Below are 57,671 nucleotides of genomic sequence, written 5' to 3' on the forward strand. Positions count from 1 at the left end.
GCTCGAAATGTAACCCCTGGTGTTTAGATTGTAGAGGTCAATGATGCTGGCTTGCTTCCATGTCAAAGCAGATTCATACTTTCCTGGCAATGCTGAATTGACAAAAAATAAGTTGCTGTAGGCAGCATTTGTTTTGTTAACTATTACCGCAGGGGCACCGAATTTTCTTTCGTCTGTACTCGCCACATATCGTATATCAAGTTTTGGATGACTGATCGTATCAATTGTAGTGCCTCGAAAATCAATATTCAGGTTGCGGTCGGCCACGATGAATTGATTTCTATAACGGTACTGATAAACGACGCGTTCCAACTCGGCATTGTAAAGCAAGGTGCCATCGGTATCCAAAAAGCCGTCTATTTGTTTTTCTAATAGTTTTGGCGAAAGATGTACCGTTGTGGTATCTCTGAGGTTTATTGTTCCCAGAATACTTTCTCCATTTTTTTTGCTCATTGCCCGTACTACCATAGTTATTGAATCTATGGGCTCTATTTTTGTAAAATATTCCGACCCTTGCATCATGAATTTTGCCTTCCAGTCTTTTATGCTGCCTCTAAAAATGCACGGCACGCTACCGTCGGTTACAAAAAAGTAAGGGGGTGCCACTTTTATCGTTACCGAGCGAAACGGGAAGTTTTTTCGGTTGAGCTCAATGCGATGGGTCTTCTTTATTTTTAAGGTGGTATCGATTTCCAAGATTTGCAGCGGTGCTGTGAAATTCCCTAAGAATATTTTTCCTTCCCCGCTACCCGCAAAATAATACGAGTTGAATTTTAAATCCATTTGATTCTTTTTTTCTGCCGGAAAATGCGGAAATCGTCTGACAAAACTATTGTGATATTGCATACGATTTTCGGACAGAGTAAACAAGAACACAACCATACCAATACTACAAAACAGCGATACTGAAAAAATACTGGCCAGAGCAGCGGGCTTTAAAATTCGGCATTCCTCAGAAACGCCACGTGCCAGTATCAGGATGCCCGCTGCCGCCAGTAGTATAAATACAAGATTAAACACCAGATGTTCGGTCCAACCCAACTTTTCCAATATCCCGCCGCAAGAGCAAGGGATAAACGAACTGAAATTCAATATGATAATGATATAGGTCGTAAACATAACCATCAGATTGAAAGCTGCAAACAGCCCTACTAACCGATATCTTGGAAAAATAAGAAGTACTGAAATCAAAAGCTCCATAACAGGCACTCCCCATGCAACCCATTCGGCAAAAGCACTCAATAGAGGCGATTGTCCCAACTGTACTTGAAAGTTTTCAAAATCCAAAAACTTGCTCCCCGCTGCATAGATAAACAATAAAACATACAGCAGAGAAACTGTTTCTATAAGAATACTTTTGATGCGTTGATAAGATTTCATTTCGTAAGGTGATTAATATTAGTTGTGTAAAATTCTTTTTTTTAAATATAACTGTTAGCAAAATCAGGATTATGACGTATCAAATCAGGATTGTTTTTTATTTCCGATAAAAGTTAAATGATGTTTTATAGCTTCTGAATTAACTATAACAAATGGGGAGATTCAAATTTACAGTAGTTAAATTGATAATCGCGTATCAAAAACGTGCCAAAAATTGCCAAAAACCCGCCATTTTCGTTTTGGCATAAATTAGTTCCCTTACAGATTCAATTTATTGCCGAATTGGAGTCGACCAAAAACAGAACGACTTACCGAATTAGTCCTACGCAAAATTTGGGGAGGATTGCATAACAACTTTAGCTTCTTTACATTCGTATCAAATAACTGAACTAGTAACCTGATAAAATGACTATTATGAATTTTAAAAACAACACAATGACAATCGAACAAGCTAAAACAATGGACATGATTAGCTATTTGTGCACTTTAGGTTTTAAGCCTTCTAAAATCAGAGGCTCTAATTTTTGGTACTTTTCTCCTTTTAGGGACGAAAGAACGCCCTCTTTTAAAGTTGACCAAAAAATTAATTGTTGGTACGACCACAGAATTGGAAAAGGCGGTAACCTAATTGATTTTGGAGTTCTTTATTACAACTGCACGACTAGTGAATTATTACAAAAACTAAAGGGTAATTTTTCGCTTCAACAGCCAATAATTCACCAGGTTGATAACAGTAGTAAACGGGAGTATAAAATTAAAATTCTAAAAGCCGTTGCACGTACTTCTCCATCCCCTTCACACTTTGCCAGAAGAATTGCAATTGAAAGTGGCAAACACCATTACTTGAGAATCAAATACGTTATGAATAAAAATACCCACAATGGAATTGGCTTTGAAAATAACTTGGGAGGCTTTGAAATTCGCAATCCCTATTTCAAAACAAGGAGCGCTACTAAAGGCATAACCATCATTGATAATAGCAGTAATGAGGTGATCATTTTAGAGAGCATTACAGACTTTTTTTTCTTTAAAGCCATGAACAATAACCTTCCTAAAAACAGCAAGGATTTTGTTATTTTAAATTCTGTTTCTTTTTTCGAAAGAGCCCGTCCTTTTATGGAAAAGCATCAATCCATCCGTCTTTATTTGAATAGAAGCGAAACGGGACAAAGTTGCACCAGGCGCGCACTTTCTTTGAGCGCTAAATATCGCGATGAAAGCAGTCTATATCACAATTATAAAAATCTAAATGATTGGGCTATGAATTTTAAAAAATCAGAAAAAAAATATAGTGCGAAAATTAAGATCGTAAGCCATTCCTTAAGACGTACGATTGCCAAATAATTTAAAACTATTTGAGCGTTACGATTTGGATAAATATTAAAATTAACTAAAACTACGCACTCCCGTAATGAGCAGCTGTCCGGTATCACTACCAATCATTCGGAACTTATGGGCAGTAACACTGAAAAAAGAATTGAAAACAATAAAATGATAGACTATGAGAAAGCAAAAAATTAATCAAACACATCAACTTAGTGTGGGTTTAAAGACCGAAGATTACAAAAAAATATTTGATAAATTCAGTAAATCAACCTGTCGCAGTTTAAGCGAATATGGCAGAAAGATTCTCTTATGCAAACCCATTACAACCTATTACAGAAATCAGTCATTAGATGATTTTATGGAAGAAACGATAGTGCTTCGCAATGAACTTATTGCTATTGGAAATAACCTCAACCAGTTTAAAACAAAACTAGAGACCCTGCAACATGCTCCCGAATTTAAGGAATGGATTATAGGTTACGAACTGGAGAAAATAATTCTTTTCAATAAGGTGGAAGTCATCAAAAAAAACATTCAAAAAATTGCTGAAGAACAATGGTTGATACCATTAGTAAAAACCTTAGAACCGCAGTAATAAACTACAATGGAAACAAAATAAAAACGGATCTAACAGCGTGCATTGGAACGGTAATATCATGTCCGATCGTGCCATTGAGAATTTAAAAATTTAGCTACGGGAAAGGGGGTAATTTGATTTGCCATGTCTTTTTCTCCCTGTCTCCTGTCGCCGAAGCATACAATGATGGTTAAATTTTCGCAAAAAAGGCATCAGTTTAGGATGGCAACCAATCCCGAACTAACACCTTATTCTCCACAATATAAATATTTTAATTAAAAAAAGTGCCGAAATTTCACTTTTTGGCACTTAATAGTTTGACATTCTACGCTATTATTTAAATTACGGTTGCATGGATTTATGCTCCGAAAACATTTTATCAGAACGCTTTTGCATTTCCTCAAAACTCATATCTTCTTTGTGGGTTGCTATCATCCATTTATAGCCAAAGGGATCCATTACATGTCCAACGCGGTCTCCATAAAACATATCCTCTACTGGCATTACTGCAGTGCCACCTGCAGCAACAGCTTTCTGAAATGCCTGATCTACATCCTTAACATATAATCCAAAAGACATTGGGTTTCCGCCAATAGTTTGAGGACTTTTATTACCCCATTCGATGTTTTCATCTGACATCATAAGTAATGAGCCTTCAATCAGTATTTCGGCATGTCCAATTTTTCCATCGGGCATAACCAATCTGCCACGTTCTATTGCACCAAATGCTCTTTTATAAAAGTCAATTGCTTCACTACATCCCTTTACGGTTATGTAGGAATTCAAGGAATACGCTCCTGGGTAAATGTGTGCTGTTTCCATAATTTTCTATTTTTTTTAATGTTATATACTACCAAAAAACTCGCGTCATTTTAACAGATAACACACTGTTATTCACTAGTTTTTCAAAGATTATAAACTCAAAAACTCATATTAAAAGTACAACGAAATAGTTAAATTAAGCCTAAAGTCCAAATTGAAAAAATCTAAAATGCGAAGCGGAGCACTTCCATTTTTCAGAATTCACTTTCGGTGTCAATCCTCTCTCTTTTCTTTCGATCTGCCGAAATATACCCAAATTTGATAGCTGCCAGTATAGGTGTAATCAAAATTTTTTTCATCTAATTCAAATTATTCAAAAAATCGCCAATAACCGATCCAACATTTGAGAAGCGCGATTGGGAATCCTATATAAAAAACACTACAGGTCAACAAGTCAGTATAGATTTTAAATGAAAAAGGCTGTAAAGCACGAGTACTTTACAACCTTTTTTATGCAACATATTAAAATTACTGTTACTTGTCTAATAATTCAAAAGCGGAATTCATACTTTTAAACTCCGGTACAATTTTTTTCATTTTCAGTACAATATCGTCGTTGTCAAAGAAATTTGCAACTCCTATAAGTTCCTCAATATCGGCATTCAATGTATCAAATTCATCTAGAATTTCTTCTGCAATCATGATTTTTTCATGGTGGGTTGGTAATGTTTTTGAGGTATCGTTAAGTAATTCCTCGTACAATTTCTCCCCCGGACGTAATCCGACAATATGTATTTTGATATCTTTATCAGGGATAAATCCAGCTAACTTAATCATCTTTTTTGCTAGGTCGATAATCTTAACGGGTTTCCCCATATCAAAAATATAAATCTCTCCTCCATTACCCATTGCTCCCGCTTCCAAAACCAATTGACAAGCCTCTGGTATGGTCATAAAATAACGTATAATCTCTGGATGCGTAATGGTAACTGGTCCCCCATTGGCAATTTGTTTGGTAAACAAAGGAACTACCGAACCGTTGGAACCTAAAACATTTCCAAAACGAGTGGTAATAAATTTCGTGGCATGTTTTTCTCCGTTATCCCTATTCTTTGATTGCAAAGACTGTACATATTTCTCCGCTATTCTTTTACTGGCTCCCATAACGTTACTCGGGTTGACCGCTTTGTCAGTAGAAACCATCACAAATTTTTTAACCTTATACAAGCAGGACAAATCAGCAAGATTCTTAGTTCCCTCTATATTGGTAAGAATGGCCTGAGAAGGATTTTCTTCCATCAAGGGTACATGCTTATAAGCTGCTGCATGAAAAACCACTTGGGGTTGATGCACTTTAAAAACCCTATCCATGGCGACTTTATTTCTTACATCAGCAATTACGTTAAGAATTTTTGAATTGGAATCCAAATTCTGCATTTCTAAACAAAGGTGATGCAATGGTGTTTCAGCCTGATCTAAAATAATGACAGTTTTTGGATTGAAGCCCAACACCTGACGGACTATTTCACTTCCAATAGATCCCGCAGCACCGGTAATCAAAATGGTTTTATCTTTTAGCTGCTTGGAAATCAATTTACTGTCTAACACAATAGGCTTTCTTTCCAATAAATCTTCAATTTGAATGCTTTTTACTTTTTGGGAAATTTCCTTCTGATTTTCCCAATCGGAAATTAACGGTACGGTATATACACTATAATTGAATTCTAAACATTGGTCTACAATAATTAATCGTTCTTCTTTGGATAAGCTTTTATCGGCAATAATGACTGCTTGGGCATTAACGGATCGCATTAATGGCGGTAATTTTTTCTTTTTAACTAATATTGGTAAATCCAACATCCGCTTGGTTGCATTTTGGTTGTTTTTATCCACAAATCCAACAATTTTAAATCGGGAAGGTGTTTCAAATTTTAAGGCATTGGCAACCGATATAGCATTGGCATCCGTACCATAAATGATGGTTCTGATTAATTTATTCGTTCCTTGTTCGGAAAAATAAAGCTCAAAAGTCTGTTTGATTATAACGCGATATAAAAATAACCCACAAAAAGAAAGTACAATATTGATAAAAAAAGCAGTATTTAAAAATGCTTTATGTCCATACAGTAACTCGTAACCAAAGTTAAAAAAAAGAAATAAGATAAGTACGGCCATTTGTGAAAACAAAAGCTTCACTGCATCAATATAAGAAGAGTGACGGATAATTCCGGAATACGTTCTAAACAACCAGAAAAAGAAAATATTCACCCCAAATAAAGAGGCTATAAATCTGAAACTATAAGGTGTAATAATATAATCTAACCCTGTTCCTTTAAATATTAGAATAGTAAAAAAAAAGGACAGTACTAAAACGGAAAAATCTATCATAATAATGATCCATCTAGGAAGATAGCGCAAATTATGAATACTGAATTTCAAGTTTTCTCTTGAAAAAAAATCAGAGTTTCCCAGCGATGAACCAGAATTGTTAGTATCACTCAAAATATATTTTTTTAAAGATTATTACTTTTCATTAAACAAAAATACCACTTAATAAATGGAAAAAGAGAAACAAGCCCGTTTAATTTGAAAGATAATTGAAACAACAAAGGAGGAATTAAGTTCTATCTAATTTGTCGAAATTTATATTCCTTTAGAAATTAGCTCCATTCTATTTTGTAAATAATTGGGAGATAACAGATTCGATACGACTACAATCTTTTGTTGTCAGATTAGACCCAGAAGGCAAGCAAAGCCCATTATTGAAAAGGGTTTCGGCAATAGCAGAGCCATAAAAAGGGTAATTACAAAAAACAGGCTGCAAGTGCATCGGTTTCCACAAGGGTCGGGATTCGATACTTTCTTCTTGTAATGCTAATCTTAAAGTTTCTCTTGTGACTCCATTAGTTTCTAACGGATTTATTAAAATAGTACTCAACCAATAATTCGCAAAATAATTCGCATTTGGAACGGTAAAAACAGTAACACCTTCAATGCCCTTGAATAACTTCAAATAAAATTCATGCATATTCCTTCTCAAACTAATATGAGAATCCAATACTTCCATTTGTCCACGACCAATACCTGCACAGATATTACTCATTCTATAATTATATCCTACTTCACTGTGCTGATAATGTGGTGCAGCATCTCTGGCTTGTGTTGCCAAAAAAATGGCTTTATCTTTCAGCGCTGCGGAATGAACTACAATCGCCCCACCTCCAGAAGTTGTTATGATTTTACTGCCATTAAAAGATAAAACGCCAATATCTCCAAAAGTACCACATTGTTGCCCTTTGTAGCTACTTCCCAGAGCCTCTGCGCTATCTTCAAGAATAGGGATGGAATATTTATCGGCCACTGCTCTTATTTCATCTATTTTATAGGGAATACCATATAAGTGAACCGCAAGTATTGCTTTGGGCTTCTTCTCTTTTGCAATCAGATCTACTATAGCTTCTTCAAGTACAATCGGACATAAATTCCATGTTTCATATTCGCTATCAATAAACACTGGAGTTGCTCCCAAATATACAATAGGATTGGCCGAAGCTGAAAAAGTCATACTTTGACAAATTACGGTATCTCCTGCCTGAACCCCTAAAAGAATTAAACCCAAATGAATGGCTGCTGTACCGGAGTTTAAAACGGCAACATGATGCGAACCTAAATACGTTTCTAAATCATGTTCGAAACAATCTATGTTTGATCCTACTGGAGCAATCCAATTCGAATCAAATGCCTCTTGTATGTATTTCATCTCACCGCCTCCCATATGAGGAGACGAAAGCCAAATCTTATTTTTATGCATCCACTAAAAAATTAAATAAACACAGAAAATGTATAAGCTAAATTAAGAAAAAAATCATTACTACGTTCTGGTCATAACACTCAACTAATTGCTCTGTTTTTTTCTTAAAAAAACAAACCAAATCGTTTTTAAAATAATCGTAATATCTCCCCAAAAACTTCGATGATAATAATAGTCTAAATTCAGTTGCACTTTATCCGGAAAAATAACAGTATCGTTGTAAATCTTAGGGGAGAGATGTTTTTCTAATAAATATCCCTCTCTACTGTATTTTAAAGAAGCCAAACTAGTCAATCCAGGTTTCAATTCTAATATCTTGCGATTTTCTCCTTCTAACAAATCATAATAACCTGGCAAATCTGGCCTTGGACCTACTATGCTCATTTCCCCTTTTAAGACATTAAAGAGTTGAGGCAATTCGTCCAGTTTATAATGCCGAAGTGTTTTGCCTATTTTAGAAATACGGGCTTCTTCCGAAGACGATGAAATTTGAATTGTACGGAGTTTATAAATCTTAAATTTTTTGCCAAATTGGCCAATACGCTCTTGGATGAAGATTCCATTCGTATGGGTATCGATAACTGCCAGCAGCCAAGAAATCAATAAAACCCAGAAAAAAAAGAGAAGTGTGAGGAGGGAGAAAATAATATCAAAAAAACGCTTTATCATACTTTTGAAGTATTTTATTCTTAAAAAAAATACAAGCAAGAAATGAATTAAAAATCTCTAAGAATCATTTTACGAGTAACAAATTTACGAACAAGTAAATAAATAAAGGTCAATAGTAGTAAAAATCCACCGATAAAGAATAAGCTTAAATACCCTTTGCTATCCAAATAAATAACAAATCCGTTTATTCCTAATTGAAATCCCGCGTAAATAAAGGAAACTAAAATATGAGAATAACCCATTTCATTAGCCAGATATTGGTACAGATGAGAACGGTGCGGCTGAAATATATTCTCTTTTTTAAGTAATCTTTTTATAATTGTGATGATCGAATCTATTCCATAAATAGAAAAGAAAAGAAGATACCCCACTTGTCCGGAGTCAATAATGGTTTTCACCATAAAATAGCCTAAAAAAAGTGCCATACTGATACTTCCAACGTCACCAGCAAAGGTCTTTGCTTTTTCTCGGACATTAAATATCCCAAAAGCAAGGCAAGACAATCCCATAGTAATTAGCAAGGGTAAACTGGCTTCATTGATCGATAAAAAAGAAAAACTAACGATAGCCGTTAATGCGTATAAAACGGTTATTCCATTTATACCATCCATGAAATTAAAAGCGTTTACCCAACCTATCATTAATACAAAGACAATGGGTAGTAGCCATAATGGTTCTGCAAACAAGTCTAACTCATAAAAGACCAAGCCAACGGCTATTATATGTGATACAAATCGAGGCAATTGAGATAACGGTTTGATATCGTCTATAAAACTAACTACCGCAACTAATACAACCGCAACTGTTATGGGCCAAGAAACGTATCCCAAGAAAAAAGCAACACTTATCGCTATTGGAAAAATGATTCCACCACCTCTTAAAGTGATGGAAGTATGAGATGATCTGCTATTGGGTTTATCGATGATATTGTATCGATCTGCAATTTTGAAATAAAAAAGCTCAATACCAACCAATAAAATAATTAATGCAATATATACCATATTTAAAACTATGTTTAAGCCGTAACTTTAAACCTTTTATCTAAAACCTGATTACTGAATACTGGACTTTATAACTTATGTTTCAACAAGCTCAAAAGATACTCCCCATAGCCCGATTTTTTCAATGGCTCTGCCAATTCTTTTAGTTGTTGTTCCGTAATAAAACCCTGTCTCCAGGCAATTTCTTCGATACAGCCCACTTTCAATCCCTGACGCTCTTCAATAACCTGAACAAATTGTCCAGCTTGCATTAAGCTATTAAAAGTTCCGGTATCTAACCAAGCAGTTCCTCTACTTAAAATACCCACTTTTAAAGCTCCTTTTTCTAAATATACTTTATTCACATCCGTAATTTCGTACTCACCACGAGCACTTGGCTTGATATTTTTGGCAATCGTCACAACCGAATTATCATAAAAATAAAGTCCTGGTACTGCATAATTTGATTTCGGTTCTAACGGTTTTTCTTCAATAGAGAGCGCCTTAAAATTAGTATCAAATTCAACCACACCATATCGTTCCGGATCAGAAACGTGATAGGCAAAAACAACTCCACCTTCAGGATTGGTATTGGATTGTAGCAACTCATCCATATTAGACCCGAAGAAAATATTGTCCCCTAAAACTAATGCAACGCTATCTTTTCCTATAAATTCCTCTCCTATAACAAAAGCTTGTGCTAATCCATTAGGAATAGCCTGCTCTGCATAACTGAATTGACAGCCTATTGCTGCTCCATCTCCTAACAATTTCTTGAAATTAGGTAAATCATGTGGGGTAGAAATAATTAGTATCTCATTGATCCCTGCCATCATTAAGGTAGACAATGGATAATAAATCATTGGTTTGTCATAAACAGGCATCATTTGTTTGCTCATCGCTAATGTTAACGGATGCAAACGGGTTCCAGAACCTCCTGCTAATATAATTCCTTTCATATTTTTAACTTTTGACTAATTATATTGTTTTTCGTAATAAGTAGCATATTCTCCAGAGGTAATATTATTCAGCCAAGTTTGATTTTCCAAATACCAGTTTACAGTTCTTTCCAGTCCTTGCTCAAAAGTAACGGAAGGTTGCCATCCCAATTCTTTGTTTATCTTACTGGCATCAATCGCATAACGCAAATCATGTCCTGGACGGTCTTTTACATAAGAGATCAATTGCTCCGAGGTTCCTATTGCTCTTCCTAATTTCTCATCCATTATTTTGCAAAGCAACTTTACCAAATCAATATTCTGCCATTCGTTAAAACCTCCAATATTATAAGTATCATGATTCTTACCTTCATGAAAAACTAAATCAATCGCTACCGCATGATCTTCTACAAAGAGCCAATCACGAGTATATTTCCCATCACCATAAACTGGTAGGGGTTTATTTTGAATTATGTTATTGATAAACAAAGGAATCAATTTTTCAGGAAAATGAAAAGGACCATAATTATTGGAACAATTAGTCAACACATAAGGTAAGCCATAGGTTTCGCCGTAAGCCCGAACAAAATGATCCGAACTGGCTTTCGAAGCAGAATATGGCGAATTAGGATCATAGGCCGTGGTTTCTGTAAATAAACCTTCAGCACCTAAACTACCATAAACCTCATCGGTACTAATATGGTAAAAACGCTTCCCTTCATAATTACCTTGCCAAATAGCCTTAGCCGCATTCAATAAATTCATAGTTCCTATCACATTTGTTTTCACAAAAGATAATGGATCTGTTATAGAACGATCCACATGTGATTCAGCCGCTAAATGCAAAACGCCATCAAATTGATACTCCGCAAACAACTGATCAATAAAAGGAGCATCAACGATATCTCCTTTTATAAAAGTATAATTAGGCTCTTTTTCAATATCAACAATATTTTCTAAGTTCCCGGCATACGTAAGTGCATCTAAATTAAAAATTTGATACTGTGGATACTTGTTTACGAATCGTCTTACTACGTGAGACCCAATAAAACCGGCTCCACCAGTGATTAATATTTTTTTCATTTGTATTTAATATTTTTATTGCTCGTCAGCTTAAATAATTTAATAAAACAATATCTAGAATTATTGAAAACTTTCACCTGTAACCTGTAAACATTTCTTCAAACTTTCTGTATATTCCGGCACAATAACTCCAAAAGTATTTTTTATTTTGCTTTTATCCAATAAAGAATACTGTGGCCGCTTTGCAGGAGTTGGGTAATTCGAGGAAGATATTCCAGTAATTTTACAGTCAAAATCACCAATTTTCTTTATCGCCAAGGCAAATTCATACCAACTGATTTCTCCCTCATTGGAAAAATTATAAATACCTGCTTGCCAATGATTATGTGTGAGTATAGTCATTATGGCCTGCGCTAAATCAGCTGCATATGTAGGGCTACCTATTTGATCATTTACCACATTCAAACTATCTCGTTCTTGCATCAATTTTGACATAGTTTTCACAAAATTGTTGCCAAAGCTTGAATAAACCCACGAAGTTCTAATGATAATTGAATCCGGATTTTGTTGCAAACAAGCCTTTTCACCAGCTAATTTAGTGACGCCATACACATTAATGGGATTGGTTTGAGCAGTTTCGGTCAACGCTATTGCAGTGCTTCCGTCAAAAACATAATCCGTCGAAACATGTATTAATTTACAGGCATTCGAATTGCTCCATGCAGCAAGAACAGCTACCGATTGATGATTTAAAACATCTGACAATTCAATTTCTGACTCTGCTCTGTCAACAGCCGTATGAGCTGCACAATTTATTATTATCTGAGGATTAATACCATTCAGTTCAGATTCCAAATGTGTTAAATCACATAGATCAAGTTCTTCTCTGTCAGTAAAGACCCAATCAAATTGGGTATAGTTTTTTGACAACACTGCTAATTCTGAGCCTAATTGTCCTTTTGCCCCAGTTACTAAAATTTTTTTCATATTATTCAAAAGTCCAATCGATTTGATTAAAGTTCGGCAATATTAAATCCTTTTCAGAAACAATTACCTCTTCTTGATTCACATTCCAATCTATAGCTAAAGTAGGATCATCAAAACGAATCCCTCTTTCGCTCTCTTTATGATACAATTGATTTACTTTATACAGCACCGAAGCGCTTTCACTCAAAACCGAAAATCCATGAGCAAATCCGGGAGGCACCATCAGCTGTTTTTTATTGTCTGAACTTAAAATCACACTAAAATGCTGACCGTAAGTGACTGAATTTTTTCGTAAATCTACTGCAACATCTAGAATTTCCCCTTCTAGCACCCGCACTAACTTAGCTTGAGCAAAAGGATTAATTTGCAAATGTAGTCCTCTAATCACGCCTCTCTTCGAGAAAGATTGATTGTCCTGAATAAACTGATATTCAATCCCATTTTCATGGAATTTAGCTTTATTATAGGCTTCGAAAAAAAAACCTCTAGAATCTTCAAAAACTGTCGGAGTAATGATTACTAAGTCTTTTATAATTGTTTTTTCAATAGTCATATTGTAATTTTATATTTTTATAATTTTAATTATCCGAATATTTTCAACCGTATTAGCATTATAGCCGATTTATCATTTACAATCCTTTTAGATCGACCAGCTACGATTTTTTATTTCCTCATAAACTTTTTGAATACCCTCTTCCAAGGTTATTTTCGCTTTCCAACCCAATCCGTTCAGTTTAGAAACATCCATTAATTTCCGTGGAGTCCCATCTGGCTTTGTAATATCGGTCAAAATCTCTCCTGTAAAACCTACTATTTTCTTTACTAGCAAAGCTAAATCCAAGATAGAAATATCTTCGCCGATTCCAATATTAACCAATCCCGATTCATTATAATTTTTCATTAAGAACAAACATGCTTGTGCCAAGTCATCAGCATGCAAAAATTCTCGCTTCGGGCTACCGGTTCCCCAAATGGTTACAGTTGTATCACCATTGTGTTTCGCTGTAATAAACTTGCGCAACATTGCTGGTAATACGTGTGAATTATTTAGATCATAATTATCATTTGGCCCATATAAATTGGTAGGCATCACTGATATAAAATTGCAACCATATTGATCCCTGTACGCATCACACATCTTGACACCCGCAATTTTAGCAATCGCATAGGGTTCATTCGTAGGCTCTAAAACTCCCGTTAATAAGTAATCTTCTTTCAGCGGTTGTGGTGCTAATTTTGGATAAATACAGGAAGATCCAAGGAACATCAGTTTCTTAACTTTATTGACATAGGCTTGGTGAATAACATTATTCTGAATCATCAAATTCTCATAAATAAAATCCGCTCTGTAAGTATTGTTAGCTATAATCCCCCCAACTTTCGCCGCCGCCAAAAAAACATAATCCGGTTTTTCTTGAATGAAAAAATCAGTCACTGCCTGTTGATTGCGTAAATCCAATTCAGCAGAAGTACGCAACACAAAATTGCTGAATCCTTGTGCTTGCAAAGTCCGTAAAATAGCAGAACCTACCATTCCGCGATGACCTGCAATGTATATTTTATCGTTTTTATTCATATTTATTAATATGCTTAATATATCATTTTTCTAATAACAAAAGTGATTCTTGTAGTGTCAAGTCGAGCACTGTCGAGACTCACATTGAAATACCTAGTCTCTTTCAACATTTTTTCTTTTTGAAAATGCTCCACATCCGACACCATCATTTCTTTGACCAGCATAGTCAAATCATATTTAGGCTTCCATCTTAATTTTGTGTTCGATTTGATTGGATCTCCAATTAATAAATCTACTTCAGTTGAGCGGAAATAAGCAGGTTAAATTATTTATTTTATTTAGCTATTAAATTTATTTGATCATAAGTAAGTTGCTTCACCCAATCCTGTTTTTAATGCCATTAATATCCTCAATAGTCTTTCTATTAATCAAATTTCTTTTTCTATCAAAAAACCATCCCCACTTATTAAAATAATAAAATGCAGATGTAAAATACATTTTTAAATTTGCAACAGTTAAGAACGATTTATATAAATGATCATGATAAACAACTTGATGTGGATAGAATATTGCTTTAAACCCAGCATCACAACACCTCCTAGTGATGTCTAGGTCTTCCATGTGCATAAAAATATTTTCATCAAACCCATTGATTTTTTTTAACGCCTCTGTTCTAAAGACCATAAAACAACCAGACAGATAAGGAACTTCCATAATAGTATTATAACCACTAAATCTTAACTCGAATTTATCCGAAATCTTTTTCTTAAGACTTGCAATAGGCAAAAATCGCCTAGCAAAAAAAACGAAAGGACTTGGAATTAATTTTGCTAAATATTGAATTTTACCATCTGGATATAACACTTTGGGCATTACCAAACCAATCGATTCGTCGCTATTCATAAAAGAAATAATACCCTCAATAACCCCTTTTGAATAATAAATATCCGGATTTAATATCAAGTGGTATTTTGTTTCATTTATATACTTTCTAATAGCAATATTATGAGTAGAACCATATCCGGGGTTTGACGGGTTATGGGTATATTCCACTCTAGAATCTATTTTTAGATCCTCTAATATATTACTTGGAGAGTTATCTATTAGGACTAATTTCACTTTCAGATCGGTATCTAGAAAACTATCAATAGCCTCCAAAAGTTGACTTCTGTCGTTGTTATAAATTACTAAACTACAAACTATATCGTACATTTTATTTTGCTAATATCTTGTTATACTAATCTGACCTTGCTATCAACTCTTCCTCTTCCATTATTCATCTTTATCAATACTATCAGTCTTCAATAAATATTGGATAGCATTTTACAGTATTTTACATCCTTTTCTATAAACAAACAGAAGTTTTTTTTGCCCACTCTATTTTTTATATACGAAGATTATCCCTACCTCATTATCGCAAAATTACATTTTAAAATACCTGTGTAGGAGAACCAACAGAAATAGAATAATCTGGAATATCCTTTAATGAAAACTGGTAGAACACCGATAACACCTTCACCTACTATTCCTATACTCTGCATTACTCATACTCTTTCCTTATTTTTAATCCATATTATGCAATCCCAAAACTCTAAGTATGGATATCAGTTCCCCCAATACAACTTTCTAACAACCAACAACTAATAAAAGAAAATCTCATTTTCATGGCACTCCAGAAGAAAATAACACTTACTCAAACTCGCTCCCATTTCCCATTCTCAAAATTATATTTCTTAACTGGCTTAGCTGGTGCTCCAACCGCTATCACATAAGGCGGTAAACTTTTTGCAACTACTGAGTTTGCTCCTACTATTGTTCCTTTACCTATGGTTACTCCCCCTAAAACACATACTGTCTCGCCAAGCCAAACATTTTCTTCAATTATAATTGACGCAGCATGTAATTTCCTATCATTTGGTGGGATATTTGGCGAATCGTGTATGTCATTTGCTCCATAACTGCCGTGATTCAAATCAGAAATAAAAACCTTACTGGCAATTAAAACATTATCTCCAATGATTACTCCTTTCATGGCAGAAATATGAACATAATCGTTTATTTGTACGTTCTTACCCAATTTCAAAACAACACTTTCATCTAATGGATAAGCCTCAAGCCTACAGCCGAAACCCGTTGTGAAGTTTGCACCTATTTTAATATATTTTTTATTTCGTATATCAAATGGCAATCTAATTAACCTAGCTTGACTGAAAAATAATTTTGTATAAACTAATGATCTGATCAATTTCAGCAAACCAAAAAATCCGTATCGTCTTAACATGTTAACTATTTCTTAAAATATAATTCTTTATAAAATTCAATTGTATGATCATAGGTGTTTTGCCAACTAAATTGTTTCGCTTTCTCAAAACCAAGTTCTATGCTTTCTTTCCGTAAATCGCTGGTCGATGCCAATTCTTTAAATTTCTGTGATATTTTTTCAAATGTAGGACTTTCAATTGCTAGATAACTATTACCAAGTACCTCGGGAATAGAAGACGATCTAGTAGCGATAACAGGACAACCAGCTCGCTGCGCCTCTATTATCGGTATGCCAAAACCTTCGTAAAGAGACGGATATAATAAACAAAATGCTCTATTATAATAATAATTTAAATCTTCAACACTAACCTCTGTAATACATTGATAATTTGATTTTCCTAATTTAGAATCCAACATTTGCTTTTCTACTTCATTTAATACCCCGCCACCAATCAATAATAAAGGAATATTAGACGAAGAACATGCATCAACGGCCATATTAAAATTTTTATGTGTTGATCTTCTATCTCCTACATACAAAGCGTACCGGTAATCTTCAAAGTAGTGTTTCTTATCGAAATTTATATTAGAATCCAATAGCTTAAAACCTTCATCTACTCCATTATAAATTACACGAATTTTACTTTTATCGAAATTCGGTAAAAATTTAATTAAATCATCTTTTGTACTATTTGATATACATATAACCCCTTCAGAACCATTTATTGCTTTGTACTTTTGCCAAGAATGTATTTTTTGCGGTATTCCGTGTCTAAAGTATTCGTATGTAAAATCATGAACCGTAGTAACATTTATAGCATTTTTACATTCCTCTAATCTATAATGAGAAGAATGAAACAGATGCTTCCCTTCATTTTTTGAATTAAAATTCAGAAAGCGCTTTAAAGACAAAAACTTAGAGCTTTTCAAATCGATCAAATCTTTATTAAAAGACAATTGTTGTCTAAATAAATTTAATTCCGCATTATCGTATTCCAAAAACCGACATTGAAACGCCTTATCTTGTAACAACCTTTCCAAATGCTGTTGCCACACAACCGAAGCACCCCCTGCTTTTTGCAATGAAAAAATTATGTTGTCAAGTAGTATATTCATTTTTATTAATTTATTAATTCTTCAAATAATGAAACCCTTTGTTGCATAATTATGTCTTTTGATAAATTAGGCGAATTGATTTTAGCTTTTCTTTTGCAAATTATTTTCGCAACGTTTCATTTTAATTCAACGCAGAAAGCGTTTCTCCTTCAAAAAATTAGTTGCCATAGGGATCTTTTTCTCATAGTCATTGATTCAATATAACTACTACTAATTTTCAAACAAAAACTCTAACGTATTGTTTTTAAAACACAACTTAATTGCAACCAATAGATTGTTTACAAGAACTATTTGTCTTTTAAAAAAATTTTTTTTGTAAATAATTTTGTTAGCTCTTCTATTTTCTCTGAATATCCTAAGCTTGTTTTTAATATCTCCAGTTGTATTAAAACTTAAGCTATGAATAAATCTTACATCAAGAACCACCAAATTTTTATTTGCCTTTGCATATTCAATCATAAAGTAGTTATCCGTTCCATAAAATCTCAAATCTTCATCATATCTAAAACCATTTTTGAAAAACCTATTAGAAATAACCATTCCGCTATTAATAGCAGTAGTACAACGAGATAATAAAGTTCCTGGCTGCAAATCATTAATTAACTTTGTTTTAATCAAATAATCTTTTGCTGGACTCACCAAAATGGAATCCGAGTAGATTTGCGGTAAAAATAAATTAACCGAAGGATTCAGATTTATCTGATTTTCTAAAATCTCGAAGAAACATTCAGGAATATCAGAATCGTCATCACACAACATCAAATAAGAATTCTCTACATCAAGAGTTTCAATTACCGAATTATATATTTTAGACAGGACTACATTTTCAGGAGTATGCTTATAAATGAATTTTGAAAAATGATTACTCAAAAAATTAATCGAATCTTGTTTCATGCGTAAAGTACTATTATCCCAAATAATAACTGTCGTACTATTTGTTTGTATGCTTGCCCTTAACAAACTCTGAATAGTATTTGAGGTTTCTATATCTTTATTATATAAACAAACTAAAATTGTTAAATCAGTCATTTCACTTAATTAAAAAGATTCTTAATTCGCTGAACAGCGCCCTGCTTTTTAAAATAAAACCAGGACAAAATCTGAAAATGTAGTCCGTAATTCGCTTTAACAACTTCAAAAATTTCTTTGCTGTGTCTTTTGTCATGCGAAACCCCCCCTACATCATGAAAAGCCACAATAGGACTATCAAAAACTCTAATATGGTGCTTATTTTTATATACATTCTGATTCAAGTTAAAGTCGGAAAAAATCTTGTATTTTGTGTCATAAATTAATTTATCCGACTTTTTATAAAAGCAGCCTTGATGAGGCAATGTGTTTTTAACCTTCAAAAGACGCCCATTTGATGGAAACATTGTACTACCGCTTGACAATAAAACAGGGAAACAATTAATAAAACTATCTCTATTATTCGATATTTCTTTAAGAGGCAACTCTAATAATTTGTCTCCACAATTAATAAATCCAATAAACGTACCAGAACTCAAAGAAATACCTTTGTTCATAGCATCATAAATACCTTTATCTGGCTCGCTTACAAAAACAGCTATTTTATCCAGATATTTCTTTATTATTTCAACAGTTCCATCCGTTGATCCACCATCAATAATAACATACTCAAAATTTTTCAAATCATGAGAAATTACACTTTTAATAGTGTCTTCAATCATATCGACACTATTGTAAACCACCGTTATAATACTTACCAAATTACCCTTCATTCTAATTTACATTTTCAATATTATCAACTTTTTTAAAAATTTCCTTCAGTATCAGAGAAAATAAAATAATAGGTCCCAAATAGAAAACAAAATCAAAAACCGTGGATACCGATTGGCTAAATTCTTTCAAAAATCCAGGAATTTGAAAAAAAACATATACAGCTATGGCATACATAAAAATATTTTTTATTTTAATCTCAATGATTTTCTTTCTAAAATGTGCCGAAAGAAGACCCATCAGAAAACTATACACTATTCCTCCAATATAACCAAAAAAGACATGCCCTTTAACAAAAAAAACAGTATTGGGTCCCAAAACGACATCATCAAAAAGAGAAGAGGTATTCCAAAATGCTTTTACCATTTGGTATCCTAAAGGCTCACTATAGCTTGTCAATCGCAACATCCCTAGAATCCCATTAAATTCGTTTAAAATAAAATCTACAAAATTTAGATTTACAAAATGATCCCTTACCACTTGTGTTTTGTAATACAACATTACATCGCCAAATTCCATTAATCGAAATCCAATAGAAAAAATTGGATCTTGACCTTCTATTTCAGATTCTTTCATAACAATTGAAAGAAACAGAATTACAGTTATTACTAAAAAATATTTAATTTTTGAGCGTATAAAAGTTTTTATATGCATTGTTGAACCTGACCATAAATTATTTTGTTGATATAGATACCAAAATATCGCAATTGTTCCAATAAGGCCCCCTTTTGAACCATGCATTATTGATGTCAACAAATAAAGAAAAAACATAAAAGAATAAAATATTTTCTTTTTAGAAACTATCAACAACAAGCTTATGCAAATTGGTAAAAAACCACTTAAAAAAATAATTCTTCTTATCCATCCAGTTCCCGCTACGAACATCGATATTTTGGCTTCCGTTGGATTTTCTGACAGTAAAGGAATCCCTGAACCTTTAAACATTATAACACTAACGATTACGTATAAAATAAAAAATAGTACTGTAAATATTTCTAATAGTTTAGTATCAATAAACGCATCAATTTTAGCGAAATTTCTTTTGGGCACTCCGATAAGCCTAAATCCAAAGAAAAAAAAGAGAACCGCTAGTAAAACATAAAAGAAAAAGGAAGAGTCCACTGTTAGACACAAACTTGAAGCCATCATTAAAATAATAAACACGAATGGATCAAAAACTGATAGTATATATTTTCTAAATAAATAAAACAAAATCAGTGAAAAAAACACATAATATAAACCAAACTGTAAAACTGCTTCTTCCATTATCTTCTCTAATTGACAATATAGTTAACCAAAAATATTTTGACTACATTGTTATTTGCTACCCAATATCATTTCATTGTACAATTTTATATATCTATCTGCAACAACTGCACTATCAAACTCTCTGACTATTTTCGTTCTTGCATTCGCACAAAGTTGATCGTAAGTAGCCGCATTTAAAACCCATTCTATTCCGGTTGCAAAATCTCGTTCCTGAAAAGGCCTAGCTAAATATCCCGTTTTTTGATGTTCTATGATGTCTAGTAAACCTGTATGACCAAAAGCTACAACTGGCGTACCACATGCCATCGACTCGGTAGCTGCTTGTGGCAACGTCTCTTGCAAACTTGGAACAACCATAACGTCTACAGCACTATAAAGGGTAACTAAACTAACATCATCCGTTAAGTGTCCTAAATAATGTGTTTTCATTTTAAATGATTGTTTTTCTTTGGGCTCACTACTGCCAAATATCACAAACTCTACATTTTCATCATTCAATAAATCTAAAGATCCAGTGAGCCCTTCAAACCCCTTATTTACATCACTGCTAGCACTTATAGCTCCAAAAAGAATTAACTTTTTGTTTTGTGGCAAATTCCATAATTCTCTAGCCTGTTTCTTATCAAATGGTTTAAAAACAGTTGTGTCAATTGGATTAGGAAGATTTACAATTATATGATTTCTAAACAAACTACTTTCCTTTGCACAATTTTCAAGCCATTTACTTAAGCCTACTATTACCATATTGGGTAATTTAGAAAAAACCTTTTGCTTTCTAATAAACGTTTTTCTACTCAAATCGTTTTCTTTACTGCTCCCAAGACGAGGACAAGTACCACAATTTTTTTTATAATTATCACATTCCCACATAATATGACAACCTCCTGTAAAAGCCCAATTATCGTGTAAAGTCCACATTATTGGTGCTTTAATGCGCGCCAAATCCTCAATTTTAATCATCCCCCCATTTATCCAATGAAGATGAACTATGTCAGGATTCAAATCATTGATTTGATCTACAACATTACTAAAACCTAACCAAGATGGGCTAAAAAGCATTTTTGTCCTCTCTTTATAGAAACGTACAGGAAAAGCATCTAAAAAAGGCCTTATTTTTGCCATCATCTTTTGTAGAAAAGATTTCGGACAGGCATCTACTGTATAGTCATCCCCAGATTTGTACTGCACTAACATCTTACTTTCGACCCCTTTTACTAAAAGCGATTTATGTAACCTATAAGCGGCTCTTGCAGCTCCACCAAAACTATCAAACGTATTTACAATTAGTATTTTCATTATCTACTATTTACGTCAATATATACTTTTTGACTCTTTACAAAATTTAGAATAACAAAAAATAATCTAAGCGTATATACATAAATTTTTCCTAAATAGTTATTGATAGGTTTGATTCCAATCAAATCAAAATCAAAAGTAAATTCTGAGTTAAGATTGTTTTTATAAGTATTGACTACATCCTCAGTTCTAATTCTTAAATAGTTTTTGGTTATTTGTTTTGGCACTCCATAATTTTTTAATATCTGCTTTATTAAAAAATAATCACTAATAACAAATCCCTTTAAAGTATTAATATTTAACGACTCATTAGCTCCTATCCGATACAAAGAAAGATTTTTTCTGTAAAAAAACACATTGAAATTGTCGGAAAACAAAGCATAAAAACAGTAGTCCAAACTAGGGAAAAATTCCTCATTATATCCCCCAATTTTAAAAACCGATTCTTTTCTAAAGAAAATTCCCGTTGGTGCACCAATAAAACAACCTTGATAAAAGGAAACAGAATCTATTTTAGATAATTTATTATCCAGTTTTGGGATTTTGTCATAATTAATATCCTTTGAATCTGTTGTGAACTGATAAAACTGAGGTTTCAACAAATCAATAGTTCTATTACTATCCAATATTTCCATTCCTTCAGCAAGAAAACTTGGTAACAACAAATCATCATCATGCAACATTACCACATAATCTCCCACAGCTAATTCAAACAAACGATTCCAATTACCTGCCATTCCAATATTTTCAGAATTCTTATAATAACTTATTCTTTTTTCATTATAAGACAATATCAATTGCTCCGACTTGCAACCCCTCTCAGGATCATTATCTACAACTATTATATCATAGTACTCAAATTCCTTTTGGTTGATAGCACTATCAATCGTTTCTTTCAACAAATTAGCGCGCCTATAAGTAGGTATCGCTATCGTTACTTTAGGCTTAAAATCCAAATTGGATTTTATAATTTGAATCGAAGGAATAGCTGCTGTTTTAGCGAAATTATTCGTGATTTTAAAAAAATCTGTATCCTTATCTACCATTCTAATTTATTTTCAATTTTGCAAACGTTTCTTTCATTCCAATAGTAATAAATGAAAAAAAACTAATTCCAAACTCTCTACAAACCTCGTAAGGCCATTTCCAATTTGCATAAACAACTTGAGACAACCCTTGCACTAGTACCAAGCCAAGCACACCATAAGTTGTATAAGTCAATGAAAAATAGTCCCCTAATACAATTGCTACTCCCGCTACTAAAGACGATTTTACAAATGGTATATTATTTTTGGTGATAATAAATCCTGCAAAATTAGAATGATTTCCTTCTAACAACACAATTAATGTAAAAATACTCATAATCAAAACTGATGGCAACTTAGCGTTTGCACCAATTGCAATCAACAACCAAGGGCATACAAATATCAAGAAAACAGCTCCCAGTACAAACAATAGATAATATACATTCATACTATAAGCAAACTCTTTTAAAAGTTTTTTCTTCTCTCCATTCACTCTTAGTGCAGAAAATCGAGATTGATTTATTACAAAGGAAGTTGCGGACACTGTACTAACCAACCCGACAAGCTGTATCATCAATCCATAAGAGGCAATATCCGATAATGGTAAATACAAGCCAGCCAAGAAAAGACTGAATTTATTGATTGCATAAGCACCAATAAAAACAAGACCTAATTTCCGTGCATTATGCCAAACTACATTAAAGAGATCAATCTTTTCTTGTTTTGAAATAACATAACTATTTATTTTACTTTTTAATTCTTCTGTAAAAAAGAAACGATAAGAAATAATTCTGTTAAAAAAAGGAGCTATAAAATTGGCTATTACAACACCAATCAATCCGAATCCTGAATACAGAAAAACAAATGCTAAAACAACATAAACTAATCTTGAATATACTATTGCTTTTCGCGATTCCATTATCATTCCTTTACCAACAAGTAAAGCAGTGTAAAAGGAATAAAATATTTCAAAAAAAACTGAAAATGAAAAAACTAACCATATGATTAAAGTGTTTTCTACACTGTGAAAACCATTAGTAACTTCATAAACATACCAAGTTCCAAAAGTAAGCATTGTAGTCAAAACAACTAACCCTATACGTCGATAAACATATTGCGCAGTGTAAATCATCGTTGCTAACAATCGGTAATTGACGCCTGTTGAATTATCCACAACTTCAATACCTTCTTTTTGTAAACTTTGTGCTCCACCAAAAATATAGGATATATTGCGACCAAATTGTGAAGCAAAACCAAAATCAAAAAGAGATACCAAAGAACCGAATGTTAGTAATAAATAATTCAGCCCTATTTCTTCTTCGCTTAGCATCCTAAGTATCAAAGGCAAAGTGATAAGTCCTGATGCTATCGAAAAAAACTGCGCAAAATACCCCCAGAAAATATCTTTTTTCGAAATATTAATCATCTGATTTGGTAGCCTTCTCTAATTTATTAATTAATTTTAATGCTCCGTCTCTGCCGCTTAATAAACTCTGATCGCTCCAAAAATATTCCCATTCACCAAATCTTCCAACAGAGATTATATCATTTTGCACTAAATAATCTATAACTATTTTTCTGTTTACGTAAATAGCATGGTCAAAAACAACATTGGCGTATTTCTCACTTCTAATGTCTTTCACTATCAAATCTTCTTCTTTAAACAAACCAATAGAAATAAACTTATCTATTGTCTGTTCTAATATTTCAGAATCACTAATACCTAACTTCTTCCCTCTATTATAATAAATTTCTGCCTGAATAGAACTACACCCTTTAGGTGCATTATCCGACGATTTCATACTTGGTGAATACACACGTGCTGGTAGAATGTCTTTATCATAAATATAAAACCATAATTTATCAGCTATCTCTGGTTTATTAAACCCTAATGAAACCAAATATCCTGAGGTGTAATTCAATTTCTCACTAGCCTCTAAAACATATTCGGGAACGTTATTAATCAACTTACAAATTTCCGTTAAAGGCAAACTGGAAATTAAATTATCAAATTCATAAGTTTTCCCATCTGTAAGACGTATCGTTTTATTATGTAAATCTATTTTATCAACTCCGGAATTTGTTCGTATATCAATATCCCTTACCATTGGAGTAATAAATGCTTTATATCCTCCTTGTGAAGGATAACGCATCTCCTTGGCATAATAAGTATTTGGAGTTTCTGAGCTTTCGCAACCTCTTTCAACTTCTTCCAACGAAGGTTTGTACATTCTACTACCAACCCATTTTGTCTCTAACTCTTTAGCTGTAATAGTCCAATATTTTTCGGTGTATACCATTGGGAAATTTTCCGCAAAATAATCTCCGTACTGAACTCTAAGCCATTCTTCATAATCTTTTATTTCAGAAACAGATTTATCTTTACGGCTTTTAAAATCATCAACAATTTTTTCCTTTTCAACTTTTTTTAATGGAAATAAATTATTTTGAGCGGGATGTTTTAACCAATGACCCTTATAAAAATTATAAGACAGTGGCTCGTGTGAGATATATTTGGTTTGAAAAAAAATATCATTTACGTATTTATCATTCGCAAAAGAAAAATGAACAAATTTGTCAAATCGAAATCCTTCAATACTAAAATTATCTAATAAACCGCCCCAATTATTATTTTTTTCAAAAATAATTGACTCGACATTATTTCTTTTCAATTCATATGCAGCTGCAATTCCAGATATACCAGCTCCTAAAATGACATTTCTCATTTAAAATCTTTAAATTCTAGTAATTCAATATCTCTATCTGAAAGAATCGGATTTTCAATTTTCCAGTCATAACCAAAACTATCCCATTTTATCCCTAGATCGTGCTGTGCAGAATGCACTTTTGTTGCACAATACATTGTAATCGTATTATCTTCCAAAACTTTATAACCGTGAGCACAGCCTTCGGGGATATATAATGCTTTTGGCGTTTTATCATTCAATTCAATTTCAAAATATTGACCAAATGCTTCTGATTCTGGTCTCAAATCTAAAACAACATCCATAACAGAGCCATTTATAACGGAAACCAATTTTTCGCATGCCATTTCTCCAATTTGAAGATGCATTGCTCTAATAACACTTTTTTTCGATTTAGTAAACCATGTTTCTTTAAATTCAAGATTAACTCCTAATTTACTATAGTGGTCAAAATTAAACGGTTTAATTAACTCCCCTCTCAAATCTTCAAATCGTAGCGCGTCGATGATGTAAAGTCCCGGTATTTTAGTTTCTGTTATTTTCATTTTGTAATATTATTTGTTTAACACCATCTTCCAAATTAAATTTTGGAAACCAGTTTGGAATCCTGTCAAATTTCGGTTTACAATCCATAATTTCACGATCTCTATAACTATAGAATCCTGGATTTGTTTTCAAATCTTTGTCAAAAACTTTACAAATATGCCTTATCATCTCATTTAGAGTAAAGCTTTCATTTCCATACACATTGTATGTAGTCGATTTTTTAAGCGTGTCTGACAACAGTAATTCAATTGACATGCAAAATGCTTCCACAACATCATCAATATAAACATATCTTATTGTTTGATTCCCTGGTGACATATTAAAAACTTCGTTTTTATTAAAAGCATCAATAACCAAATTTATAAATTTAGGTCTGTTATCTCTCGGCCCATAAGTATCATATAATGATAGAGTAATGCTTTTTAATAAATTTGCCTCCGAATAAAACTTCAAAATATCATCAAAAGCCTGCTTTGTGGCTGAATAAAAATTTTGAGGATTATAAGAACTCTCGTCTATTGATTGAGCATAAGTGCTGGTATTTATAAATCGCTTTATGTCATTTTCTTTTGCATACTCTAACAAATGAACACCCAACATTATGTTTGTTCTTAAAATATTATCAACTAAACCCGTCGTATGTTTAGGCACAAATACAGTGGCAAGATGCACGATAATATCAATTTTTTTATCAATAGCTAATAATGAATCAAAACTCCCATCATAATTTATCCAATGAAGCCTTTCATCTATTTGGATAGGAGCTGTTTTATTATATATTGCATAAATTTCAAAACCTCTATTCAACAACTCCTTAATTAAGTTACTTCCTATATAGCCAGTACCGCCAGTAATTAAAATTTTATTATTCATTCAAAAATTCTTTTATCTGATTAGTTGTAAAATCCAAAATTCCATTTTTGTTAGAGTTAAACTCACTATACCAGTCCATTGTCATACTCACCGCTTTTTCCGCATTCATTTTTGGCTGCCAATTTAATTCTGAAATTGCTTTACTGATATCCAATTTCAGTAGTCCGGCTTCATGAGGTTGCCCCTCTTCTTTCTCCACCTTATACTCGCCTTTACCCCAACTGGCAATGGCTAATTTTAACATCTCTTCAACCGAAAGCGCATCGGATAGATGTGGCCCAAAATTATAAGCTTGGCTAAATTGAATAGGTTTTGTGGCTAAATTGGCTCCCAACAACAAATAGCCCACTACAGGTTCTAAAACATGTTGCCAGGGTCTCACCGAGTTCGGATTGCGAATTACAACAGGTTTTTCTACGGCAAATGCTTTGGCAATATCTGGCACCAAACGATCTTGTGACCAATCCCCACCACCAATTACATTTCCGGCTCTCGCTACCGAAATCGCTTTTTGGTGTGTATCGTAGGCTTTAGTATTAAAAAAGGAGTTCCGATAGGAATCGATCACCAGTTCAGTACAGGCTTTACTTGCACTGTAAGGGTCATAACCGCCTAATCTATCGTTTTCCCTATAAGGATAAATCCATTCGTTATTGTGGTAGACTTTATCAGTAGTGATTAAGACCACTTGACACTTTTTTTCGAGTACACGAACGGCATCCAATAGATTAGCCGTTCCAATAACATTGACTTCAAACGTTTCGGCAGGAATTTCATAGGACAAACGCACTAAAGGTTGTGCAGCCAAGTGAAAGACAAAATCAGGTTGAAAATTTACAATTTCTTTTTCCAACCTTTTTTTATCTCTTAAATCAACAATGACCGAAGTACAAATAGTATCCCCATCAATTAAATGAAATAAATCGTCTTTCGTCTTTGGTGCTAATGCATATCCTTTTACTTCTGCTCCTAAGAGCGACAACGTTTTTAATATCCAGGCGCCTTTAAAACCAGTATGACCCGTTAAAAAAACTTTTTTCCCTTTATATGTTTCTTGTAGTTTTCTAAACATCATATTACCAAGTTTTCCAAGCAGCAGTTTTCGCTTCCCAACTTTCTTCCAGTTCTACTTTATCTCTGAGGGTATCCATGGGTTTCCAGAACCCTTCATGCAGGTGTGCCCCCATTTGACCCTCAGCAGCCAAACGTTCCATGGGTGCCTTTTCAAAAATAGTGCTGTCCCCTTCTATGTAATCAAACACTTCCGGTTGACACACAAAAAAACCACCATTAATCCACGCACCATCACCTTTAGGTTTTTCCAGAAAAGAATCTACTTGATTTTCAGATCCTAAATTTAAAGCACCAAATCGTCCAGAAGGTTGAACGGAAGTAACGGTACAAAGTTTTCCGTTTTTTTGATGGGTCGCTACTAAATCCTTGATATTTACATTTGAAACTCCATCACCATAAGTAAGTAAGAAAGGTTCGTTTCCAATATGCTTTTGAACGCGTTTGATACGTCCGCCAGTCATGGAATTTACTCCCGTATCTACCAAAGTAATGGTCCATGGTTCAGCTTCCGATTCATGAACCTTAACCGAATTATTTTTTAAATCAATCGTAACATCTGATTTGTGCATAAAATAATTAGCAAAATATTCTTTAATCACGTAGCCTTTATATCCCAAACAGATGACAAAGTCATTATATCCGTATGAGGAATAAATCTTCATAATGTGCCAAAGTATAGGCATTCCACCAATTTCGACCATCGGTTTTGGTCTTAACACTGTTTCTTCTGAAAGCCTGGTTCCTAGACCTCCTGCTAATATAACTACCTTCATTATTATCTTTTTATGATTTTAAATTTCTAAATATACACAGTAAATAACCTTCTCTTTCTTTAGATAATCCTCTCATTCGCATTTTACCTTTTTTTAATTTTGCTTTACAGGTATTTCAATTTCCTGTCTGACAAGGATAAGGCAGCTCGATTCCAGCATCTAAAGCCGATCCCAAAACATTTTCCCTTTTTAGTTCTTCAACTAAAGCATGATTTCCTTGAAAATTGATTTTTAATTCATGTGGTTTAATATCCTCAAAATTTTCTGGCTCTTTGTAGAATTCTAAATCCTCAGAATAAATATTTTCTTTAGGGCATTTTAAAATATTCAATGTCTCTTTAATCGTATTTTTCAAATTAATTGAACCGCAAATGTAATGCTTTGTCTGGTCAACATCTACATCTTATAGTAAATCCCAAATGAACTCTTTGTTAATTCGACCTCTTATTTCAAAATGTTGTTTGCATCATGGACTGAGTGGGTATGAAAATACCATACTTTTAAATTAACCGGATACATTATGCGTACGTGATTAAATAACTTCTAAATACAGTCAATTGAAAATTTTCTTTACATAAACTAGATTTATGGTACTTCCTGGATTTGAAATTAAAACTTCCTTTATTATTGACTTTAATAGTTTATTACCGCTACTAACCCTCAAAAATAAATTTGGTTACTAGTTTCACTATTAACAAACACAAAATCTCCCATTGGTTCCATCGCTTCAACAACGTCCCCAATTTATATGCTATCATGCACAAAATTAAAAAAAACATCGTCAGGAATTAATAGCGGATTCTAAAAAAGCATCTGCCGAAAGAGCAGAAGAAAAAGAATTGGGTATTCTATTCTCAACCTTTAATTCGAAAAAACAAGGTAAGAAACCCTATGCTGTCAATTGCTTCAATAATCTCCTAACGATTAAAATCAACACCACCAAGAACCCCACTAAAAATCCTCCCATTATAATCCCTTTAGCTTTCCCGAACTTCTTTTGTGCCAATGGCAAAATAGGTTTGTCAATCACTTGAATTAATGGGGTTTCTTTACGCAAAGTGACTTTGGCTAATTCAGTTTGTTTTACTAATTCGGTCAAAATTGCTGTATTCGCCTGTACATCGACCTGTTTTCTCGCTGAAGGCGCTCGTCTTACATTCATGGCGGGGTTCAACCCAAAGGTATTGTCATTGGCAACCGCCACACCGGTAATGGCTCCGTTTAGTTCGCGGCGAATAGAATCCGTTTGTCTTTCTAATATCGCCATATTCATTCTTGCTTTTTTACTTTTTGTAGTAACATAAAAATCAGAAACTTCTTTTGCTAATGCTTCTGTAAAATATTTTGCAAACAACTCGTTAATAGACACCACATCAATACTGATTACAGATACTTTTTTGTCTTTTTGACCAACAGTTAATGCGCTAGTAGATATATCTTCATATATAACTCCCAGGATGCTGTCATGTACTCTAGTAAAAGAATTACGCTTGGCATTAGGTAAAAACTGGATGTCCTTGAATTTGGGACTATCGTCCCATTTGCTTCTCCATTCGCTATTCTGAATATACATTTCAGCCAAAGAAACACTCCGGCCATTGAAAGTTACAGGACTCAATAAAGTTTGCTCCACCATAGAACGGGACTTAAACAATTCGGTCAAATTAGAACCCGTAAAAATACTGCCGCCACCACCTCCGAGGTCAAACCCAAACTGGCTTGCCAAACCTAAGGCTCCACCTAACCCGCCGGATTTCTCATCTTCTAGCGCAAAGGATAGCGTAGCAGTATATATAGGTTTTTTGATAAAGGAATATGTTAATCCAATTCCAGCTCCTATAATTCCTGCTAACACAATAATTTTCCATTGTGAAAATAAATAAGCGAACCAATCTTTGCCTTTTTCTATTAACTCCTTTAAAGATATTTCGTCGTTAGGGTTTTGTTCGTTCATGTATCAAGATTTTACGCTTGTATTTAATTTATTATTGTAAACTTTTATTGAAAAACGGTTAATCAATAGCCTCAAGATTTTTTTGTCAGCATCGGGAAAGTAGGTGTAAACTAATCACTTAATACTGATCATTGACTACTGAATTTTGGTCACTACTACCTCAATATTGCAATAATAACTCCCGCCAGACTTGCAATTACTCCTGCAATACTGACAAATTCACCTGTACTGATCTTTTTTACTTCCGGTTTTTCTGGCACTATAATTTGAGAGCCCGGACTTATTTCAGGATACCTCCTAAAAACCAGAAATGAACGCGTTACAGCCGCCTTACCGTTTGGATAAATGATATACGCCTTCTTCTTCCAGCCTTTGTTATCGATACCGCCAACGGCATTCAAATAGTATGCAAATCCTCTACCTTTATCATATGGAATCTCCGAAGTTAAGATAACATTCCCACTTACTTTAACACCTTCATTGAAAGTAGCCACTTCAATTTCGTCTCCGGGAAAAAGTGTTACATTAGTATTACTTTTTGGGTTTTTGACAATGGACTTCCAATCTACTGGTATAGTTGCAAATTTCAAATCTTCTTTTAATCTTTTTGTCAATTTTTTTTGGATACTGTCTTTTTTACCCAAATTCAAATTCACATTTTCCAAATCTTCAATTTGTTTGGCCTGTATTGGTCTTTTGATTTTTACTCCTTCAATATTGGCAACAGATGTCAAACCACCCGCTCTTTGAATAATATCATAGACTCTATCTTTCTTGTTAGCCAAAACATACTTCCCTGCATAATGGACAGCTCCGCTTATTACTACCATTTCAGGTTTGTCATATACTGCCATTTTACGGATATTAACCACATCAAATGGCTGCAATTCAAAGTTTTTCAACTGCTCATTGTTGTTTGCCGTAATTTCGATATTAAATAGTTCTGCTTTATTAGGATTTGTATCATCTATTTCTTCCGATTTTATCATTCGGGCAACCTCTACTCTTTTTGAAGCTGAACCGGTCAATCCACCTGCTTGCACAAATAAATCATTCAAGGTTAAATTTTCATAATAAGCATAAATCCCCGGCTTTTTAATTTCGCCATCAATGGTTATTTTATATTCTTCGACAAAATCCAAAATCGAATATACTGTTACGATGTCTTCTTTATGCAATGCAATATCAGCTTCTAGATCCCCTTCTAAGGCTTTAGCCAAATTTACATTGACTATTTCCGTAGTCAAATCAGATTTCATTCGTATAATTCTAGCTCTATTGCTATACGCATCTTCTTTTAATCCATCCGCTTTTGCAATCAGATCTGAAATGCGCATGCCTTCATAGAAGGAATAAGTATCTGGTCTAAAAACGGCACCGTCTATTTTAATACGGTTTTCATATCGATCTAAAATTTTAGTGATTCTAAAAACATCCCCTGACAGAGGTTGGTAGGTATTAAATTCTTCGTATTTGACATCTCGAACTTTAAATTCTTTATTAGTTTTCTGCAATACATTTACCGATGCGGTATATGCAAATTCATTAAACCCGGAAGCAAACGTCAATAAATCGGAAAACGTTTCTCCTTTTTTCATTTCAAAAATTCCGGGGCGTTTTACCTGTCCTTCCACAGTAACTCTTTGATTGTATGCCGGAATCCGGATGACATCATTATCTTTCAATCCCACATTATCGGATTGATCTCCATTTACCAAGAAATGATAAATATCAATGTTTTTATAAACTACATTATTTCTCAATAATTCTATGTTTCTATAACTTCCGTTCTTAGCCGGACCCCCTCCTAAAAATAAGGCATTATAAACGGTGGCTAAGGAAGATATCGAATAATTACCAGGTTGTCTGCTTCCTATTAATGTTACTCTGATGGTTCTGATTCGACCGAGACTAATCCCAACTTGCGATTGCCCCGACGCTACTGTACTATATACTCTAGCGAGAGCATTTTTTATTTTTTGGGTAGCTGCTTCAATAGTCATTCCTGAAACTAGAATCTGGCCTACATATTGAATGTTTACTTTACCTTCCATGGTTACCGGCACTGAGGTATTAAACTCCTGCACTCCATAAACGCTGATTTGCAACTCGTCTCCAGGTCCTAATATATAATTGACTGGAGTAGCCAGTTTCAAATTGGGCTCAAAATTCAATTCTGGGTTATCAAACAGTTCAGAACCAAAAATTAACGAATTAATGGTATCTTTCTCTTTTCTATTTACGATCTTGTCCTGTTTTCTGGTGAGCTCTTTAGCTTCAATTTCGCCCTTTAGGTCATCTTTTTCATCAAGATTTAAAGAATTTGAATTTCCCTCTAAACGCAATTTTAACTTAGCAAATTCGCTTGCTTGCATTCCTTTTGACAAAGCAATAGGTTCCGCTTGCTCAATAGTAACATTATTGGTCTGTAACTCTGTTTTTATTTTTGCGATATCACTATCCGATAAATAATCCACTTTTAATGTACTTAGATCTGTACTTTTAAACAGATCCTGTGCTAGCATATTTGAGGACTGAAAAAGGGCTATAAAAAATACAGCAACAATAATTATTTTTCTCATATTTAATCTAAAATTTACAATTCATTTATCCCATCCTATTAAAAAAAAACGTCGCAGCCCGCACAACAATTAAAAACTCCGCACGGCTTCGCCCTAGTAAGCCACATATAAAGGCATACTCATTTTTAAAATCTTACAAAGCTAGAGTAAAATTACAGGAAAATCTATAGTTTCAGTAGGAAATATAAAACAAAAAAGCTTTCTATTTGATTTATATTAAAGTACCAAAGAACAAACCCTGCTAATCTTTTGCGAAAGTAATCACAATTGTTTCTAAATGAAAGAAAAATGTGAATTCTATAAGGAATAGCAGTATTAAATAGAAAAAAGTTTACAAAATAAAAATATTCTGTAAACTTTTAAACTTATTTTGATTCAAAAACTGGCAGTTATACCTTAAAAACCTTTTTATACCAAGGCGCTTTTTCTACTTTTACACCATAGCCATAACCATAGCCATAACCCTTGGTAGAATCAGTATCATTAAGAAGCATACACATATTTGGTAATTTTTGCTCTTTGTATAATGCATTTGGAATATTGAGCATGCGCTTTTCTAAAAAGTTAGCTCGTGCCACATAAATAAAGCAATCAGCATGCTTCGCGATCAACAAAGTATCGGTTACTAAACTAACCGGAGCGGTATCTACGATAATATAATCGTATTTTTCTTTTAAATCTTTAAAAAGTGAATCTACTTTTTTATTCATCAATAATTCCGCAGGATTAGGAGGTATTACACCCGCTGGCAGTACATGGAAATCTTCATAACCCTCATACTTAACGATTAAATCTTCCAGAACTAGATCTTTCGAGGATAAATAATTAGTAAAACCACGGTCTGGCAAAGTCAGATATTCATCTAATCTTGGATTTCTAATGTCCATACCTATCAACAATACTTTTTTTCCTGACAAGGCAAAAGTTGCAGCGAGATTTACAGAAACAAAGGTTTTTCCTTCTTTGGGAAAAGTAGAAGTCAAAAATATTGTCTTTGCTTGATCATCAGGAACCTTACTCAGCATAAATTCCAGATTTGTTCTAATAATACGTAAGGCTTCTGCCGAACTTGTTCTGCTTTCTGATTTTATAATTTCCGAAGGACTATCCGAAGTAGGAACATCCCCAATAAATGGAATCAGTGTTTTTCCATCCAAGTCCAATCGGCTTTTAATTTTTGTATCTAACAAATCATCTGTATATATTATTCCAAAAGGAACCAGTAATCCAAACAACAAACCCGCTAAATAAATGACACTTTTTTTAGGCGATACAGGCTTTTTATCTGCCTTTGCAACATCGATGACTCTAGCATTTGGTTCGGTAGCCGATAAAGAAATTGCAGTCTCTTCTCTTTTTTGCAATAAATACAGATACAACTCTTCTTTTACTTTTTGTTGCCTGGCTATTACTCTAAACTGACGTTCTTGAACTGGAATTTTCTCGATTTTAGCATTCAACACACCCTCATTACTGTTTAAATCTCTTTTTTGAATAGTTAAACTGGATTGTAGTCTTTGCAAACTTGCTGCAACAGTAGATTTTAGTGATGCAATTTGCTGATCCATTTTAACCACCGATGGATTCTCTACAGTAGCAGATTTCAAAATCCTGTTGCGGTCCAATACCAATTGATTGTAAGAACTAATTAATCCCGACGCATCTCCATCTCCAGCAATGATATTACTGGGAAGCAAATCAGAATTACTGCTTTTCTTCATGAAGTTCAACATAGAAGACACTACATTTAACTGAATTTCAGCCTCTACCCCTTTTTTATCATATTCATTAGATCCTTCAATAAAAAGTTTCGCTTCTGATTCGATATCGGTAAGTTTATTTGACTTTTTAAAACTTTCAACATCTTGCTCCACCCCATCCAATTCTTGAGTAATTAATGTCAATCGCTCGGCAATAAATTTCGAAGTGTTTTCTGAAATAAAATTCTTATCGGCCGCAGCATCTTCATTATAAATCTGAATTAGATTATCTAAAAAAGCTTCCGCTTTTTTCACTACAGGATCACTGATTGACACGGCAACCACACTACTTGTTTTACTTACCGGCTCCACCTTTAGCCGCCGTTGAAAACTCCCAACGACATTCTCAAGAGGACTTATCAAGATGGTAATCGATTTCTTATAATCATTAAACCTATTACTAGTAGATTTAGTAATAATCAAACGTCCGTATTTAGTTTGGATTTGTTCTCCATATCGAAATTCTTTTTTACTACTTAAAAGTATCTTCGAACTCTCATTCCCCAATTCATTTTCCAATTCAAAGGTTTTAGATGTGAGCTCCGTAAATTTAAAATCCATTTTACTTTCATAAAATTGATTAGTTTTATCTGCAAAATACAGTTCAATTGGGGCTTCCTGATAAATTTCTCTATCCACAACTTTCCCTCTAACCACTAAAGTAGTGTTTAGATTGAGTTTTTTTACGGTACTTTCTACTAATTTTCTAGACTTTAAAATTTCAATTTCATTATCCAAATTACTTTTCATACCTCCACCTATTCCCATATCCGAAAAAACAGAAAGTTCAGAAAGCATGCCACCTTTTTTCTCATCTTTTACTAATATGGTGGCTGATGCCTCATATTGCGGTATGGTGTATCTTAAGTATAAAAAAGCGAAGAGCAAACTTAAACAAACGCCTATTAAAAACCATTTCCAGTGTATGGAGTATTTATATAAAATTTCCTTAAATTGAAAATCACTCTCGAAATCTTCATCAAAACTGCTATTTTCCATTCAATAATTTATTTTGCGGTAGTAATAATCAATGTAATTAAAGTTATCAATAAAGAAGAGATAGATATAATCACTCCTGTATTGGGACCGATTGCCGCTCCGTTTATTTTATTTTTATTTGGCTCAACATAAACCACATCATTTTGCGCTAAATAATAAAAAGGAGAGTGGATAAAATCCGATTTAGTTATATCTACACGATTATATGATTTGACACCGTCGATTTCTCGGATGATCAAAATATTATTTCGCTTGCCATAGATGGTCAAATCCTTTGCCATTGTAAGTCCTTCAATCAATGTAATTCTTTCAGAAGCCACAGTATAAGTGCCTGGCAAATTAACTTCTCCCTGCACCGACACTTTAAAATTCATGATACGAAGATTAATAATTGGTTTTTTTATATAAACAGCGATTTTATCTTGCAACATTTTAAGCACTTGAGAGCGGGTTAAGCCACTTATTTTTAATTTTCCTAAAATTGGAAACTCAATAAATCCCTCTGCACCTACTAAATACAACTGCGTTGACTGCTGACCAACAATATCTGGTCTGGCGGCACTAGCCACAAAAGATGTTGTCAGGTTAAAAGGGATTGCAATTTCTGGATCTTCGGCTGAAACGACGACCATCAACAAATCATCCGGTTGAATTTTAATTTCATACGAATTCGACTTTTCCTGAGAAGCTATACGATCAATATCCTGATAGTAAACCAAATCTGCTCTGGAAGCACAAGAAAAAAACAACATTGCAAAAAACAATGGAATTGTTTTCTTAAGTAAAAATAAGTATTTCATAGGATTCTAATTATAAAAGCAGCAAATATAGGTATTAAAGTTGTATTAAGAATTAAAATGGTTACAACTCATAAACGCTCAAATTGTAAATAGACTTTATTAAATCTATTATTACCATCTTTCTAAAATAATTAAATAAAAAAGACAATATAAAATGACTTGCCCGTCATAAAAATCAACTATATAAAAACCAAGTTTTGTTTTTTTAACTCTCGTGAGCAAGGGCAAAAATGAAAATTTATAAAACGTCTTGGTACGCTTGCACAAATTTTTACATAAAGTTCAGAAAAATTTAAATAATAGTAATTAGTACGCATTTTCCTCTCCTTTGAATACATTGAAAACCGTTCGGTAAATAATTTTCAAATCCAACAACAAACTCCAATTTTCAATATACCAAATATCATAATCCACGCGATCTTTCATATCAATAAGTTCCTTGGTTTCACCTCGAAAACCATTGACTTGGGCCCAACCTGTAATTCCCGGTTTCGCATAATGTCTTACCAGATAGTTGTTAATCAATTCCGAATATTGTTCGGTATGCATCAGCATATGCGGCCGCGGACCGACCACCGACATATTCCCCCAAAATACATTTAAAAACTGCGGCAATTCGTCCATATTTGTCCTGCGTAGGATTTCACCCAATTTAGTTACCCGTTCATCTCCTAAAGTAGCCTGCTTCTGATCTGCTACTGCATTGACACGCATTGTTCGAAATTTTAAACAACCAAATTCTCTATTGTCTCTTCCTGAACGTTCTTGCTTAAAAAAGACAGGTCCAGGAGAATCCAACTTGATTAGGATCATTAGGATCGGAAAAAGCCAAGGAAAAATCAAAACAATAACGAGGAAGGAAAAACAAACATCAAATGCTTTTTTGGCAAGAAGATTGAAGGTGATCTCCAAGGGTTCTTTCCTCAGCATTAATACCGGAGTATTCTCGTAAAAACTAATTTCGACCTTTCGGGACTTAGTGTACAACTGAAAATCAGGAATGAATTTAATGCGCACCATATAACGCTCACAAAGTTCCGTCAGCTGATTGATAATTTTGACATTGTCAATATGGAGTGCAACATACATTTCGTCCACATTTTCATTAATGATATAATTTGGAATGGCATCGAATCCACCTAATAATGGAGAAGAGATAAAAGCAAAAGGATCCACATTGTCATCAAAAAAACCCAACACACGATAACCATAGGTAAGATCTTTAGATAGTATCTTGCGCATTTGCTCTCCTGTATCATTTGCCCCTACTATAATTACGTTCTTAAAATTATAGCCTTGAGATCGAATATACTTCAAGCCTTTCATAAAAAGCACCCGGGATACAAAAAGGAATATAAAAAATATCAGATAAAAATACAATAAACGCAAACGAGAAATTTCAGAATATTTTAAAACAACTACAAATAAAACAATCAATGCAACATGGAAAGCAATCATCCGGATTGTACGCATCAGTATAGTTTCAATTCGTTCAATCCGGATAATCCTGAAGGAATCCTTGTAAAGCAATAATACAATCCAAAAAAGATTGGACAATAAGGAAATGGTGCGTACTTCCTTCAAATCTAACCGATCCAAACTATCATATCGGCTTAAAAACGAAAGAATAATAGCTGTATTCAATAAAACAATGTCCCACATAAGAAAACACAGTTTAAAATAACGCGAAAAACGGTAAGCGGCAAGTTCTTTTAAAAGTGACATATTATAGAATAACGAGTTTAATGTATTTATATGTTTATTTGAAAGTTTAATTAAGAAACCTAATAAATTAAAAATCAGACATGGGTTTTAAAATATTTTTCAATTTTTCAGCTACGAGCAACTTAATAAAAATAGGTCCATAATAAAGGTATCTTTTCCACATTCGTCTGGGTTCTTTTACCAAACGGATAAACCATTCCAATCGTAATTGTATCCAAAATGAGTGCGGACGAATTATGGTACCAGCGTAAAAATCAAATACCGCACCAATTGAACAAATAATTTTGGCATCTAATTGTTCTTTGTGCTCAAAGCTCCACTTTTCCTGTTTGGGTGCAGTCATTCCAATAAACAACACATCGGGTTGAAAGGCATTGACTACCTCAACCATTTTCTTATTTTCAATTCCTGAGAACTCTGATTTGTATGGTGGTGAAAAAGTATGCACTTTTATATTCGGAAAATCTTTAGAAAGGCGTGCCGTAATTTTCAGTAAAGTACTTTCTGAAGAACCCAAATAGAAACAACTACCTCCTTTTTTATTCAAATCAGTTAAAAGATACTGATGAATATCAGCCCCTGCAATTTTTTTTATTTCTTGGTTATTCAATAATTTAACAGCTGCCACAATAGCCATACCGTCCGGTAATAAAATATCAGAATGTTGCAAGGCTTTTTTGAAAACAGAATCTTTTTCTGCAATACAGAAAGAATATTGATTAATCGTGTTGATAAGCGTTTGGCCATCAGCTCCAAATTCCGACAAATCACCACTGTAGATGGAGTAGTTCAATAATGGAACAGAGGATATGGATTTAGTCATTGTTTTAATTACTTATATTTTTTAGATGCATTTTATAAATTACACATATTTGCTATTATCAAAAAATTGAAATAGAACTTGCTTGTCACTTTTTATAATATTTCGTAAGTTAATTATTCCGATATTGCAAGAACATTAAAACAAAATCAGACATTCTTTTTTACCGCAAAACTCAATTTGTAATATCTATTAAAAGGCTCTGGTATTCCGAACCAAACACTTTAGTCCTTTTGGCAAGATCATTGTGTATTAAATCGCAATTTACATTTATTTTGTTATTCCAATATTTTAAAATGATTTGGGATAATAATTCAGCATCATCATAGTCAAAAAATTCTGCTAGTCCAGCTGCTTGTTCCTTATGTACTGGTATATTTGATAATATCATTGGTTTACACATACTTTTTGCTTCTTCCACTGAAGAACTCCAACCTTCAAAATAAGAAGGATTAATTACTGCCGTACAATGATGCATCAATAATTTGACATCATCGTATGGAATAAGTCCAAGGAATCTTATGTTTTTTTTTAGACCATTAACTTCAACAAAATCCTTCAAAGAATTAATATACTTTTCATTTCTATTGTCCATAAGGAGACCACTACAAAGCAACAAAACAGAAGGATCGTTATCTTTCAATAATTTGATAGATTCAAATGCAACTTTATGATTTTTGTGTGCCCAAAATTGATTCGGTAAAAACAAATATTCGCCATCGAAATTATATTTAGACTCTAAATAAGAAATTGGTTTTATCTTGAAAACTTTTGTCTGAGAAACAAAATGAATAACACTAGCTTTTTCAACATATTTTGCAGCAAACTTTTTATAGTCATTATAAGCATCATAACTACTTAGAATTATCCTATCACTATATTTTGCCATATTATGCAACCGATAATCCCTTACCAATAAATTTAACTTAGAAAACATGTGAGGCAATCTTAAATGTTGAAAATCAGGTATCCAATTAACAGACAAACATTTCAAATCAGATCCATATATAAAAGAATGACTAAATACCTGAATATCATTTTCTCTTATTAAAGTATTAATTATAGGATTAATTTTAAAAACATCCCGCAAGATAAAATCCACAAACCATTGAAAGCTAAATCTATCAAATACAGAAGCCTGTTTAATAATTGCTAAGCCTTCAAATTCTGATAATAATTTTTTATCAACTTTATATCCTACAAATAATATAGGTTGTATTTTTTCTTCATTGGATTGACTAATTGCAAACATCAAATTTTTGAGATAATTAATCCCGCCCATCCATGATGTCTTCCCGCCAATAATTGTAAAACCTACCTTTATCATATCATCAATTTATACCAGTTAACATATTTTTTTAATCCTTCATCTATTTCCAATGTATGGACCCATCCAGTTTCTAATACTTTTTCAGTAGAACCTAAATAAAATTGAGGATCACCTTCTTTATGCTGTTGATTAAACTCTATTTCTATTTCATTCTTTCCTAATAAATCTCTCAACATAAAAAGAATATCTTTAACAGTTGTTCTAACTCCAAATGAACCATTGTAAATTTGCGATTGTGAATTGTCAAGATTTGCTAACTGCAGCACTAAAGTAGCAACATCATATACATGCAACCAATCTCTTGTTTCATTTCCTGTTCCAAAAAAAACCACTCTTTCATTTGCATTCATTATTTTGTTACAGGCTTCCCATAATAGTTGCTTTTTCAGTCCTTCTCCATAAATAGAAAACAAACGGACGATTGAAACTTTTAATCCGAAACAATGAGCATAAGACTTACATATATTTTCCGAGGCAAGTTTATGGAAACCGTATGGCGAAACAGGATTAGTTGTATCGGATTCTTTGATTGGCAAATCTTCTTTTGAACCATACACCGCAGCAGTTGATAAATAAATCAACGATGAAGAAGGGGAATATAATCTTATAAACTCTAGTAATTCAAGCGTAGAATTAACAGTTTTATGATAATCCAAGTATGGTTCTGCAATTGATATCCCTACTGTACTTCCTCCAGCACAATGTACAATAGTATCTCCTTTTCGAGAAATTTTTTTTAGATTTTCTAAACTAAGCGACTCCTGATACCATTCGTCAAAATCATGTCTGTCTATAGAATCTTTAGCAATAAATCCATGCCCAATCCCAATAACGTAATATTTTTTTTGCTTAAATATTTTTGCAATATTACTTCCAATGAAGCCTAATCCACCCGTAATAATAACCGTTTTAATCATGAAAATAAGGTAATTTATATATTAAGTATTTAAACATATATTTTTTTATCTAAACATACTCCAACTAACTACTTCATAGGTCCTTTATAATTCTTGCAGGTATACCCCCAACAAGAGTATATGGAAGTACGTCTTTAGTAACAATACTGCCAGCTGCAATTACAGCACCCTCACCAATAGTGACACCTTTTAATATTTTCACATCAAACCCTATCCAAACTTTATTGTGTATTTTCACCTTTTTAATTAAAACATTAGACCAGTCCTTCTTACCCACTAATGCATTCAAAACATCCATTTTTCTTTCTGAAAACACTACACTATGTGAAATATGATCTACAATCGTACAGCCCCAAGATATTAGTACATCATCCCCAATATCGATTTCATCTGCACAAATAATTTTTGACCCACCTATAAAAGTTCTACTGCCAATAAAAATTTTAGCATTATCCTTATCAAAATAAAAACTTGCTTCAATGATTGACTGATCTCCTATCGATATAAAACAGTTTTTTTTATAAATAAATTTATTAAAAGCAATTCTAGAATCTCTTCCAATTAATAATTTATTTTTATAAATCTGCTTAATATAAATAGCATAAATTTTCTTTATATTATCTTTTATCATTTCTTAAAACAATTAATCAATTAACGTATTTAATAACTTTAGCAGGATTCCCACCTACTAAAGCAAATGGAGGCACATCTTTTGTTACTACACTACCTGCGGCAACAATAGCACCTTCACCAATAGTAACTCCTTTGAGAATAATACTATTAAAATTGATCCACACATGATTTCCGATCTTTATAGGAGCTGTATTTATATTAACTTCTTTATTGGTGTGTCCCTCATTAATAATCCTCAAATATCCATATGCCCGTTCCTGATGATTCAGTTCATGGGAATTTGTATCAACAATATGCACATTGTCTGAAATAAGCACATCATTACCTATAGTAATTTTATTGCCAGACCAAATCTTTGTATATTCACCTACAAAACACCTTTCTCCAATTTCAATTTCTCCTCCATAACCAAAGAGGTGTAGCTCTCCGTATATTTGGGTTTGATTGCCAATTCTTATTTTATTTCTATCATTCTGCAAATTGTAAATCCGCACATTTTTATAAAATATAACCTTTCCATATGAAGTAACCTTTTTATATAAAAAAATGCTAAATATTCTCCTTAAATAATATTTCATTCTCCTTTTCAAATCCATTTTAATGGTCTATTAAATTTTCTGATGTAAAAACTATTCTATTCTTTTAAAAAAATTGAATTTATTTTTTCTGCAATAATTGAGTATAAAATTACAAGCTTTCGATATTTTAAAATTTTTACCATTTTTTTTCTATCCGACAACCTTTCCTTAATTAATTCAGGAAAATTAAAATAATATTTTAAATTCTTAATTTTATCCTCGCTAACTCTATAATTTTTATAATTTTCACCTGAACCATCCTGCCCGATTTGACTAATTAAAGAATCTGAAGGAAAAAGTGTTAATCCCTTTTCTCTAAAAATACACCAGTACCACATAATTCCCCATGATTTAACATGCCCATTATTTCTATCATGAAGCATTTTATAGTAATTATAAGTATTATCATAATTAAATCTTTTTTTTAAGATTTTATCTCTATCCAAAACATTAAAGTCCGATGATTTTTTATCATAATACGCCCATCTATCAGACCAAGTAGACCAGCCCCAGGTACTTGGCAACTCAAGGAAATAAGTTTTATTTATGACATCATCATTCTTACTCGATTTAAGAAATGAATATCCTGTGATGGCAAAAACCTCTTTATTCTTTTTATAAAACTCTAACGCATCATTGGAAAATTCCAAAAATTGAGGATGTGTAACCAAGTCATCCTCCAAAACAATAATTTTCCCAAAACGATTCACTATGTCAGTCACCCCTTCTTTAATAGACCTAACTAATCCAAAATTCTCTTCACGTTCAATGATAGTAATATTTTTAAACCCGCCGATTGTTTTAATAAAACATCTAACATCTTTAACTGCCGAACATGATTTATCATCCTTAGGCGCATCTGAAAAAATAATCAAATCGCTATCTTTTGCAAGATTATTTAACTGTAGAGCTTCAACTGTCCTGCGAGTATGGAAAGGTCTGTTATAAACAAAAAGAACGATAGGGGCAATGTCCATGGCTAGCTAATTTTCTTAGGGAGGTTATTTACTTGATTATTTGTCGAAGATATTGCTTTTTCAAATTCAAGTAAATTTTGATTTTGTAGTAGAAATTTTGAAATAAGATTTCGTTGTTTTAAAACACTATCAATATTTCCTATAACAAACACATTCGGATTATCTTTCAATCCTAACTCATTAACACTAGTAATTTTATCAGAAACAATTAATTTATTATAGAAGGAAAAACCCTCAATTGGAGCAATACCAAAAGTTTCTTTATAAGATAACTGGACATAAATATTGGATTTTATCAATTCATTGTACAATTCTGTTTTTTTTAATTCTGGAATAATTGTGATATTTTTCTCAAAACCATTCATGACGGTAAGCTCATTTATTCTATCAATAAAAACTCCTTTTCCAATAATTTTCCAAGACCATTCTATACCAAGTACATTAGCTATTTTCATTATCTCAAAAGTCTCTTCATATCCTTTTTGCGCTATCAAGTTCGCAACGGTAATGAACTTAATAGTTGAATATTGTTTAACATAAATCTGTTGATTAATGAAAAACTTAGGATAATCCATCCTTATTATAGGCCGAGAGAAAACTATATCCTTATTCAAGGAAAATAATTTTTCAAATTTTTCTTTAGAAATTATACTGTTTGACCATATTTCAGAAAAAAAATTGATTTTTTGTAAACAAAAATACCTAGTAATTTTATTAAACATTGACCAATCTGAATGTTCTTTTAAAATTATCTTTTGATTTGGAAATTGTCGCTTAATCCAACTTATATTCAAACCTGTATGTAACATAGAATGTACAATAATACCGTCAAATTTTTGATTTTTAAACTTTGACGATTTATGTAGAAAAAGATCTTCTTTAAAAACCAAAGGCTTTATCAGCGAAAAATATGGTATTAATTCAATGTTTATTGAACTTTTAATGGCAATTTCAATTTCAGCAATTTGCTTATTAATTTTTTGATATTGTTGACAAGGTTTAAGTAATTGTTTTCTTTCAAATGTTATTCTATATAGAATTATCATTTTTATTTCTAATCCTTTATCTGAAAGAAATAAGTAATCATCATAAGCAAAAACACCTGATCTTTTAAAACTTTCAGTTGGAAAAGAATCTGTAATTAATAATATCTCTTTCAATTTTTGATGATTTTTAAATTTTCAAACCTCTTGATTTCTTCCATATGATGATTAATGAAATAGGCATGACAGTCAGTAATAAATTAAACCAAGTGATTTTGTTAAATAGATCATAACGAAGTGAAGAACATAAATTTTTAAATGCTTTTTTTCTATTAAAATTATATTCCAGATAAATCTTACCTAGCCTCAGATAATAATTCGCAAGCTTTTGATTAAGTGTTAATCTTTCTGAAATACTTTCCAAAATCTTGACATCCTTGTCATCAACTTTATCAGTAGATATTATTTTATTGCATATTTCATTAAAAATAGTACCCGTTTTTTTACTTCTATTAGAGATCCCAGTCGGAACAATTCTGTATTTTATCAAGGCTATACCCATATTATGCAACTTCCCAAGTCTTGCCATTTTATTCCACAATATGCGATCCTCAAAATAGTGCTTTATTTCTTCATTATAGCCTTTACATTCCTCGAAACTTTTTTTTTGAAACATAGTTGAACTATGAAAAAAGGGACTTAATGGTAAAGTCAAAGCCATTTGTTCATTAGTTGTTGGAAACTTTGATGTGTAAAGATATTCTCCTTTTATATCTATAAATTCAGCATTTGAACCTACAACTACATAATCCGGATTGCTTTCTAAAAAAGAAACTTGAAGATCAAGTCTGTTTGTCATCGCAAAATCATCAGCATCCATACGAGCAATATACTTTCCACTTGCCATCGCAACCCCATTATTTAGTGCCTTTGCAAGACCTGTGTTTTTCTGATCTAAAACCACAATTCTCTCATCACTATATGACTTAATAATTTCTAAACTTGAGTCAGTTGAACCATCATTGATGATAATGAATTCAAAGTTTTCATACGTTTGATTAAGAATACTATCAATACTTTCTTTAAGATAAGCTTCGGTATTATATACCGACATTACAACAGATATATGTGGTGTTGCCATTATTTTTTTTGAATTAATTTTAAAGTGTACACATGTGAGTAAAGAATCATAAAGAAAATTACATAAATTATTATGGAAGCAAAAAACCTAATTCCGCTAACCTTCCATTCTTGGAAAAGAAGTCCTATAAGAAATGATATAAATAGTATTATTTCTGTTTTTTGGGCGTCATTTTTGCTGTTCAACACAAATTTAACAAGTCTGGAAAATAAGTAAATTAACAGCATAAGCAATGGCATAATTCCAATAATACCATATTTTGTATACAGCGCTAAAAATATATTGTGACTTACCAAACTTTCTTTATATAGATAAAAAAAGAAGAAAGAACCATTCCCAATAAAAGGGGTGCTATTTATAAATTCGGGCAAATAGGATAAAACATTCCTATTGGACGTTTCTTCAATACTTGCTCCGCTATTATACAAATCAATAGCAAACAACAATCTTTCAAAAACCACAAGATCTTTAAGAATAAAATAATACAATCCAAAAAAAAGAAACAAAAGTACACCTATCATCTTTATTGCTTTAAATTTGTTTCTAATAAACAAAAGATTAAAAAAGAATATTAACAATAGAACAATGACAAGTACAACAAAAAATGACCTTGTACCAGAAAATGAACCGATAACTATTGATGAAATAATTCCTGAAACTCCAAGAATTTTATTTTCAGAATGCAAGATTAACATTAATGACGCAAATATTACGATAATTGAATAATCAACTATTAGCTCATAGTCGCCAATTAAACCTGCATTCCTAACAATATCAGTCAATCCTTTATCGCCTTCGTCCATTATAGTTGCGGAGCCAATTAAAAAATCAGGAATAAGATTAGCATAACCATAATTTGTTATTAAAACCGTAAAAAGATGAAAAAAAACGGAAAAAACAAAAGCTTTTAGTAGAAGAAATCTTTTAGCGGGGTTAAAAAAAACAGGTTCACTTATCTTGATAAACGCAGCTACAGTTAACAAATACAATGTAACATTTATTATTTGTACAATATTAGATTCCCTATCCGGAGATAATTTTGTGTCGTCAAGGTTTAATAAACCCAAAATTAAACCATAGATAGCTATCCCAATTATAACAAAATATACTTTACGGGGAATCATACTCAATCTTTTTTTACCCACCTTGAATTGATCCAAAAAAAAGACAACCCAAATCAAGATTCCAGAAATACCAATATGAATACCAAAAGATGCTAAAGGATTTGCAACGAAGCTAGAAAGAAATACAATTAACATTATTGAATAAGTATTCTTCCTACTATTTTCCCAATGTATAATCAATATTAAAAAAAGTAAAATAACAATATATTTCATTTATGCATTCTATTAATAATAGCGACTTAAAAAGCTTAAATTTTATGAAATAAAAGACAGCTTATTTTAATTATCCCTTTTGGAAAATAATTTTCCTTTAACTTTTGATAAAATTAAAACTTTTTCCTTTTTCTTTAAAGTTAAGACAAACAATGGAATCAATAAAAGCGCCTCAATTAATTTTAAATAAAAAGATTCGAATTTTAATAATGACGGTAGAATTATTAGCAAAATACTAAAACCAAAAATAAAATAATTTGAAGTTTCGATTGACAAGCCTTTAAACCTTTTTAAAAAATAAAATTCTACTAGAATCGCAAGAAAACTAGCTATTAACAAGCTGAATGGTATAGAGGTAAAACCTATCAGTTTCATTAAAGCTATAGGAACTATTAACCAACAAATTATATTTATTATAGATGCAACTAAATGTAACTTGAACAAAGACATTCCCAAAACTATAGCTTGAAAAATTAACTCAACGGAAATTAAAAATTGCGCAAGAACAAATAACAACATAAATTTATCCAATTCAACAAAAGAGGAAGCAAATAAAATTTTAATCAAATTTCGAGAAAAAATAACAGTAATTATCGATATAAATGCATTACTTAAAATCGTAAATCGCAAATAATCATTTACTTGAATATTCCTGTCGTCTATATTCATATCTGCAGACATAGAAGGCAACATCATAAATGTTGTTGACCTATTTAAAATACCCATATAATTCATTACCGATTGTGATGCTTGAAAATAACCGACATAAAGTATATTTAAATTAATAGTTGTAATAATTCGCTGATAATATTGCGTTATGGAAGATATTATGGACAAAAATATATTAAGCTTTCCAAAAACAAGCATTTTACTAATTAAATTTGTGTCTTTGAGATCAATCCTAAATCTATACCATATTTGCTTGTTCAAAAAATATACAATATAAATAATATGAACGATTGAAGAAAGTACAAAACTTATGATAAAACCAATCAAATCAAAATACACCACCATTAATATCGTTATCAAAATTTCTATAAATGATGTTACAACTCGATATCTTACTGTGGCCGAAACATCTAACAACCCTTGCAAGAGGCTATTAAATATAGTTTTTAATGCATATCCAAGACAAGACCATGAAAATATGATATAATAATCTGAAACTATTTTACCATTAAAAAAAGTTTCGATTATATATTCTCTAAAAATTAATGATATTAATATTAATAATAATGTAATTAAAAAAGTTAAAATCAGCGTTATATTTATTACATTATTGATTGAGTCGTAATCTTGATTTGATTTATACTCGGCTATATACTTTACAACCATAGCGCACATCCATGAAGCACTAATTACCATTAAAATAGCAAAAAAACTATTCAATAAACCATAAACACCGAGACCTGCCGGACCGATTTTAACCGCGACTATTTTTATTCGCAAAATTGCCAATCCCATTAAAAAAACTTCAGTCAAAGTGAGAATAATTGAACTTTTAATTATTTTTTGCATATATGCTTTTTTAAATAATAATCCAATCTGATGGAAAAAGATCTATGATTGAATGATTTGCCTTATTAAACCAATTTTTCGGCGCTATAATTTTCTTTTCAGAACACTTAGATAACCATGCAGCCCACCATCCGTAAGTAGAGTTTGGTATAATAAAATGTTTGCAAAAACTCATTAAAATAAAATACTGAATATATTTATCGTCTTTTGAGAAATGTTTTACGATAACGCTATTATTTATATCATTAAAATTTTCATAACACCATTCAAGATCATCAGAAAATATAAAAAAGAAAGCATCTTCTACTTTTTGCTTCATTATTTCTATAGCTTTCAAATAATAGTCTTCGCTACAGTAACCATGATATGAACTGAAAACTGGATTTGTAACTAATTCTGCTCTTCTAACAAAAAGACAAACTGAATTTTTATTTTTTATTTCAATTTCATATTTAAAAAAATCATCTGGACTAATAATCTTTTTTAGATTAATTTTATCTAATAAAATATTTTTTATTGATGAAAAATATTTTTCTGATTGCCAAAATCCATCCAAATACAAATTCCCTTTTTGTCTCAATATACCCTCATCAAATCTAAACTCTTTTTCAGCAACAATTTTCTTCTGATTTAGTAATCCAAAGATTGATTTTTTTTTAAATAAATCTATTTCTGATTGACTAGCAATCTCAATATTCGATATAATTTCATCTAATGAATATTTTCTAAACTCAGTAGCTAATTCATATCGACTTGTATCAATCTTAAGAGGCATATTATTGATTATTGATAGGTTTAATCCCAAGCTATACTGAAAAAGTTGGTTACCTAAGCCACCCGTTAATTGAGTAATAATCATTTTATTATTTTTTTAATAATTTTTAATGGTATAAGAAAAGCATCGTCTATTCTGAAATGATATCTTAATAATTTATAATAATATTTTAATACAACATTAAAATTCCTACTACCTAACGAATATCCAATTATTTTTTTATAATATTGATATTGCCTTACAGTACTATTAGGGCTATTTTTCTGATCTATATCTGCTTTCATATCATAAACTTTAATTTCTGCAATTGCCTCATCAATTGTAGAAACTGTTTTGAATTTATTCAAAAGTAGTTTTACATCTTTTGATAATGGTACATTGGTCGCTCCTTTTACAGTCAATCTCCATGTATACAATGGTTCTTGGATTACATGAAAATCAGTTAGGTAAGAGAGTTTATTCCATAGTAACAAATCTTCTATTCTTTTACACCACGAATCATAACCTCCGCATTCTATTAAAAATTCTTTCCTAATAACTACACTTCCATGATGAAACCAAAATAACGGTAATTTTTTTTTAATCTCTTTATCATTTTCTGGTAAGGCAGTCGTTGTTATATATTCATTTTCTTCTGTAATATATTTTGCTATAGTTCCTAATACCCCAATATTTGGATTATTTTCTAAAAATTCAAGTTGTATTTTAAATCTATCCTTATGGCTTAAATCATCATCATCCATTCTTGCAATATATTTACCTTTCGCAATTTGTATCCCCTTATTTAATGAAGCAGCAAGACCAATATTTATATCATTTTTTAAATATACTACACGTGGATCTTTATAACTTAAAATGATTTTTTCGCTATCATCAAAAGATCCATCATTTATAATAATAAATTCAAAATTATTATAAGATTGATTTAGTATAGAATCAATAGCTTGATGAAGAAACCTTTCACCATTCCAAACTGACATCAAAACAGAAATTTTTAGCTCACTTAAAGTATTACCCATTCCTTAGGAATTATATTATTTTTCTTGCTTTTATCTTTAAACCAGTATTTAGGTGCAATACAAATTTTATCAGGATTATTGTTAAGCCACGCCCCCCACCAACTAAAGGAACTATTCGCAATTACATTATGTTTGCACAAACTCATTAAATAAATATCTTCAAAAGATTTATTAGGTTTAACAAAATAGGTTTCTGTTTTAAAATTCAAATTACTTTCGCACCATTGAATATCATCTGAAAATACAAATACTTTACAATTAGGATGTGTATTTTTAATTAATTCTAATGCATTCAAATAATAATCTACATTTTGAACATAATAAAGATTCGAATAACGATTTACATAATCTCCTCTTCTTATATGCAAACTAACTGATTCACCCTCTTTAATTTTGTTAGATATTTTAATGACTACATCCGAAATTTCATTTTTAGGAGAAAAATCTTTCAGTAACTGATCCCTTATTTCTTTAAAATAGAGTTCCGTTTGCCAATAACCTATTAAATATTTATTATTAATATTACCATCAATATTTAATATTTTCTCATCATATAATAAGTTTTTCTCACATACGACAGACCTTAGATGATAAGGAATAATTTTTTTGAATATTTTTAAGAACTTATTTTTATTTTGTCGAGTAAAAAAAACCTCATCATCTGAACTAATTTTTTCTATAATATTGAAATTATTTAATTCATAATTTCGAATTGTACTCTCCAAATGCTCATTTGTTCCAATCAAGTCTGAAATATCCAACTTCAAAGTTGTTCCCTTTTTTATTGCTAGATGACGTCCTAAAGCATATTGAAACATTTGATTGCCTAATCCACCCTTTAGCCTTGTAGTTATCATTTTTATAATATTTTAAAGACACAGTTGTTTTCATTACAACTTATTCCTTGCTAATTTTAGTTTACAATATATTGAACAAAAAAATTTATTTAACAATCTAACAAATATTAAACAGAATGATATTTATTATAACTTAGAAGTAAAAACTCTTTAGATTTAAGTCAATTTATAATCTACTCAAAATAATTCAACGTTTTATATCCACCATCTTTTAAGTATTGATCTTTTTGCATCAATTTTAAATCACTTTGCATCATGTCTTTTACCAAGGCTGGCAAATCATATTTACATTCCCATCCTAGTTTAGTCTGTGCTTTGGTAGGATCGCCTATTAACAAATCGACTTCAGTTGGTCTGAAATACTTAGGGTCAACTGCAAGTACTTCTTTTCCTATTTCCAATTGGAATTCAGGATTAGTACAGGCTTTCACATATCCTTTTTCGTCAGCACCTTCACCTTTAAATTCTAATTCAACCCCTACTTCAGCAAAACTCATACGCACAAAATCACGTACTGGTGTAGTTTTTCCGGTTGCAATTACCCAGTCCTCTGCTTCATCAGCCTGCAAAATCATCCACATCATGCGTACATAATCTTTGGCATGACCCCAGTCTCTTTTAGCATCTAGGTTTCCTAAGTATAATTTATCTTGTAACCCCAAAGCAATTCTAGAAGTCGCTCTTGTGATTTTACGCGTCACAAAGGTTTCGCCACGAATAGGAGATTCATGATTGAATAAAATACCATTACAGGCATACATTCCGTACGCTTCTCTATAATTTACCGTAATCCAAAACGCATACATTTTTGCAACAGCATATGGAGAACGAGGGTAAAATGGTGTTGTTTCTGATTGTGGTACTTCTTGTACTTTACCATACAATTCAGAAGTGGAAGCTTGATAAATACGTGTCTTTTTTTCTAAGCCTAATAAACGAACCGCATCAAGAATACGCAAAGTCCCCAATCCGTCAGCATTCCCTGTATATTCAGGCGTTTCAAATGAAACAGCTACATGGCTCATGGCTGCCAAATTATAGATTTCATCGGGTTGGATTTCTTGGATCAAACGAATTAAGTTAGTACCATCCGTCATATCACCATAATGTAAAAAGAAATTACGGTGGTCTACATGTGGATCTTGGTATAAATGGTCAATCCTATCGGTATTAAATAAAGAAGAACGTCTTTTTAATCCATGTACAATGTATCCTTTTCTTAATAAAAATTCACTTAGGTATGCCCCATCTTGTCCTGTTACTCCTGTTATAAATGCTATTTTGGGTTGTATGCTCATATTATTCGTGTTTTGTTATTCGTGTTTTGTTATTTCGTTGTTCGCTTAACGATTTACATTTTAACTTTTTTTATGTTTCCTATATTTTCCAAAAACCAATCGTAAGTTTTCTTTATGCCTTCTTGAAGGTTCACCTGATGTTTCCATCCTAAATCATGCATTTTGGATATATCCATTAGTTTTCTTGGGGTACCATCAGGCTTGGTAGTATCCCAAATGATTTCTCCCTTATGCCCTGTAATTTTTTGAATCGTTTCGGCCAAATGCTTTATCGTCAAATCCTCACCCGTACCCACATTATACAAAAAGTCCGGCAATTTGTTTTCTAAAGCAAATACTACTGATTGAGCCATGTCATCCACAAAAAGAAACTCTCTCATTGGCGTACCACTTCCCCATAGGGTAACGGGAGCATGATTATTTTCTTTTGCTTCATGAAATTTTCGCATCATAGCCGGTAAAACATGAGACGTATTTAAATCGAAATTATCATATGTACCATATAGATTCGTTGGCATCAGGCTAACATAATCTTTTCCAAATTGTTTCCTGATTGCTTCACACGCTTTTACTCCAGTGATTTTTGCAACAGCGTACCATTCATTAGTAGGCTCCAAAATACCAGTGAGCAAATAGTCTTCTTTTAAGGGTTGGGGTGCTAATTTAGGATAGATGCAAGAACTTCCCAGAAAAATAAACTTTTCAACACCGGATTGCAGTGCCGAATCGATTAAATTGTTTTGAATTTGCATATTCTCCATGATAAACTGATACGGATAATTGTTGTTAGCTAATATCCCCCCAACTCTTGCAGCAGCATCAATAATTACTTCCGGATTTTCAGAAGCTATAAAGTCCTTAACATCCTGCTGATTTCTAAGATCCAATTCACTACTGGAAACGCCCAATAAATTAGTGTATCCTTTAGTAGATAACGCTCTCCAGATAGCACTTCCTACCATACCATTATGTCCTGCAATATAAATTTTTGTGTCTTTATTCATGTTTTTTTAATTCAACAAATCTGGATTTTGTTTCTCCAATTGGTTATATATATTCTTTACGTCCTGAGAACTGTCTTTATGCAAAATTAAATTAGCATTATCTGTACAAACGAAAATGGTGTTTTTCAAACCAACAAAAGCAGTATAATTGTTAGTCCCTATTACCATGTTTCCGTTTTTATCAACGGGGTGTCCTGTTGAAACAAGATAATCATAAACCGATTCAAAAGAACCCAAATCAGACCAAATAAATGTAGACGAAACTACTTTTATTTTCTTACTTCTTTCCATAACTGCATAATCAATGCTAATAGAAGGTATTTCTAATGAAAGATCTAAATCTAAATTACCTTCCTTGTTTTGTTCCCAAGCTATTTTTGATTTTTCGTAAACTTCCGGATGAAAAGATTTTAATTCTTCCAATAAAACACCTGCTTTAAAACAAAACATACCACTGTTCCAAAGAAAATTTCCTTTGGCAATAAAATCGGTAGCAGTAACTTGATTGGGTTTTTCCCGAAAAGAAAGTACATTATCCCCTTTTCGTTCGATATAACCATAGCCCGTTTCCGGTTTGGTGGGAATAATTCCAAAAGTTACGATATAGCCTTTGGAAGCTTTTTCAACTGCTTCATTAATTGCTGCTTCATAATTTTCCATTTCATCAATAATATGATCGGATGGTGTAACAATTAAAATATCTTCCGGATCAGATGCAAAAGCAGCAAAAGCAATTGCGGCAGCCGTATTTCTTGGTGTTGATTCAATTATATCTAAATAAGGTGTATTCGATTTTTCCATCACCATTCTACTGAGATGGCAATTGTCAATATTACCCACTACCATAATTTTATTCGCTACATTACGATTGCGCTCCACCGTCATTTCAAACAAAGACTTACCATCAAATAAATCAAGATATTGTTTGGGCTGACTTTTTCGTGATAAAGGCCATAATCTGCTACCTACTCCTCCGGTAAGAATGACGTGTGTAATTGAAGGTTTATTTTCCATGCTTTCCTTTTAAATCTTTCCTATATATGCTTTTATATTCTATACTTCTTATAATCTCCCATCAACTTCATCCCCTAAAATTCCTTTAACATCGTACAATAAACTAATGTCATTTTGCAATTTGGAGATGTCGATAGTCAAAAATTGATGATGAGCTACTCCTAATACTACCGCGTCAAATTTCTGATCGGGTAATACATTAGTGGTTATTAAACCATATTCTTGTTTGACCTCAGACGGGTTCGCTAAAGGATCGTAAATGGTTACTGTAATTCCATAATCAGTTAAAGCGGCAATCACATCCACAATTTTCGTATTGCGAACATCAGGACAATTTTCTTTAAAAGTAATTCCAAGCATTAAGAGCGTTGCGCCATTAACTGAAATCCCTTTTTTTATCATCAGCTTTACCACTTGGGAAGCTACATAATCACCCATACTATCGTTCAGTCGGCGTCCTGCCAAAATAATTTCGGGATGGTATCCAAATTCTTGTGCACGTTGTGCTAAATAATATGGATCTACTCCTATACAATGCCCTCCAACCAATCCTGGTTTAAAAGGCAGAAAATTCCATTTTGTTTTTGCAGCTTCTAAAACAGCATTGGTATCAATATTCATCAGATTGAATATTTTAGCCAATTCATTTACAAAAGCAATGTTGATATCCCGTTGTGAGTTTTCAATGACTTTCGCGGCTTCTGCAACTTTTATAGAAGGTGCCAAGTGTGTTCCGGCGGTAATAACCGATTTGTATAATTCATTAACTTTCTGCCCAATCTCAGGAGTGGATCCAGAAGTCACTTTTAAAATTTTCTCTACGGTATGTTCTTTGTCTCCGGGATTAATTCTTTCAGGTGAATAACCTGCAAAAAAATCAACATTGAATTGTAATCCGGAAACTTTTTCTAATACAGGTACGCATTCCTCTTCTGTAACACCAGGGTAGACTGTAGATTCATATATGACGATATCGCCTTTTTTTAAAACCTTTCCAATAGTTTCGCTGGACTTATATAAAGGAGTTAAATCAGGACGATTATTCTTATCCACCGGCGTGGGAACCGTTACGATGTAATAATTACAGTCCGCTATATCCGCTAAAATCGTAGTACAATACAAACCAATAGCATCACTGGAGGTATCGAGCAGTACCTTCTGTAATACTGTATCTTCCACTTCAAATGTAGTATCAGTTCCTGATCGCAAGGAAGCAACTCTGGACTGATTGATATCGAATCCAACAACGGCATGTTTGGTGGCAAATAACCTTGCTAATGGCAACCCTACATAACCCAAACCAATCACTGCTATTTTTATGGTTGCACTCATTTTTTAAAACAATATTAATTAACTTTTGTTAACTATAATACACCGCTTCGCGATTCAAACTCACAGAAATGAGCTGAAATCGAAATAATTTAAGCTGGCAAATATAGTTACATTACACCACTTTTTTGACTAATTCCTACTAATTGAATGTTAAAAATCATCTACTAAATCATAAACTACTGTAAGTCAGTACTTAATAAATCGACCTGCTGAGACGAATTACCTACTATTCATCAATACTTAATTCATTTAAAAAAGGATTTGACCCACTAAAAAATAATTTCACAAAAAAAAACAGCATTTGTACTATCGATTACAAATACTGCTTTATATATTTTTAGATAGATATGTTACGGAGGTAATTAAATTCCACCTGGTAAAAAATATCCTCAAGGTGTCATTTACTTAAACTTCATTTTCAAAACACATCCTAATGATTCCAAAACAAGAACATAATGGTTGTTATTTACCTCTTGAATAGTTGCCGTCTGAGATGAAAATGGGCCTGATTCTAGTTCTATTGTATCGCCAACCTGAAATGGAACCACCGAAACTTCACAACTATCAGGTCCATCAAGTCCTTTTTTAATGATGCTAATTTCTTCATCCCGCACAATCGCAGGCTTACCTAACCAAAACAAATAACGCACTGCTCCCGCTGACTGAAATACTAAATTCCTGTCGGAGTCTTGCAACTGAACAAAAACATAGGAATTAAAAAGGGGTACTTCTACCTTTTTTTTTCGATCAGACCATTGACGCACTACAGTAATCAAAGGACAATAACATTCTATTCCGAACTTTTTTAATTGTTCCGCTACTTTTTTCTCCCATTTTGGTTTTGTGTAAACTACATACCAATTCATCTTGCGTGTTGTATTGAAATAAAAATATAACTCCTTATTTATTTGTGTATTCTACTGTTTTATAAAAGCACTTAATAACAATATACATCCTTAAAAGATAACGTTTATTGTTATTAAATCAATTATTTAAGAACCTATGCCCTGATAAACAAAACCAATTGCTTCTAAAGCTGGTCCATTAAGTATGTTTCTTCCGTCAAAGACAAAAGCTGGTTTTTGCATGGAGTCGTATATTTTCTGCCAATCATACGCAGCGAATTCATCCCACTCGGTAAGTATCGCTATAGCATGTGCGCCTGCACAGGCTTCATAAGGATCATCAAAAGATACGATACTATCTGCATTAGTAGAAGCAGATCTTGTTTCCAAATAATCCAAATCAGCAAGAACTTTCCTTCTGGATACTTTAGGGTCATAAACGGCAATTTTAGCATGTTCATTTATCAAATCATTGGCCACATAAATAGCCGCTGACTCTCTGGTATCGTTAGTGTCTTTTTTGAAAGCCCAACCCAAGAAAGTGATTTTTTTATCAGAAACAGTATTGTATAGTGTCTGAACAATATTATTAGAAAAACGTCTTTTCTGATGGTCATTCATTATAATGACTTGTTCCCAATAATCGGCTACTTCGTATAATCCATAGGATTTTGCGATGTAAACCAAATTCAAAATGTCTTTTTGAAAACAAGAACCACCAAATCCAACAGATGCTTTCAGGAATTTTGATCCTATCCTGCTATCCATTCCTATTGCTCTTGCCACCTCATTGACATCAGCCCCTGTTTTTTCACAAAGCTCTGA

51 protein-coding genes and 3 pseudogenes (1 of these 54 running past the window's edge) are annotated in these 57,671 nt (G+C 32.5%); 3 read left to right on the plus strand and 51 right to left on the minus strand.

Annotated features, from left to right (window positions below):
• The coding region (locus tag ACNQGN_RS01505) for a DoxX family protein (protein WP_417986115.1) at positions 1 to 1,380 on the minus strand (1,380 nt) is incomplete at its 3' end.
• A 435-nt stretch (positions 1,381 to 1,815) separates the two neighbouring features.
• Here ACNQGN_RS01505 and ACNQGN_RS01510 point away from each other — a divergent pair.
• Together ACNQGN_RS01510 and ACNQGN_RS01515 are read left to right on the plus strand one after the other, a co-directional pair.
• Positions 1,816 to 2,724, plus strand: a complete 909-nt coding sequence (locus ACNQGN_RS01510; protein ID WP_417986116.1) for a CHC2 zinc finger domain-containing protein — start codon at positions 1,816 to 1,818, stop codon at positions 2,722 to 2,724.
• Between the two features lie 157 nt (positions 2,725 to 2,881).
• Positions 2,882 to 3,301 carry a plasmid mobilization protein gene (locus ACNQGN_RS01515; RefSeq protein WP_417986117.1) on the plus strand — a complete coding sequence of 140 codons (420 nt, stop codon included), beginning with the start codon at positions 2,882 to 2,884 and terminating at the stop codon, positions 3,299 to 3,301.
• A gap of 324 nt (positions 3,302 to 3,625) precedes the next feature.
• On the opposite strand, the gene ACNQGN_RS01520 is transcribed toward ACNQGN_RS01515, so the two are convergent.
• From ACNQGN_RS01520 to ACNQGN_RS01600, 17 genes and pseudogenes are all read right to left on the minus strand, one after another.
• On the minus strand, positions 3,626 to 4,105 hold the full coding sequence (locus ACNQGN_RS01520) for a VOC family protein (RefSeq protein WP_417986118.1): 480 nt from the start codon (positions 4,103 to 4,105) through the stop codon (positions 3,626 to 3,628).
• A gap of 474 nt (positions 4,106 to 4,579) precedes the next feature.
• Complete coding sequence (locus tag ACNQGN_RS01525) at positions 4,580 to 6,547, minus strand: polysaccharide biosynthesis protein (protein WP_417986119.1); 1,968 nt, start codon at positions 6,545 to 6,547, stop codon at positions 4,580 to 4,582.
• 169 nt (positions 6,548 to 6,716) lie between these two features.
• Positions 6,717 to 7,856, minus strand: a complete 1,140-nt coding sequence (locus tag ACNQGN_RS01530; RefSeq protein WP_417986120.1) for a DegT/DnrJ/EryC1/StrS family aminotransferase — start codon at positions 7,854 to 7,856, stop codon at positions 6,717 to 6,719.
• An 84-nt stretch (positions 7,857 to 7,940) separates the two neighbouring features.
• Positions 7,941 to 8,525, minus strand: coding sequence for a sugar transferase (locus tag ACNQGN_RS01535; RefSeq protein WP_417986121.1), 585 nt, complete (start codon positions 8,523 to 8,525; stop codon positions 7,941 to 7,943).
• Between the two features lie 47 nt (positions 8,526 to 8,572).
• Positions 8,573 to 9,526 (minus strand): MraY family glycosyltransferase, encoded by a 954-nt coding sequence (locus tag ACNQGN_RS01540; protein WP_417986122.1) that lies wholly within the window; start codon positions 9,524 to 9,526, stop codon positions 8,573 to 8,575.
• A 68-nt stretch (positions 9,527 to 9,594) separates the two neighbouring features.
• Complete coding sequence (rfbA, locus tag ACNQGN_RS01545; protein WP_417986123.1) at positions 9,595 to 10,464, minus strand: glucose-1-phosphate thymidylyltransferase RfbA; 870 nt, start codon at positions 10,462 to 10,464, stop codon at positions 9,595 to 9,597.
• 15 nt (positions 10,465 to 10,479) lie between these two features.
• Positions 10,480 to 11,526: a dTDP-glucose 4,6-dehydratase gene (gene rfbB / locus ACNQGN_RS01550; RefSeq protein WP_417986124.1), complete on the minus strand. Its 1,047-nt coding sequence runs from the start codon at positions 11,524 to 11,526 to the stop codon at positions 10,480 to 10,482.
• A 60-nt stretch (positions 11,527 to 11,586) separates the two neighbouring features.
• Positions 11,587 to 12,453 carry a dTDP-4-dehydrorhamnose reductase gene (rfbD, locus tag ACNQGN_RS01555; protein WP_417986125.1) on the minus strand — a complete coding sequence of 289 codons (867 nt, stop codon included), beginning with the start codon at positions 12,451 to 12,453 and terminating at the stop codon, positions 11,587 to 11,589.
• A gap of 1 nt (position 12,454) precedes the next feature.
• A complete protein-coding gene (rfbC, locus tag ACNQGN_RS01560) occupies positions 12,455 to 13,006 on the minus strand; it encodes a dTDP-4-dehydrorhamnose 3,5-epimerase (protein WP_417986126.1) in 552 nt (183 codons plus the stop codon).
• 87 nt (positions 13,007 to 13,093) lie between these two features.
• Positions 13,094 to 14,029 carry a GDP-L-fucose synthase family protein gene (locus tag ACNQGN_RS01565; protein WP_417986127.1) on the minus strand — a complete coding sequence of 312 codons (936 nt, stop codon included), beginning with the start codon at positions 14,027 to 14,029 and terminating at the stop codon, positions 13,094 to 13,096.
• Positions 14,030 to 14,043: 14 nt separating this feature from the next.
• Positions 14,044 to 14,289: pseudogene (locus tag ACNQGN_RS01570) on the minus strand (GDP-mannose 4,6-dehydratase); the annotation flags it as partial.
• Between the two features lie 55 nt (positions 14,290 to 14,344).
• Positions 14,345 to 15,181 carry a glycosyltransferase gene (locus ACNQGN_RS01575; RefSeq protein WP_417986128.1) on the minus strand — a complete coding sequence of 279 codons (837 nt, stop codon included), beginning with the start codon at positions 15,179 to 15,181 and terminating at the stop codon, positions 14,345 to 14,347.
• A gap of 481 nt (positions 15,182 to 15,662) precedes the next feature.
• Positions 15,663 to 16,250, minus strand: a complete 588-nt coding sequence (locus tag ACNQGN_RS01580) for an LbetaH domain-containing protein (RefSeq protein ID WP_417986129.1) — start codon at positions 16,248 to 16,250, stop codon at positions 15,663 to 15,665.
• A 5-nt stretch (positions 16,251 to 16,255) separates the two neighbouring features.
• On the minus strand, positions 16,256 to 17,347 hold the full coding sequence (locus ACNQGN_RS01585) for a glycosyltransferase family 4 protein (protein ID WP_417986130.1): 1,092 nt from the start codon (positions 17,345 to 17,347) through the stop codon (positions 16,256 to 16,258).
• Positions 17,348 to 17,557: 210 nt separating this feature from the next.
• Positions 17,558 to 18,376, minus strand: coding sequence for a glycosyltransferase family 2 protein (locus tag ACNQGN_RS01590; RefSeq protein WP_417986131.1), 819 nt, complete (start codon positions 18,374 to 18,376; stop codon positions 17,558 to 17,560).
• A 5-nt stretch (positions 18,377 to 18,381) separates the two neighbouring features.
• Positions 18,382 to 19,089 carry a glycosyltransferase family 2 protein gene (locus ACNQGN_RS01595; RefSeq protein ID WP_417986132.1) on the minus strand — a complete coding sequence of 236 codons (708 nt, stop codon included), beginning with the start codon at positions 19,087 to 19,089 and terminating at the stop codon, positions 18,382 to 18,384.
• A gap of 1 nt (position 19,090) precedes the next feature.
• Positions 19,091 to 19,663 carry a hypothetical protein gene (locus ACNQGN_RS01600; protein WP_417986133.1) on the minus strand — a complete coding sequence of 191 codons (573 nt, stop codon included), beginning with the start codon at positions 19,661 to 19,663 and terminating at the stop codon, positions 19,091 to 19,093.
• 241 nt (positions 19,664 to 19,904) lie between these two features.
• Here ACNQGN_RS01600 and ACNQGN_RS01605 point away from each other — a divergent pair, with 241 nt between their 5' ends.
• Positions 19,905 to 20,189: a hypothetical protein gene (locus ACNQGN_RS01605; RefSeq protein WP_417986134.1), complete on the plus strand. Its 285-nt coding sequence runs from the start codon at positions 19,905 to 19,907 to the stop codon at positions 20,187 to 20,189.
• A 215-nt stretch (positions 20,190 to 20,404) separates the two neighbouring features.
• Here the strand turns inward: ACNQGN_RS01605 and ACNQGN_RS01610 are convergent, their stop codons facing one another.
• From ACNQGN_RS01610 to ACNQGN_RS01770, 33 genes and pseudogenes are all read right to left on the minus strand, one after another.
• Complete coding sequence (locus ACNQGN_RS01610) at positions 20,405 to 21,652, minus strand: glycosyltransferase family 4 protein (protein ID WP_417986135.1); 1,248 nt, start codon at positions 21,650 to 21,652, stop codon at positions 20,405 to 20,407.
• Positions 21,652 to 22,698 (minus strand): glycosyltransferase family 2 protein, encoded by a 1,047-nt coding sequence (locus ACNQGN_RS01615; protein WP_417986136.1) that lies wholly within the window; start codon positions 22,696 to 22,698, stop codon positions 21,652 to 21,654. Before ACNQGN_RS01615 ends, ACNQGN_RS01610 begins: the two co-directional genes overlap by 1 nt.
• A gap of 1 nt (position 22,699) precedes the next feature.
• Positions 22,700 to 24,103 (minus strand): O-unit flippase-like protein, encoded by a 1,404-nt coding sequence (gene wzx / locus ACNQGN_RS01620; RefSeq protein WP_417986137.1) that lies wholly within the window; start codon positions 24,101 to 24,103, stop codon positions 22,700 to 22,702.
• Positions 24,096 to 25,403 (minus strand): protoporphyrinogen/coproporphyrinogen oxidase, encoded by a 1,308-nt coding sequence (locus tag ACNQGN_RS01625; protein ID WP_417986138.1) that lies wholly within the window; start codon positions 25,401 to 25,403, stop codon positions 24,096 to 24,098. The genes wzx and ACNQGN_RS01625 overlap by 8 nt, the downstream gene beginning before the upstream one ends.
• Entirely contained in the window at positions 25,400 to 25,927 is a 528-nt protein-coding gene (locus tag ACNQGN_RS01630; protein WP_417986139.1) for a dTDP-4-dehydrorhamnose 3,5-epimerase family protein, read from the minus strand. The genes ACNQGN_RS01625 and ACNQGN_RS01630 overlap by 4 nt, the downstream gene beginning before the upstream one ends.
• A complete protein-coding gene (locus tag ACNQGN_RS01635) occupies positions 25,908 to 26,801 on the minus strand; it encodes an NAD-dependent epimerase/dehydratase family protein (RefSeq protein WP_417986140.1) in 894 nt (297 codons plus the stop codon). The genes ACNQGN_RS01630 and ACNQGN_RS01635 overlap by 20 nt, the downstream gene beginning before the upstream one ends.
• On the minus strand, positions 26,794 to 27,876 hold the full coding sequence (gene rfbG, locus ACNQGN_RS01640; protein WP_417986141.1) for a CDP-glucose 4,6-dehydratase: 1,083 nt from the start codon (positions 27,874 to 27,876) through the stop codon (positions 26,794 to 26,796). Before rfbG ends, ACNQGN_RS01635 begins: the two co-directional genes overlap by 8 nt.
• Before the next feature lies 1 nt (position 27,877).
• Positions 27,878 to 28,648, minus strand: coding sequence for a glucose-1-phosphate cytidylyltransferase (rfbF, locus tag ACNQGN_RS01645; RefSeq protein WP_417986142.1), 771 nt, complete (start codon positions 28,646 to 28,648; stop codon positions 27,878 to 27,880).
• A gap of 115 nt (positions 28,649 to 28,763) precedes the next feature.
• Positions 28,764 to 29,003: a hypothetical protein gene (locus tag ACNQGN_RS01650; RefSeq protein ID WP_417986143.1), complete on the minus strand. Its 240-nt coding sequence runs from the start codon at positions 29,001 to 29,003 to the stop codon at positions 28,764 to 28,766.
• Positions 29,004 to 29,537: 534 nt separating this feature from the next.
• Positions 29,538 to 30,602: a Wzz/FepE/Etk N-terminal domain-containing protein gene (locus ACNQGN_RS01655; protein ID WP_417986144.1), complete on the minus strand. Its 1,065-nt coding sequence runs from the start codon at positions 30,600 to 30,602 to the stop codon at positions 29,538 to 29,540.
• 155 nt (positions 30,603 to 30,757) lie between these two features.
• Positions 30,758 to 33,184, minus strand: coding sequence for an SLBB domain-containing protein (locus ACNQGN_RS01660; RefSeq protein ID WP_417986145.1), 2,427 nt, complete (start codon positions 33,182 to 33,184; stop codon positions 30,758 to 30,760).
• A gap of 389 nt (positions 33,185 to 33,573) precedes the next feature.
• Entirely contained in the window at positions 33,574 to 35,943 is a 2,370-nt protein-coding gene (locus tag ACNQGN_RS01665; protein ID WP_417986146.1) for a GumC family protein, read from the minus strand.
• Between the two features lie 8 nt (positions 35,944 to 35,951).
• On the minus strand, positions 35,952 to 36,743 hold the full coding sequence (locus ACNQGN_RS01670) for a polysaccharide biosynthesis/export family protein (RefSeq protein ID WP_417986147.1): 792 nt from the start codon (positions 36,741 to 36,743) through the stop codon (positions 35,952 to 35,954).
• A gap of 306 nt (positions 36,744 to 37,049) precedes the next feature.
• Complete coding sequence (locus ACNQGN_RS01675) at positions 37,050 to 38,405, minus strand: undecaprenyl-phosphate glucose phosphotransferase (protein ID WP_417986148.1); 1,356 nt, start codon at positions 38,403 to 38,405, stop codon at positions 37,050 to 37,052.
• A gap of 130 nt (positions 38,406 to 38,535) precedes the next feature.
• Positions 38,536 to 39,291 (minus strand): WecB/TagA/CpsF family glycosyltransferase, encoded by a 756-nt coding sequence (locus ACNQGN_RS01680; RefSeq protein WP_417986149.1) that lies wholly within the window; start codon positions 39,289 to 39,291, stop codon positions 38,536 to 38,538.
• A 172-nt stretch (positions 39,292 to 39,463) separates the two neighbouring features.
• On the minus strand, positions 39,464 to 40,615 hold the full coding sequence (locus ACNQGN_RS01685) for a glycosyltransferase family 4 protein (RefSeq protein WP_417986150.1): 1,152 nt from the start codon (positions 40,613 to 40,615) through the stop codon (positions 39,464 to 39,466).
• On the minus strand, positions 40,612 to 41,535 hold the full coding sequence (locus ACNQGN_RS01690) for an NAD-dependent epimerase/dehydratase family protein (protein ID WP_417986151.1): 924 nt from the start codon (positions 41,533 to 41,535) through the stop codon (positions 40,612 to 40,614). The genes ACNQGN_RS01685 and ACNQGN_RS01690 overlap by 4 nt, the downstream gene beginning before the upstream one ends.
• A gap of 82 nt (positions 41,536 to 41,617) precedes the next feature.
• Positions 41,618 to 41,770, minus strand: a pseudogene (locus ACNQGN_RS01695) (LbetaH domain-containing protein); the annotation flags it as partial.
• Between the two features lie 412 nt (positions 41,771 to 42,182).
• Positions 42,183 to 42,344 (minus strand): annotated as a pseudogene (locus tag ACNQGN_RS01700) (DapH/DapD/GlmU-related protein); the annotation flags it as partial.
• A 458-nt stretch (positions 42,345 to 42,802) separates the two neighbouring features.
• Positions 42,803 to 43,723 (minus strand): sugar transferase, encoded by a 921-nt coding sequence (locus ACNQGN_RS01705; RefSeq protein WP_417986152.1) that lies wholly within the window; start codon positions 43,721 to 43,723, stop codon positions 42,803 to 42,805.
• 2 nt (positions 43,724 to 43,725) lie between these two features.
• Positions 43,726 to 44,883: a glycosyltransferase gene (locus tag ACNQGN_RS01710; RefSeq protein WP_417986153.1), complete on the minus strand. Its 1,158-nt coding sequence runs from the start codon at positions 44,881 to 44,883 to the stop codon at positions 43,726 to 43,728.
• A 13-nt stretch (positions 44,884 to 44,896) separates the two neighbouring features.
• Entirely contained in the window at positions 44,897 to 45,847 is a 951-nt protein-coding gene (locus ACNQGN_RS01715; RefSeq protein WP_417986154.1) for a glycosyltransferase family 2 protein, read from the minus strand.
• Positions 45,847 to 47,106, minus strand: a complete 1,260-nt coding sequence (locus ACNQGN_RS01720) for a hypothetical protein (protein ID WP_417986155.1) — start codon at positions 47,104 to 47,106, stop codon at positions 45,847 to 45,849. The genes ACNQGN_RS01715 and ACNQGN_RS01720 overlap by 1 nt, the downstream gene beginning before the upstream one ends.
• 144 nt (positions 47,107 to 47,250) lie before the next feature.
• Complete coding sequence (locus ACNQGN_RS01725) at positions 47,251 to 48,702, minus strand: oligosaccharide flippase family protein (protein WP_417986156.1); 1,452 nt, start codon at positions 48,700 to 48,702, stop codon at positions 47,251 to 47,253.
• A gap of 10 nt (positions 48,703 to 48,712) precedes the next feature.
• On the minus strand, positions 48,713 to 49,561 hold the full coding sequence (locus ACNQGN_RS01730) for an alpha-1,2-fucosyltransferase (protein ID WP_417986157.1): 849 nt from the start codon (positions 49,559 to 49,561) through the stop codon (positions 48,713 to 48,715).
• Positions 49,558 to 50,496 (minus strand): glycosyltransferase family 2 protein, encoded by a 939-nt coding sequence (locus tag ACNQGN_RS01735; protein WP_417986158.1) that lies wholly within the window; start codon positions 50,494 to 50,496, stop codon positions 49,558 to 49,560. Before ACNQGN_RS01735 ends, ACNQGN_RS01730 begins: the two co-directional genes overlap by 4 nt.
• Positions 50,481 to 51,353 carry an alpha-1,2-fucosyltransferase gene (locus ACNQGN_RS01740; protein WP_417986159.1) on the minus strand — a complete coding sequence of 291 codons (873 nt, stop codon included), beginning with the start codon at positions 51,351 to 51,353 and terminating at the stop codon, positions 50,481 to 50,483. Before ACNQGN_RS01740 ends, ACNQGN_RS01735 begins: the two co-directional genes overlap by 16 nt.
• A 173-nt stretch (positions 51,354 to 51,526) precedes the next feature.
• Positions 51,527 to 52,651 (minus strand): GDP-mannose 4,6-dehydratase, encoded by a 1,125-nt coding sequence (gene gmd / locus ACNQGN_RS01745; protein ID WP_417986160.1) that lies wholly within the window; start codon positions 52,649 to 52,651, stop codon positions 51,527 to 51,529.
• Between the two features lie 53 nt (positions 52,652 to 52,704).
• Positions 52,705 to 53,655 (minus strand): GDP-L-fucose synthase family protein, encoded by a 951-nt coding sequence (locus ACNQGN_RS01750; protein ID WP_417986161.1) that lies wholly within the window; start codon positions 53,653 to 53,655, stop codon positions 52,705 to 52,707.
• A gap of 6 nt (positions 53,656 to 53,661) precedes the next feature.
• A complete protein-coding gene (locus ACNQGN_RS01755; RefSeq protein ID WP_417986162.1) occupies positions 53,662 to 54,669 on the minus strand; it encodes a mannose-1-phosphate guanylyltransferase in 1,008 nt (335 codons plus the stop codon).
• Positions 54,670 to 54,717: 48 nt separating this feature from the next.
• Positions 54,718 to 56,001, minus strand: coding sequence for a nucleotide sugar dehydrogenase (locus ACNQGN_RS01760; protein ID WP_417986163.1), 1,284 nt, complete (start codon positions 55,999 to 56,001; stop codon positions 54,718 to 54,720).
• A 401-nt stretch (positions 56,002 to 56,402) separates the two neighbouring features.
• Positions 56,403 to 56,867, minus strand: a complete 465-nt coding sequence (locus ACNQGN_RS01765) for a UpxY family transcription antiterminator (protein WP_417986164.1) — start codon at positions 56,865 to 56,867, stop codon at positions 56,403 to 56,405.
• A 126-nt stretch (positions 56,868 to 56,993) separates the two neighbouring features.
• A protein-coding gene (locus tag ACNQGN_RS01770; RefSeq protein WP_417986165.1) for a UDP-glucose 6-dehydrogenase crosses the window boundary here: on the minus strand, positions 56,994 to 57,671 show its 3' end. The gene runs 714 nt beyond the window's last position; only the last 678 of its 1,392 coding nucleotides appear in the window; the start codon falls outside the window, past its right edge; it ends in the stop codon at positions 56,994 to 56,996.

It is taken from the genome of Flavobacterium rhamnosi (genome assembly GCF_048286515.1).
Classification (GTDB): Bacteria; Bacteroidota; Bacteroidia; order Flavobacteriales; family Flavobacteriaceae; genus Flavobacterium.

Bases quoted from the DNA above. Each gene is read 5' to 3' on its own strand.
- ACNQGN_RS01665 (WP_417986146.1), bottom strand. From the start codon at position 35,943: ATGGAAAATAGCAGTTTTGATGAAGATTTCGAGAGTGATTTTCAATTT.
- wzx (WP_417986137.1), bottom strand. From the start codon at position 24,103: ATGATTAATATTTCGAAAAAAGATATTTTCTGGGGGTATTTTGCGCAG.
- ACNQGN_RS01600 (WP_417986133.1), bottom strand. From the start codon at position 19,663: ATGAAAGAATCTGAAATAGAAGGTCAAGATCCAATTTTTTCTATTGGA.
- rfbC (WP_417986126.1), bottom strand. From the start codon at position 13,006: ATGACTATTGAAAAAACAATTATAAAAGACTTAGTAATCATTACTCCG.
- ACNQGN_RS01740 (WP_417986159.1), bottom strand. From the start codon at position 51,353: ATGATAACTACAAGGCTAAAGGGTGGATTAGGCAATCAAATGTTTCAA.
- ACNQGN_RS01730 (WP_417986157.1), bottom strand. From the start codon at position 49,561: ATGATTATTACTCAATTAACGGGTGGCTTAGGTAACCAACTTTTTCAG.
- ACNQGN_RS01720 (WP_417986155.1), bottom strand. From the start codon at position 47,106: ATGTTAATTGTATTTCTTTCTAGCTTCGTTGCAAATCCTTTAGCATCT.
- rfbG (WP_417986141.1), bottom strand. From the start codon at position 27,876: ATGATGTTTAGAAAACTACAAGAAACATATAAAGGGAAAAAAGTTTTT.
- ACNQGN_RS01625 (WP_417986138.1), bottom strand. From the start codon at position 25,403: ATGAGAAATGTCATTTTAGGAGCTGGTATATCTGGAATTGCAGCTGCA.
- ACNQGN_RS01610 (WP_417986135.1), bottom strand. From the start codon at position 21,652: ATGAAAATACTAATTGTAAATACGTTTGATAGTTTTGGTGGAGCTGCA.
- ACNQGN_RS01565 (WP_417986127.1), bottom strand. From the start codon at position 14,029: ATGAATAAAAACGATAAAATATACATTGCAGGTCATCGCGGAATGGTA.
- ACNQGN_RS01755 (WP_417986162.1), bottom strand. From the start codon at position 54,669: ATGGAAAATAAACCTTCAATTACACACGTCATTCTTACCGGAGGAGTA.
- ACNQGN_RS01765 (WP_417986164.1), bottom strand. From the start codon at position 56,867: ATGAATTGGTATGTAGTTTACACAAAACCAAAATGGGAGAAAAAAGTA.
- ACNQGN_RS01595 (WP_417986132.1), bottom strand. From the start codon at position 19,089: ATGAAGGGTAATTTGGTAAGTATTATAACGGTGGTTTACAATAGTGTC.
- ACNQGN_RS01585 (WP_417986130.1), bottom strand. From the start codon at position 17,347: ATGAATATACTACTTGACAACATAATTTTTTCATTGCAAAAAGCAGGG.
- ACNQGN_RS01630 (WP_417986139.1), bottom strand. From the start codon at position 25,927: ATGAAAATAACAGAAACTAAAATACCGGGACTTTACATCATCGACGCG.
- ACNQGN_RS01635 (WP_417986140.1), bottom strand. From the start codon at position 26,801: ATGAATAATAAAATTTTAATTACTGGCGGTACTGGCTATATAGGAAGT.
- ACNQGN_RS01515 (WP_417986117.1), top strand. From the start codon at position 2,882: ATGAGAAAGCAAAAAATTAATCAAACACATCAACTTAGTGTGGGTTTA.
- ACNQGN_RS01735 (WP_417986158.1), bottom strand. From the start codon at position 50,496: ATGGGTAATACTTTAAGTGAGCTAAAAATTTCTGTTTTGATGTCAGTT.
- ACNQGN_RS01760 (WP_417986163.1), bottom strand. From the start codon at position 56,001: ATGAGTGCAACCATAAAAATAGCAGTGATTGGTTTGGGTTATGTAGGG.
- ACNQGN_RS01535 (WP_417986121.1), bottom strand. From the start codon at position 8,525: ATGATAAAGCGTTTTTTTGATATTATTTTCTCCCTCCTCACACTTCTC.
- ACNQGN_RS01680 (WP_417986149.1), bottom strand. From the start codon at position 39,291: ATGACTAAATCCATATCCTCTGTTCCATTATTGAACTACTCCATCTAC.
- ACNQGN_RS01660 (WP_417986145.1), bottom strand. From the start codon at position 33,184: ATGAGAAAAATAATTATTGTTGCTGTATTTTTTATAGCCCTTTTTCAG.
- rfbA (WP_417986123.1), bottom strand. From the start codon at position 10,464: ATGAAAGGAATTATATTAGCAGGAGGTTCTGGAACCCGTTTGCATCCG.
- ACNQGN_RS01715 (WP_417986154.1), bottom strand. From the start codon at position 45,847: ATGGCAACACCACATATATCTGTTGTAATGTCGGTATATAATACCGAA.
- ACNQGN_RS01685 (WP_417986150.1), bottom strand. From the start codon at position 40,615: ATGATAAAGGTAGGTTTTACAATTATTGGCGGGAAGACATCATGGATG.
- ACNQGN_RS01605 (WP_417986134.1), top strand. From the start codon at position 19,905: ATGCAAATTGGTAAAAAACCACTTAAAAAAATAATTCTTCTTATCCAT.
- ACNQGN_RS01670 (WP_417986147.1), bottom strand. From the start codon at position 36,743: ATGAAATACTTATTTTTACTTAAGAAAACAATTCCATTGTTTTTTGCA.
- ACNQGN_RS01530 (WP_417986120.1), bottom strand. From the start codon at position 7,856: ATGCATAAAAATAAGATTTGGCTTTCGTCTCCTCATATGGGAGGCGGT.
- ACNQGN_RS01725 (WP_417986156.1), bottom strand. From the start codon at position 48,702: ATGCAAAAAATAATTAAAAGTTCAATTATTCTCACTTTGACTGAAGTT.
- ACNQGN_RS01705 (WP_417986152.1), bottom strand. From the start codon at position 43,723: ATGGACATTGCCCCTATCGTTCTTTTTGTTTATAACAGACCTTTCCAT.
- ACNQGN_RS01655 (WP_417986144.1), bottom strand. From the start codon at position 30,602: ATGAACGAACAAAACCCTAACGACGAAATATCTTTAAAGGAGTTAATA.
- ACNQGN_RS01540 (WP_417986122.1), bottom strand. From the start codon at position 9,526: ATGGTATATATTGCATTAATTATTTTATTGGTTGGTATTGAGCTTTTT.
- ACNQGN_RS01615 (WP_417986136.1), bottom strand. From the start codon at position 22,698: ATGGTAGATAAGGATACAGATTTTTTTAAAATCACGAATAATTTCGCT.
- ACNQGN_RS01690 (WP_417986151.1), bottom strand. From the start codon at position 41,535: ATGATTAAAACGGTTATTATTACGGGTGGATTAGGCTTCATTGGAAGT.
- ACNQGN_RS01520 (WP_417986118.1), bottom strand. From the start codon at position 4,105: ATGGAAACAGCACACATTTACCCAGGAGCGTATTCCTTGAATTCCTAC.
- rfbB (WP_417986124.1), bottom strand. From the start codon at position 11,526: ATGAAAAAAATATTAATCACTGGTGGAGCCGGTTTTATTGGGTCTCAC.
- rfbD (WP_417986125.1), bottom strand. From the start codon at position 12,453: ATGAAAAAAATTTTAGTAACTGGGGCAAAAGGACAATTAGGCTCAGAA.
- ACNQGN_RS01675 (WP_417986148.1), bottom strand. From the start codon at position 38,405: ATGTGGGACATTGTTTTATTGAATACAGCTATTATTCTTTCGTTTTTA.
- ACNQGN_RS01510 (WP_417986116.1), top strand. From the start codon at position 1,816: ATGACAATCGAACAAGCTAAAACAATGGACATGATTAGCTATTTGTGC.
- ACNQGN_RS01580 (WP_417986129.1), bottom strand. From the start codon at position 16,250: ATGTTAAGACGATACGGATTTTTTGGTTTGCTGAAATTGATCAGATCA.
- gmd (WP_417986160.1), bottom strand. From the start codon at position 52,651: ATGAGCATACAACCCAAAATAGCATTTATAACAGGAGTAACAGGACAA.
- ACNQGN_RS01750 (WP_417986161.1), bottom strand. From the start codon at position 53,655: ATGAATAAAGACACAAAAATTTATATTGCAGGACATAATGGTATGGTA.
- ACNQGN_RS01590 (WP_417986131.1), bottom strand. From the start codon at position 18,376: ATGACTGATTTAACAATTTTAGTTTGTTTATATAATAAAGATATAGAA.
- rfbF (WP_417986142.1), bottom strand. From the start codon at position 28,648: ATGAAGGTAGTTATATTAGCAGGAGGTCTAGGAACCAGGCTTTCAGAA.
- ACNQGN_RS01575 (WP_417986128.1), bottom strand. From the start codon at position 15,181: ATGTACGATATAGTTTGTAGTTTAGTAATTTATAACAACGACAGAAGT.